General features: G+C 36.9%; 39 protein-coding genes (1 of these 39 cut by a window edge). 36 read left to right on the top strand and 3 right to left on the bottom strand.

All coding sequences use genetic code 11. The features are described from left to right. On the bottom strand, positions 1-770 hold the 5' portion of the coding sequence (gene purA / locus G626_RS0100715) for an adenylosuccinate synthase (RefSeq protein WP_022930873.1). Its footprint begins 454 nt before the window's first position; the window shows 770 of its 1224 coding nt (coding positions 1-770); its start codon is at positions 768-770; its stop codon lies beyond the left edge, outside the window. Between the two features lie 273 nt (positions 771-1043). Between purA and G626_RS0100710 the strand changes: the two genes are divergently transcribed. Together G626_RS0100710 and G626_RS0100705 are read left to right on the top strand one after the other, a co-directional pair. Then, a complete protein-coding gene (locus G626_RS0100710) occupies positions 1044-3008 on the top strand; it encodes a DUF6531 domain-containing protein (RefSeq protein ID WP_022930871.1) in 1965 nt (654 codons plus the stop codon). 81 nt (positions 3009-3089) lie between these two features. Beyond that, a complete protein-coding gene (locus G626_RS0100705) occupies positions 3090-4595 on the top strand; it encodes an IMP dehydrogenase (RefSeq protein ID WP_022930870.1) in 1506 nt (501 codons plus the stop codon). A gap of 468 nt (positions 4596-5063) precedes the next feature. Here the strand turns inward: G626_RS0100705 and G626_RS0100695 are convergent, their stop codons facing one another. Beyond that, entirely contained in the window at positions 5064-5369 is a 306-nt protein-coding gene (locus G626_RS0100695) for a helix-turn-helix domain-containing protein (protein ID WP_022930868.1), read from the bottom strand. 127 nt (positions 5370-5496) lie between these two features. Between G626_RS0100695 and G626_RS0100690 the strand changes: the two genes are divergently transcribed. The 19 genes from G626_RS0100690 to G626_RS0100595 all read left to right on the top strand — a co-directional run bounded on the left by G626_RS0100690 (position 5497) and on the right by G626_RS0100595 (position 34520). Then, complete coding sequence (locus G626_RS0100690) at positions 5497-6021, top strand: hypothetical protein (protein WP_033421514.1); 525 nt, start codon at positions 5497-5499, stop codon at positions 6019-6021. Beyond that, a complete protein-coding gene (locus G626_RS0100685) occupies positions 6014-7501 on the top strand; it encodes a vWA domain-containing protein (protein WP_022930866.1) in 1488 nt (495 codons plus the stop codon). Before G626_RS0100690 ends, G626_RS0100685 begins: the two co-directional genes overlap by 8 nt. 11 nt (positions 7502-7512) lie before the next feature. After that, a complete protein-coding gene (locus tag G626_RS0100680; RefSeq protein ID WP_022930865.1) occupies positions 7513-8028 on the top strand; it encodes a hypothetical protein in 516 nt (171 codons plus the stop codon). Positions 8029-8038: 10 nt separating this feature from the next. Further along, positions 8039-11191 carry a tubulin-like doman-containing protein gene (locus tag G626_RS0100675; RefSeq protein WP_022930864.1) on the top strand — a complete coding sequence of 1051 codons (3153 nt, stop codon included), beginning with the start codon at positions 8039-8041 and terminating at the stop codon, positions 11189-11191. 11 nt (positions 11192-11202) lie between these two features. After that, positions 11203-13719: a hypothetical protein gene (locus tag G626_RS0100670; RefSeq protein WP_022930863.1), complete on the top strand. Its 2517-nt coding sequence runs from the start codon at positions 11203-11205 to the stop codon at positions 13717-13719. Between the two features lie 6 nt (positions 13720-13725). Then, positions 13726-15420, top strand: a complete 1695-nt coding sequence (locus tag G626_RS14895) for an Hsp70 family protein (protein WP_022930862.1) — start codon at positions 13726-13728, stop codon at positions 15418-15420. A 3-nt stretch (positions 15421-15423) separates the two neighbouring features. Continuing rightward, positions 15424-17241: a hypothetical protein gene (locus G626_RS0100660; protein ID WP_022930861.1), complete on the top strand. Its 1818-nt coding sequence runs from the start codon at positions 15424-15426 to the stop codon at positions 17239-17241. 11 nt (positions 17242-17252) lie between these two features. Then, entirely contained in the window at positions 17253-18965 is a 1713-nt protein-coding gene (locus G626_RS14890; RefSeq protein WP_022930860.1) for a methyl-accepting chemotaxis protein, read from the top strand. A 3-nt stretch (positions 18966-18968) separates the two neighbouring features. Next, complete coding sequence (locus tag G626_RS0100650; RefSeq protein ID WP_022930859.1) at positions 18969-19730, top strand: OmpA/MotB family protein; 762 nt, start codon at positions 18969-18971, stop codon at positions 19728-19730. Then, positions 19730-20428, top strand: a complete 699-nt coding sequence (locus G626_RS0100645; RefSeq protein WP_022930858.1) for a hypothetical protein — start codon at positions 19730-19732, stop codon at positions 20426-20428. The genes G626_RS0100650 and G626_RS0100645 overlap by 1 nt, the downstream gene beginning before the upstream one ends. Beyond that, the gene (locus G626_RS0100640) at positions 20421-21044 is read left to right on the top strand and encodes a hypothetical protein (RefSeq protein ID WP_022930857.1); all 624 of its coding nucleotides are present in this window, start codon (positions 20421-20423) and stop codon (positions 21042-21044) included. The genes G626_RS0100645 and G626_RS0100640 overlap by 8 nt, the downstream gene beginning before the upstream one ends. 12 nt (positions 21045-21056) lie before the next feature. Continuing rightward, positions 21057-21419: a hypothetical protein gene (locus G626_RS0100635; RefSeq protein WP_022930856.1), complete on the top strand. Its 363-nt coding sequence runs from the start codon at positions 21057-21059 to the stop codon at positions 21417-21419. A 576-nt stretch (positions 21420-21995) separates the two neighbouring features. Continuing rightward, positions 21996-24830, top strand: a complete 2835-nt coding sequence (gene uvrA, locus G626_RS0100625) for an excinuclease ABC subunit UvrA (protein ID WP_022930855.1) — start codon at positions 21996-21998, stop codon at positions 24828-24830. Next, positions 24831-28271 (top strand): LPS-assembly protein LptD, encoded by a 3441-nt coding sequence (locus tag G626_RS0100620; protein ID WP_022930854.1) that lies wholly within the window; start codon positions 24831-24833, stop codon positions 28269-28271. A gap of 168 nt (positions 28272-28439) precedes the next feature. Beyond that, a complete protein-coding gene (locus tag G626_RS0100615) occupies positions 28440-29375 on the top strand; it encodes a PhoH family protein (RefSeq protein WP_022930853.1) in 936 nt (311 codons plus the stop codon). Next, entirely contained in the window at positions 29368-31182 is a 1815-nt protein-coding gene (locus G626_RS14885; protein WP_081647469.1) for an HD family phosphohydrolase, read from the top strand. Before G626_RS0100615 ends, G626_RS14885 begins: the two co-directional genes overlap by 8 nt. Further along, positions 31179-31655: an rRNA maturation RNase YbeY gene (gene ybeY, locus G626_RS0100605; RefSeq protein ID WP_022930851.1), complete on the top strand. Its 477-nt coding sequence runs from the start codon at positions 31179-31181 to the stop codon at positions 31653-31655. Before G626_RS14885 ends, ybeY begins: the two co-directional genes overlap by 4 nt. Continuing rightward, a complete protein-coding gene (locus G626_RS0100600; RefSeq protein ID WP_022930850.1) occupies positions 31652-32440 on the top strand; it encodes a hemolysin family protein in 789 nt (262 codons plus the stop codon). Before ybeY ends, G626_RS0100600 begins: the two co-directional genes overlap by 4 nt. Continuing rightward, positions 32433-34520 (top strand): tetratricopeptide repeat protein, encoded by a 2088-nt coding sequence (locus G626_RS0100595; RefSeq protein ID WP_196800447.1) that lies wholly within the window; start codon positions 32433-32435, stop codon positions 34518-34520. The genes G626_RS0100600 and G626_RS0100595 overlap by 8 nt, the downstream gene beginning before the upstream one ends. Before the next feature lie 92 nt (positions 34521-34612). Here the strand turns inward: G626_RS0100595 and G626_RS0100590 are convergent, their stop codons facing one another. After that, positions 34613-35488, bottom strand: a complete 876-nt coding sequence (locus tag G626_RS0100590; protein ID WP_022930848.1) for a tetratricopeptide repeat protein — start codon at positions 35486-35488, stop codon at positions 34613-34615. Positions 35489-35602: 114 nt separating this feature from the next. On the opposite strand from G626_RS0100590, the gene prfB reads away from it, so the two are divergent. The 15 genes from prfB to G626_RS0100515 all read left to right on the top strand — a co-directional run bounded on the left by prfB (position 35603) and on the right by G626_RS0100515 (position 57671). Beyond that, positions 35603-36740 (top strand): peptide chain release factor 2 gene (gene prfB, locus G626_RS0100585; protein ID WP_156003119.1). Its coding sequence is split into 2 segments (ribosomal slippage): positions 35603-35671 and positions 35673-36740, totalling 1137 coding nucleotides; the frame shifts between segments, so codons are not numbered across the junction. Continuing rightward, positions 36721-38454, top strand: a complete 1734-nt coding sequence (locus G626_RS0100580) for a hypothetical protein (protein ID WP_196800446.1) — start codon at positions 36721-36723, stop codon at positions 38452-38454. The genes prfB and G626_RS0100580 overlap by 20 nt, the downstream gene beginning before the upstream one ends. Continuing rightward, complete coding sequence (ftsY, locus tag G626_RS0100575) at positions 38451-39323, top strand: signal recognition particle-docking protein FtsY (protein ID WP_022930845.1); 873 nt, start codon at positions 38451-38453, stop codon at positions 39321-39323. The genes G626_RS0100580 and ftsY overlap by 4 nt, the downstream gene beginning before the upstream one ends. 15 nt (positions 39324-39338) lie before the next feature. Beyond that, the gene (locus G626_RS0100570) at positions 39339-40520 is read left to right on the top strand and encodes a hypothetical protein (RefSeq protein ID WP_022930844.1); all 1182 of its coding nucleotides are present in this window, start codon (positions 39339-39341) and stop codon (positions 40518-40520) included. Further along, positions 40504-41811, top strand: a complete 1308-nt coding sequence (locus tag G626_RS0100565; protein WP_022930843.1) for an ABC transporter permease — start codon at positions 40504-40506, stop codon at positions 41809-41811. Before G626_RS0100570 ends, G626_RS0100565 begins: the two co-directional genes overlap by 17 nt. Next, on the top strand, positions 41804-42496 hold the full coding sequence (locus G626_RS0100560) for an ABC transporter ATP-binding protein (RefSeq protein ID WP_022930842.1): 693 nt from the start codon (positions 41804-41806) through the stop codon (positions 42494-42496). The genes G626_RS0100565 and G626_RS0100560 overlap by 8 nt, the downstream gene beginning before the upstream one ends. Next, complete coding sequence (locus G626_RS0100555) at positions 42493-43827, top strand: ABC transporter permease (protein WP_022930841.1); 1335 nt, start codon at positions 42493-42495, stop codon at positions 43825-43827. The genes G626_RS0100560 and G626_RS0100555 overlap by 4 nt, the downstream gene beginning before the upstream one ends. Before the next feature lie 17 nt (positions 43828-43844). Beyond that, on the top strand, positions 43845-44159 hold the full coding sequence (locus G626_RS14880) for a UvrB/UvrC motif-containing protein (RefSeq protein ID WP_081647459.1): 315 nt from the start codon (positions 43845-43847) through the stop codon (positions 44157-44159). Continuing rightward, positions 44128-45261, top strand: coding sequence for an ATP--guanido phosphotransferase (locus G626_RS0100545; protein ID WP_022930839.1), 1134 nt, complete (start codon positions 44128-44130; stop codon positions 45259-45261). Before G626_RS14880 ends, G626_RS0100545 begins: the two co-directional genes overlap by 32 nt. Then, positions 45242-47857 carry an ATP-dependent Clp protease ATP-binding subunit gene (locus G626_RS14875; RefSeq protein ID WP_022930838.1) on the top strand — a complete coding sequence of 872 codons (2616 nt, stop codon included), beginning with the start codon at positions 45242-45244 and terminating at the stop codon, positions 47855-47857. The genes G626_RS0100545 and G626_RS14875 overlap by 20 nt, the downstream gene beginning before the upstream one ends. A gap of 74 nt (positions 47858-47931) precedes the next feature. After that, on the top strand, positions 47932-48909 hold the full coding sequence (locus tag G626_RS0100535; protein WP_022930837.1) for an ABC transporter substrate-binding protein: 978 nt from the start codon (positions 47932-47934) through the stop codon (positions 48907-48909). 10 nt (positions 48910-48919) lie between these two features. Next, positions 48920-49657, top strand: a complete 738-nt coding sequence (locus G626_RS0100530; RefSeq protein ID WP_022930836.1) for an ABC transporter permease — start codon at positions 48920-48922, stop codon at positions 49655-49657. 29 nt (positions 49658-49686) lie between these two features. After that, positions 49687-52473 (top strand): autotransporter outer membrane beta-barrel domain-containing protein, encoded by a 2787-nt coding sequence (locus G626_RS0100525; RefSeq protein WP_022930835.1) that lies wholly within the window; start codon positions 49687-49689, stop codon positions 52471-52473. Between the two features lie 160 nt (positions 52474-52633). Next, positions 52634-56983, top strand: a complete 4350-nt coding sequence (locus G626_RS0100520) for an autotransporter outer membrane beta-barrel domain-containing protein (protein ID WP_027726886.1) — start codon at positions 52634-52636, stop codon at positions 56981-56983. 70 nt (positions 56984-57053) lie between these two features. Then, positions 57054-57671: a phosphoribosyltransferase gene (locus G626_RS0100515; protein WP_022930833.1), complete on the top strand. Its 618-nt coding sequence runs from the start codon at positions 57054-57056 to the stop codon at positions 57669-57671.

The raw sequence follows: 57671 nt of genomic DNA, 5'->3' as shown, positions 1-57671 counted from the left end.
TTGAATTCAGATGGCATTGGACCATTTCCTACACGAGTTTCATAAGCCTTGAATACACCGTAAATTTTGTCGAGGGCTTTAGGACCAATTCCAGAACCTGTTGCAGCACCAGCTGAACATGAAGCTCCAGAAGATACATATGGATATGTACCAGAATCGAGGTCGAGCATAGCACCCTGTGCACCTTCGAAAAGAATATTGTCGTTGCGGAACTCGTACATTTTTGCAGCGATATTCACGCGCATAGAAATCAATTTGTCTTTGAACTGTTCAAGGAATTTCTTGTCTGCATCGTCCAGGTCATTCCATTTTTCTTCCCAATCAAGGTCTGCAAGGCGGATACCATCGCGTTCAGATTTCATAGAATATGTAGTTCCGATTCCGCGGCCTGTTGTACCGATAGGGCGCTTGCGGGCTGCGTCGCGGGCCTTGTCCATTTCGCGGTAGCCAGGAAGTGTAAGGTGAGCGCGGTCAGAAATGAATACACGGCCTTCCCAGTCAATACCATTGTCCTTGAGCATCTGGAGTTCTTTGAAGAGAGCTTCAGGGTCAATTACCATACCACTACCAAGGAAAACTGATTTTTCCGGGTAGAGGATTCCAGACGGAACCTGATGGAGAGCGTACTTCTTTCCATCTACTACAATTGTGTGACCTGCATTAGCGCCGCCCGCAAAACGAACAACGTATTTTGCATCCTGTGCAAGGTAGTCAACGATTTTTCCCTTGCCTTCATCGCCCCACTGGGCACCCATAACTACTACGTTCATGGATTTTCTCCTTTTCGCTGAATCATCGCGAAAATCAGATATTTTGTGTCATCCCGAACTTGTTTCGGGATCTTTTTATAGATGCTGAATCCTGAACTTGTTTCAGTGGTCAGCATGACTGTAACGTAAAAACGCCGATGAATCATCTCAGCGTTTTTACTATAGCAATATATCACAAAAGAAAGTTTGTGTCATTCACAATAATCTGATAAAATAATCTGTAATAAAGTTTTTACTTTATTACAAATAAAGTTTATATATTGGAGTGAGTTTATGTCATGCGAATATAAAAAAGTTTCTTTGAAAGTTTTAATCCTTGTTTTTACAATTCTTCTGCAAACGACTTTATTTGCCCAAAATCAGAATCAAAACCTCATAAATGAATTGCTTGATGTATTGGGAGCAGATACAGCCGGAGATCCTGTAAGAATTACAACTGGAGCATATGAACAGACTGAAACTGACGTTTTAAAAATAAATGTGATGAATTTAACGGTTAAGAGAATTTATCAATCAACAAATAAAATGATTGGAAGTTTTGGTTTAGGTTGGGCCACAAATCTTGATGAAAGAGTTATTCTTGGAACAAGGCCGAGAATTCAGAAGCTTTATGATGCTTATGCAGAATATCTGCAGCAGCTGGAAACAGACCTAAAAACTATGGAAAATCAAATTAAGGATAATCTGGCCGAAGAGGGAGAATTACTGGAAAAACTGAATACAGTTAAAAAGGAATATGAAGAGACTAAAAAGGAAGCTGAAGGGGTTGAACACGACTTGCAAATGACAAAAAGCCGCAAGAATCGTAACAAAAAAGCAATGTTCAAAGGACTTGGTATTTATTTTGAGGAAACAGGCTTGGATACTGTTACATATGTAGATGACGGCGGTTACCCCCATTTAATGAATCAGCATGAAAACTATTCCAATGTCTGGCAGTCTAAAGAAAGGGATTGTACCTGTGTATTTGAAAAGGATGAGTATACTGTATACAAAGGATCTGTGAGAAAAACTTTTGATTACATGGGGTTTATCATGAGCGAAACTGATTATTATGGAAATACTGTAGAATATATCCGCGATGATGATGAAAAAATCAAATATATAAAATCATCTTTCGGAGAAAGCTTTACCGTTGAATATGAAAATAATTTTATAAAAAAAATCGTAAATGAAAGAGACCCTTCTGAAAATGTTATTTACTATTATGAAGGTGAGAGAATGACAGGTACAAAAGATACTGATGGAGATTATGTTTCTATAGGTTATGATAAGCATGGGCTTATCAATTCTATTGGAAAAAATGATGGAAGTGCCTACACGATTATTTATGATGACCAGCTTTCGGAAGGGGAGATTCTTGCAACTCAACTTGTAAATGAAGAAGGGAAAAGCCAGCGTTTTGAGTATAACCGAAAGGATAAAATAACTGCCTTTATTGACAGAGACGGCTGGAAGACTGTTTATCATTATGATAATAAACATAGAACTACGAAACGGGAAAATTATGATCCGGATGGAAACATTGTAAAGAATACCGAACAGCCGCAGAATGAAAAGAAGTTTCTATGGAATGATGATGGAAGTGTTCTTGAATGTAAGGAAAATGAAAAAACTATATACAGAAAACTTTTTAATTCTAAAGGTCAGACAATTCGTTATGTAGACTGTAGAAATGAAAAAGAAATAATCCATGATTATGAATATGATAATTTTGGAAATATCAGTAAAGATAGTGTTAAAAATAACATAAAAGAGATGGAGTATGATTCACGTAACAGACTAACAAAGCTTATTCAAAATGGAAAGCTTTTAAGTAATTTTGAATATGAAAAGGACGGAAAAATCCACCAAATCAATTATTCAAATAACCTTGTTATGGAAATTGAATATAATGGAAGAAAGGATCTGATTGCTATAAAGTTTACTGATAACAATACCGGCAAAAGCATAATTACAGAGATTGAATATGACCATCACCATATGCCTCTCAGAGTTTATAAGGGAAATGGAAATAAACGTGAATTAAAGAAGGTCTTTACTTATACTGATGAAGGCTGGCTGCTTTCGAGTGAAATAGAAGGTGTAAAAAAGACTTTTGATGGATATGCTAAAGAGAAATTATCTTTTGAAGATTTATGGGATATCCCAGACATCAGTAATTCAGATAATGATGCATATATATATAAAGATGAAAATGGAATAGAGAGTCTGAAACAAAAATTGTTTGCAGAATAAAAAATATCTATTCCAATTTCTTCATGTATTTGCTATAATTCTCGATTAATATTTTTATTCAGATTTTATAAGGAGAACCAAATGGCTTACATTTTTGAAGAACCATCACACACTTTTGATGAGTACCTTTTAATTCCGGGCTACACCGGTCCTGACTGCATTCCTGCTAATGTTTCGCTGCAGACACCTGTTGTCCGCTACAATAAAAAGGCCGGCGAAAAATGTCCGCTTACAATGAACATTCCGATGACTTCGGCTGTTATGCAGGCGGTTTCTGATGATAAGCTGGCTGTTGCTCTTGCTAAGGAAGGCGGCATTTCCTTCATTTTTGGTTCTCAGACTATAGAAAATCAGGCAGCTATGGTTGCCCGCGTTAAGGCTTACAAGGCAGGTTTTGTTTCTTCTGATACAAATATCCGTCCTGAGCAGACACTCGGCGAGTTGGTTGAAGCAATTGAAAAGACCGGCCACTCAACTGTTGCCGTTACAGAAGATGGTACTGCAAACGGAAAGCTTGTTGGAATTATCACAGAGCGCGACTTCCGCATCGGCCACTGTGAAATGAGCGAGAAGGTTAGCGCTTATATGACTCCTCTCAGCTCTCTTGTTATGGGAAAAGAAGGAATTACTCTTGATGAAGCGAATGATTTAATCTGGGAAAAGAAGGTTAATCAGCTTCCTGTTGTTGATAAAGACGGAAAACTTCTTTATCTCGTATTCCGCAAGGACGCTGCAAGTCACGAAGAGCATCCTCTTGAGCTTCTGGATTCACAGAAACGCTACATCGTAGGTGCAGGTATTAACACACGCGACTATATGGACCGTGTTCCGGCTCTTCTTGCTGCCGGAGTTGATGTAATGACTCTCGACTCATCAGAAGGCTTTACAGAATGGCAGCGCCGCGCCCTTCAGGACATTCACGGAAAATGGCCTAACGCAAAAATCGGTGCCGGAAACGTTGTTGATGCAGACGGCTTCAACTTCCTTGCAGAGGCTGGTGCTGACTTTGTAAAAATCGGTATCGGCGGCGGTTCAATCTGTATTACCCGCGAGCAGAAGGGTATTGGCCGTGGTCAGGCTACAGCTACAATCGAAGTTGCTAAGGCCCGCGATGCTTACTACGAAAAAACTGGTATTTATATTCCAATCTGTTCTGATGGTGGTATCGTTTATGATCATCACGTTACTCTTGCTCTTGCAATGGGTGCAGACTTTGTAATGCTTGGCCGCTATTTTGCCCGCTTTGATGAATCTCCTACAAACAAACTTATTGTTAATGGTAACTACGTTAAGGAATACTGGGGTGAAGGAAGTAACCGCGCCCGCAACTGGCAGCGCTACGACCTTGGCGGAAAGAAGGGCATGGCTTTTGAAGAGGGCGTAGACTCTTACGTTCCTTATGCCGGCTCCCTCCATGACAACGTAACCCTTACAACAAGCAAGGTAATCCACGCAATGTGTAACTGCGGTGTTACAAACATCCCAGATTTGCAGAAGAACGCAAAGATTACACTTGTTAGTGCCGCATCTCTCCGCGAAGGCGGCGCTCATGATGTTATTGTAAAGAATACTGTGAAAGCTAATTAGAAAAAAAGACTTGAAAAAAGCAACAGTGTGCTTTATATTATAAAAGAAAGGCATTCGCAATTAAGCGTCTTGCCTTCTATTGGGATTGTCTAATTGCTTAGACTTTTTGCCCGCTAGTGGTGCGACACCGGCGGGCTATTTTTTTATTCGTTTACCTTTTTTTCGTCTGCGACGAAGGCGCGTAATAATGTCGATGAAGATTTGGATTGCTGTAAACAGCAAATCCAGAAATTCATATAGACTCATAGCTGCCTCCTGAAATAGTAATCTGCCTACATTTCTGTAAACAGTCGAATTTAGGAAGCAAGACCGCCAATAACTGCGAATGCCAATAAGTATACTATACAATATTTTTAACTACTTTTACAAGTAGTTGGTATAGTTGTTATACAACCTCTAGAAGTATTTATAATGGCTAATCAGCTAATATAATCTCATAGAACTAAACTAATTTTCAATGCTGATAATTTAATATTTTATAGTGGTAAATTTTTCTTGAATTAATGAAATAACATCATTACATAAAGATTCTTTTACGGTTTCTAGATTATTTATTTTTATTCTTTCAATGGAAAACAAATCAATAGAATCACATTGTAACGCAAGTGCAAGCTGTTCAATCATTTGTACAGACGGGAATTGTTTTTCAGCCTCAATTTTCGAAATGTAATTAGGTGATGTACCAATTTTTTCTGCAAGTATGGCTTGTGAGAGATTTAAATCTTTACGTCTTGCTTTCATGTTTATAGCAAGTACTGTCCTAATATTTGTCATAATACAATTCTAATAGGTTGATTTTTTAATTACTTTCTATTATATCAATCGAATAAGTATTGAAAAATGAACAATTAGGACTTATAATTTTTAATTAATGTAAAAATTGAATTATTAGGTTGGTTGTATGAGTATGAGAAAGTTTGTAACAGCAATGATTTTGAGCTTAATAATGTCTTTAATTTCTGTGGCTGTGATTTTTTTATTACAGGCACCATTAATAACATTTGTATATTATGGTTTTATTTCTGCTTCAAATAATGCAGTTTTTACAGCAAATATAATCAACAAAGTTGTGGATACAGATACTACAACTATTGTTATTATGATTGCACAAATCATTTTAACATTAGGTTTTGCTTTTGCTCTATTTATTTTTATAAGTAAAGTAATACAGATTTTTCTAAAAGATGAAAAACTAATAAAACCTTACTATATAATTTTCTTTTTTCTAACAATAATATTACCAGTTTTATTAATTTTTTTAACAATATTCCTAAAAGTAAAACTGACAATTTTAACATTGATAATTGAACTGGTGTTTTTCGCTTTGAATACCGTTCTTATCATATTCTCAAAAAAATTATTCCCTGAAACTACAAATACAGAATATAGAAAATACCTTTTTACTAACGGAGCAAGTCATGAATAAAACAATTAAAAAAATATTTTTATTTCTTACTATAACTTTATTAGCATTAAATCTTACCTTTGCTCAAAATACAAATAATAATTCAACATCAAAAGGTAAAATAGTTATTGTTGTACTTGATGTTTCGGGAAGTATAAAGAAACAATTCCCAGATATTACTAAAATTATTGACAGAGCAATTAATAAAAACAGACTTAATGTAGGCGATTATTTTGTATTAATACCTTTTGGAGATTCAGCTCTTCCAATGTATTCAGGACAGTTAATGCGAGAAGAAGATAAAACTTCAATTTCTAATACATTAAAAGCAATGAAAGCTGATAACGATTTTACAGATATTGGAACTGCAATTAAAACTGCCTTGAATTATATCGTAGATTTGAAAAGCGATGATTACAATCTGTATGAACCATTAGTATTATTTATTACAGATGGCGATATTACAACTCCAACTTCAAGTGAATTCCATGGACAAAATGTTGATCAGATTTTTAATGACCCATTAATCGGAAATAAATACTTATATGATGGTTGGTATTATGTAGGAATTGGAAAAAATCTTCATGATCTTCCTTTAATTGCAGAAAAGTCTGGACGTGAAGATTACCTCTTGAGAATTGAAGATTTAGACCAACTTGAATTTATGCTTGATGATTGGATTTCAAAAATCCCGGAATCACAACCAATTGAACAAGGTGAAGTTTTATTTAATAATTTTAAATTGAAATCTTATAAATTGAAGAGTGGAAAGAATTCTAAGGTAATATCATCTGCAGAAGATTTGACATTTGATATTCTAAATACATATAAAAGAACTCCTGTAAATGTTGAATTTAAGGCTGCAAAAGCTACATTCCAGAGTGATGATAGGAGTTCAACAATCCAGATAAAGTTATCCCCTGAAACAGGAATAATACAAGTATCACCAATGCATACAAAAACAACTACATGTGGTTTTAATCCTAATTCTGAAATAAAAGGCAAAGGAATATTAAAAATTCATTTTGTTGCAAATATAAATGGATTAGACAAACAGTTTGATGAAGCTTTTGATATAGATGGAAAGACAGCTTCAGAACTTTTATTTGACAAAATCTTCTGGCCATTAATAATAATTTTAATATTGATAGTAATAATTGTTTCATGGACAATAATCAAAAAATTTTTGCCTATAAAAGTCCGAATGGAAGTTGTTGGAATTCGAACAGAAAAACAGCGTCCAGTATCCATCAAATTAAAAAAACGCGTAGAATTTGGGTCAAGACCTGGATGCCCATTTAAACTTGATCAACTACTTTTTTCTCCAGTAGTAGGACAAATACAAAGAATTAATGCAAATAAATGGCAAATAATACCTCGCGATTCAAGTGCTTTTGAAGATGGAAATAAAAAGATTGAATATACACTTGGTTCAGATTTAAAACTTAAAACAAAGGAAGATTCAATAGTTACTATAAAATTTAAACCAGCAAAGAAATAAAGGTATAAATTATGCTTGATACAACAAGATATTTGATAATTTGGGGTATAATCTCAGTAACAGTCGCAATTTTATCATTAGCATCATATTTATGGTTATCTAATGTTGCACGATTTGAAAATCGTAAAAAAGAAATAGGTTGTGGAATGATTTTATGTACATTAGCTGTAAGTAGTTTAATGTTTCTTCCATTACTTTTTTCTAGAATAGATTTAAATGTACTTGGTAAAGAACTATTTGATTCTATTCAATTTGCCGAATTTGAAGCTGAAGATGCTGGAAATAAATTGAAGCTTGTACCATTTATTAGACCATTTGCACATTTTCTTGCTGCAACTAAATTAAAATATTTAATGTTAATAATAATTGGTGCTCCGGCTTTAGTTTCAGTATTAATAATGATTTTCACTATTAGAATTATATTTCTAATCCGTGAACCTAAACTAGAAAACGAAAATACATCAAACAGAAAACACTTGTTTGAATATAACCCAGAAATAGTTACAGACCTAAATAAAAGTAAGTAGGAGATAAAAAATGGCAGAAATGTATCAACCAACACTTGTAATTGGACTTGGTGGAACAGGAAAAACAATTATACTTGCACTCAAAAAAATGATTGCAGAAAATTGTGAACACGGAATGGCAGATTTTCCTTTCCTGGAATTATTAAGCCTTGATACTGATGAAGCAATCTCAAATGAAAAAAGTTTAATAAAAACTATTAAAGAAGAAGAATTAACATTAAATAGAAATCAAGAAGTATTTAAACTTCATACAAATTTTGGAAATGTACCAAATTTGGAAGAATACCCAGAAATACATGAATGGTTTCCTGATTCTTTACGTTCTCACTTGACACCAGCTGCTTTAGCAATCGGTGCTAGTCAAAAGAAACCTGTCGGTAGATTTACATTTGCTTGGAATGCAAAAGATTTATATGAGCGAATTAATAAATTTATGTCTGCACCAGTTGATGCGATTGTTGCTAAAGGAAAAATAGTATCTGACAAATTATCTAGAAATCTAAATGTTTTTATATGTGGTTCTATTTGTGGAGGAACTGGAGCTGGAACTTTTCTTGATGTTGCATATTTAGTTAGATATATTGCAGGGTTAAATAATGGAAATGGATTTACTGTAAGAATTTTTGGAATGCTTGCATTAGCTTCTTTATTTGATGGTGTAAAAGGTACTGAAAAAGTACGTCGAAATTGTTATGCATCATTAGTAGAACTTGATCATTTCATGAATAATATAAATTTTGAAAATCCATATAGATGTTTTTATCCTTCTTACAGAAATTTCACAAATGATTATGGTATATCATCACGAAATAAACCTTTCGATCATGCATTTTTATTTGATAAATCTGGAAATGGTTTTGCTTTACCAGGAGTACCTGCATTTGGAGAAATGGCTGCAAGATTTATTTATTTATTGACTACCCATGAATTATCAAAACATTGGTTTGGAATGGAAAGCAATCTTGATGCACCTAAAGATTCTAAAGTAAATAAAAGTACAGAATATTATGGAATGGGAACATTCTCTGTTTTATATCCAAAAAGAATGATTGTACAATTATGTGCTTACAATCTTACAAATGAGTATCTTAAAATTATTCTTGATGATTCATATAATCCACAAGAAATAGAACAACTCTCTAAAAACTTCTTGAAAGAAATAAAGCTAAATCCTCTTACAAATCAATTAGAAGATGCATTTGATATTTTTAATGAACCTAATGGATTTAAGGGATCCTTTAAGGATTATATTGAAAATGCAATATCAAACTTTGAAGAACAAAATGAGGATACAGATAAAAAAGATATAAAAGATGAATTACTTCGCTGGAAAAAAGAAATCGAAGAGAAGATTATTGAATTTAGAAATCAAAATTCTTCTAGAGCAGAACATATTAGAGAATCTTTTATTAGTCAGCTATCAAAACAACTTGAATTATTACTTGATTTGCATGAGCAAAAATTAGGAATTAAAAAGAATTCAGATGGAACAGATTTGACGGATAGAGGTTCATTAGTTCGTACGCTTAATTTTATTGATTCATTAATAAAATTATTTAATGAATCTAAAGATAAATATAGAAAAATTAGAAATGAAGCCGAAAGTACTATTAGGAATCTTAATGACGATTTTGAAACTGCAATTTCAGATTTTGATGAAACAGTAGATGGTATTTTTGCAAATAAGAAAAAAATTGGAAATGCAAGAGATAATGTTTTAGATGTTTGTCGAAATCTATTTAATGCTCACAGACAAAATTATATTGCTGATTGGTGTTACCAATTATTTACTGATATTTTATGGAATGATGTTCCAAAATATGATGGATTATTAAAGGAACTTGAGAGTCTAAAGAAAAAATATCAAAGAATTCTAAATTCATTCAATGAATTAACAAAAGAAATAGAAATTTTTGTTGAAAGTAATAAAACTTACAAATCTAATATCTTCTTTGATGCTTTATTTGATTATGAAAAAGATGTAGTAGGTACTTATAAACAATTAATGGAAGAACAAACTGAAAGCCACGTATGGAATGAATTAAGTGATCTTTTAACAAGTAAAGAATGTTTTGGAAAAGATTATTTACTTGCTGCTAATTTTACTACAACTATAATCAATGTAGATATACTTAGAGCTGCAGAATCATTCTTCTTCCCAATTGCAAATAAAGTAAATATTGAACAACGTGTTTTGGAAGATAAAGATGTTTGTGCAAGACTGGCAAGTGGACAATATTTTGATTTAACTTCTGTTTATCTAGGATTAGATCAAAGTGGTGTTTTATCTGAAATTGGAAGAGACTTAAAAAATAGTACATTCTTTTCAATTTCAATACCGGATGAATATAAAGGACGTGAGTGTGAACATATCAAAGGTGATGAAGGTGTTGGAAAAAAATGTCCTATGGAAGAAAATCCTGAAAAATATACAGGAGAAAAACATTGTAATCGTGATGGAAAATGTTTGAAACAATTCCTTTTGAAATCTCAAAATACAAAAGTTGCAATAACACCTACCAGTGAGAAATCAGAAATTAATATTATTCATACAATAAAAGGATATCCACTAAGAGCTATTTCTTCTGTAATGAGCAATTGTAAACCAGAATATATTGAAGCAAAAGCAAAATTACAAAAGGAAAATGAGGAAAATGGAACAAATTATGAAGAAATAAATATGTTTGGTCCATTGGTATTTGATGCATTAGATGAAAAATCAATAGATCCTAGAAAGCAATTTAATGATTTTAGAAAATTATTGTTAGTATCTTATATTGCTAAAAGACTTATTGTTCAACCACTCTCTGTAGATTTTGTAACAGAACGTGATTTAATGCAGGAAAGAAAAGATAAACCTTCTCTTCATCTAGGAAATACAATGAATGAAGTAATGGTACGATTCCAAAGTTCAAGACTTACAGATAAAAAAGATATTACTCAATTTGAAAAAGAAGTAAATCATTTAATAGAGGAATTAAAATCCCGTGAAGAAACAAAAACGAAATTTGGGAACCGAGCAAAAGAAATTTATGAAACAATTAAAAATGATCTACCAGCTGGTTTCTTACAAGATGATTTGGATTTAATGAACGAAATCGTCAAAGAAATAACAGGCATTGTATTAATACCACCTACCAAACTAGATAGTTTAATGCTTTAATGGGGTAAAATATGTTAGGTCAGCGAGAAGTTATACTTGTAGGATTAGGAAAATTTGGCGAAACAGTCTCAAATAATCTCGTTCATATGATTGATGAACGAAAAGTGCAGCTTGGTAAAATTGCAAATTCTGTAATTCTACATACAATAAATTTTGCTGACGATTCAGTATTTCATTCAACTAACTATATGAATGAAATACTTGAAACAGTAAAGGAAAGTTACGCATTTAAAACTGGAGAAAAATTCGACTTTATTTTTACTGGTGATTTTATTGAAAATGCTACTTCAAAATATGCAATTGATTTTGCATATATTCCATATCTGTTACAACAAACAACAGCTTTTAAAGTTGGTGAAGTAATTGGATTCTTTACATTTGCTGCAGATCTTGGAGTTGTTGAAAAGGTTCCTGACGAAACTCTAGCTTTAATATGCAAACACTTTACTCAACTGGATACAATTAATAAAAAAGATACTTATCAAGTTCCTTATAAAACTGTAATGAATAAAACATTTAAAAATGTTGATTCATCAGCAGGACCATTTAATCGTAACTATGTTCTTGTAACACCTGGAAAATCAAATGCTGTTGCAAACGAAACCGGTATTGTATTTGCGGAAAGAATATTTTATGAGCTTTTCTATCTTACAAAAAAGTTAAGTGAACAAAATCATAATTATATTTCCGCTATAAATGATCGAGAAAATTCAGATAAGAATCTTTCATGTTTTTCAATGGTACAAATACCAAGAATAAATGAAGTACAAAAATATTACTTAAAATATTTGTTTGAAGAAGAAATTGTATCATCTTTTATAAAAGAACCTAATAAAGGAACTGATGGAGAATTCTTTCTTATAAAATTCTTTGAAATGATTGATATGTCATATAAAGATGAAAATTTTCCTATTGATAGAGCTGCAAAACTTTTTATTGAACGATATATTGAGAATTTCTCACATTTATTATCTTACTATATTAGTGGAGCTTATTCTGATGTAAAAAAATATATCGAAGATTGCAAACAGCGATTACAAAATACAGTTTTTGAAAGTATTCCTCTTTATGATGATTTTGCACATAAAGAAATTGATTATTTATTTATTACATTAAAAGCAGGATTTGAAAATTTTTTTAAGGTTGATAGAATAAATGGAAACTTTAAAACTTATATTCAATTTATCGAAGCCTTAAAAAATAAATTAGAAAAATGGGAAAGCTCCTTAAAATCTATTTCAGAGGGCTCTGAACTTATAGAACTTGAAGATGATTTTAAGAAAGCAACTAAAAGAATTGAACATTTGCAAAAAAAGAAAATCCTTTCATTTATAGTATTTAGAAATATTCGACAGAAACTTATAGAAAACGCAATCCTTTCACTGCCGATTGAAAATTATCTTGAATCACTTATTAAACAAAAATTAGCAGCTTCTTTTTATGAATATTGGAAATCTTTAATTGATGTTAAGAAATCACCTATTGAAGAATGCAATAAAATTCTTGCAAATCTTAAAAATCTTGAAACTAGATTTAAGGGAAAAGAGCAGTATTTATTGAATAAAATACAATTTATTGAAAATATGAATGAATCATATTATATACTTCCAATGTTTGAATCTTCTGATGATTATTCAAAATTATTAGAAAGAATTAAAAACAGAAATTTTGGATCTCATAATACACAAAAAATAAAAGATGCAGTTACAAATGCATTGAAACTTTATGTTGCTGAAAAAGATATTTATGGAATAACTCAAAATCCAACTGAGTTTATTAATTTTATTGAAAATAATTATATACCAAATAATCAGAAATTATTTTCTGATATTGAAGATAAAATTGATGAATTTTATGATTTTTCAAAACGAGCTGTAGAAGAAACGAAATACAAAACTGAGAATATTAACAGTATATCATTTGAAACAAAAGGAACTTCTCTTTTCCAGAATGAAATAATACTAACACCAAACAATATGAAACCTGATTGTTTAAGTGAAGAAATTGATTCTAAATTTGATTCTTCTCTTGAAAAAGTAGAAATACCAAAGGATTTTACAATTGGTTCTGTAATGTATTTTAAGGATTATTTATATATGTCTCAAAAGGATATGAAGAAAAAAGATTTCCTGGAAAACTATAAAAATCTTGAAACTTCTGAACCTAAATATGATAATTCATTAACAGAAAAAGTTTCTTTTGAAAGAGAAGCAGAAGATAATAATGATAATAAAAAAGATTTGAATACAAATCAGACAAATCTTTGGAAATATACACGTAGTGTTTTGAATTTTTATATGGATAAAAATACAGTACTTAATCTATATAATAAAAATTTTGGCACTTCAAATGAAAATATATCTGATAATCAAATAGAGGAACTTTCGAAAATAGTTTCTTTCGAAGATGTATTAAATGAACTCTCAGAAGACAAATTAACTGAATTTTCAAAAGATAATAATGTTCCTGTAAAATCAAATAAGGAAAAACAAATAAAACTTATAGTACATGAATTTCTTGAAAGGTAAAAAATAATGGATACAATAATTGGAATTGATTTAGGTACCACAAATTGTACTGTTACTGCAATAGATGAAGATGGAAAAACACTTGTAGTAAAAAATAATCAAAATGAATTTTTAACTCCTTCTGCAGTATATTTTTGTAAAAACAAAAACGAATTTATTGTTGGAAAGAAAGCAAAAGAAAAATCTAATATTGACCCAGAAAATCTTGTCCTCTATGTAAAAAGAGAAATGGGAAAAGATAAAGATAAAGTTCGTTTTAATCCAATTACTGAAAAATATAATCCTTATAACTTTTGGGGTAAGACTTTTTCTCCTCAGGATATATCAGCCATTATATTAAAGCAATTAAAACATGATGCAGAAAAAGAACTTGGAAAAGAAATTGATAAAGCTGTTATTACTTGTCCTGCATATTTTGGAGATAATGAAAAAAATGCTACAAAGCTTGCCGGACAAATGGCCGGTTTTGATGTACTTGAAATAATTCCTGAACCAACGGCTGCTGCACTTTCTTATTGTTCTATTTCTAAAAAAGAAAGAGAAACCATTTTAGTATTTGATTTAGGTGGAGGAACGTTTGATGTTACAATACTTAAAATACAAAATGGAGAGAACGGCCGAGAAGTAGAAACAGTTGCAACTGATGGTAATCATAAACTTGGAGGAATAGACTGGGATTCCTCAATAATTGATTATATGATTGACCGTTTTGAAATGAGATATCCTGATGCGGATATTGATTTTGGGCCTAAAAAAGATAAAGAAATTACTTATGGTAAATTACGTATTGAAGTTGAAAAAGCAAAAGTTGCTTTATTTAAGGAAGGTATAGAGTCTGTACCTATTACAATTGAATATGGTGGACAAAAACATACTGAAAATTTAAGTCGTTCTCTATATGCAGAGAAAACTCAGAAATGGACTGATCAATGTCGCATTTATTGTAATAACATTCTTTCTGAACAGGGGCTGACATGGGACAATATTGATACAGTCCTAATGATTGGAAATATGAGCAATTGTACAACAATTCGAGATTCATTAAAAAAATGGTCTGGAAAAGAAATAAACTTTGGTCTTATCAATCCAAAAACTTGTGTAAGCGAAGGTGCTGCAATAAAAGGATATTTACTTGAAGGCGGAGACAAAGTAAAAGTTCTTGGTGAAAATATAAAACCTGATTATGCCACTTTTGAACAAACAAAAGAAGAAATTGAAAAAGCTGATGAATTACAAAATAATTCACAACGAGAAGTTGTAACATTCAATTGTCAGAAAATAAAATCAGGTGTTATCCCATTATCCATTGGAATAAAGGTTATTAACAATAAAACTGGACAAGATGTAATTTACAAATTCTTTAAGAAGAATTCTTCTTATCCAATTTCATTTACACATGCTTTTCCTCCTAACAGAGATGGTGATGAAAATTTAACAATTGATGTATATGAAGGGGAAGGAGAAACTCCAGAAACTTGCAAATTATTAGGATCTGCAATTGTACAACTTGATGGAAAACTTACGCGCCAGGATAAACTTGATATTACACTTTCAAAGGATAATGACGGTATTCTGCAAATTGAAGCAAAAAATCAAAAAACTAATGTCTTTATGAAAGCTGAAATCAAGCGGGAGAACAGTTTATCTGAAAGTGAAGTTAAAAAAGCAATAGAAGAATTTGAGGAATTTTCTCTGGGGTAAAAAATGATAGATGAGGATTTCTCTTTAGGTAATAATTTTGACAATGATGAGTATTCTCTTCCTGGTAATAAATTAGAAAATGAAGAATATTCTCTGTCCGGTAATCTTAATAAAAAATCAACAATAATAGATGCCAATGATTCAATAAATGAAATACAAAGAGTTTATGATATTTTACATATCAAAGATAGAGATTTAAAACTATCTTGGGAAGATTTTTTTAAACAAGATGCTGGAATTTTTATTTTACTTAATAAAACAAATTTTCAATTACCTACAAAAACAGATATTGATACTTTTAGTACTGATATAGAAAAATGGATACATGTTGCACATAAAGAATGGATAGATGTAGAAAATCAACATAAAACTGAACTCTTAACAGAAGCTTTACAAGCAGTCCTGAAAATATATACAAAAATTTTGAATAGTTCAGAGTATGCACAATACTATATAAAAGAAATAAGGACCAATCTAAAAAAGCGTATCGATACTGTATTAGATCAAAAAATTAAAGATGGAATTTTGGAAATCTCTGAGATTCAAGAAATTTATGAAATTGCAGTATCTATTAATTTAGTATCTGATTCAGTAAATGGTAAAAAAGCAATTCTAAATTGGATTAATAAAAATCAAGAAAAAAAGAATTTTATAATTGAATCATTTTCTGAGACTTTTATTCGAAATGTTAAAGAAAACAAAACGCCATTCGAACGTTTAAATACAGATATTTGTAAAAAGAATCTTTTTGATGAATATAAAAATCTGGCTTTGCTTAATCACCAATTGACTGGAGATTCATTAAAAACTGATAAAGAACTTTTCGAAGAAATGTATGAATTGTTAGTTAATAAAAATTTATTTATAGATAACGTTCAGTTTTATAAAGAAAATTTCTTTGAAAAAGAAAAACAAAATTTCCAAGGGAATTTTGCTTTACCACATAATGATGAAGAATATTATTATTACAAGGGAACTGCTAAAAACTTATATCATTTTACAGAAGAGCAGTGGATAGAATTCATAAGAATTGAAAATTTAAAGAAAGAAGATGACGCTTCTATTGCATTTATAATGGGAACTGCAGAAGCATCTACAATACCAAATATTGCAACTTTGCTTGAAGAGAATCCTAATATGGCGCTTTCTAGAATTCGTGCAGGAGATGTTGAAACCTATCTTTCTCATATTGGACAATTACAAATGGCCAATATGCTAACTGAAAAAAAGGAAGAATTAAAAAATGATACGGATCTTTTAGTTCAAGCTGTTGTAGCATTATTACGTGGGGCTGATTACTCTGATGAAACTGATGAAAATGAAGAAGTAAAAGAATCTGATAGCCTTATTCCACTTATTGAAAGAAATGCGACTATACAAGAGATTGTTTCATATTTATTACGAAGAAAACAATTTGAAAAACTAAATAAAAAGATTCTTTCACAGGAATCATTAGAACATAGCGAATTGGTAAAATATCTTTTTGAAAAAGGATTTACTTTTCAAAAAATCTGTTTGAATTATTTAAATGAATTCATAAAAGAAAGTAATGCAGTTGTTTATAAGAATATGTATGAAACTTATTCACGTTATATTCTTAATTTACTAGTAACACAAAATGATTCAAAAACATTTGTTTGTGTTTTAAAACCACTTTTAGATAACAGTAAATCTGCCAGCTTACTTTCTGATTCATTTATTAATGAATTTAATGAAGTGGAAAAATCTATGTTGGATGCATTGGCTGATGAAGAAAAATCTTTCATCGACAATAAAAAAATTAAATCTAAGAAATCAATTTTTGGCTTTAAAAATAAATAAGGGGACTAAATATGAACGAGGAAGAAAATATTAAAGAAGAACCATGGGAAGATGAATCAAACTATACAGAAGAAAATGAAACAATTGATAATACTTCAGATGAAAATACTGAAGAAAGTAGTTCAGAAGAAGAAACTCCCGCTCAAGAAGAGCCTCAGGAACTTGATGTAAATAAAACTACTAATTTTTTGAAATATTCAATTGGATTTGTAATTCGCTCTGTTGCAGCTATTATTCTTTCAATATTCGCATTAAAATTTATTTTACCTTCTAATTCAAGTGATGTTTTTTACAAATTATATTTTGTGCTATTCATCGTTTTTGAATTAGGGGTACTTACATGCTATGTATTTGCAAATAGAAGTATTTTTTTACTTCAAAGTTTCTCTAAAGGTATAACAGAGAATAAAGGACGATATTCAAGTCTCAATTCAAACAATAAAAAAGTAAATGATGTTTGTACAGCATATAAAAAATCTTTCTTAGTCAGTGATGATGAAGATTATCATAAAACAAGAGCTAATTCAGATTTGTATTTTGGTTCAGAAACTTGGTTACAGGATACAAATCCATTACCACTACAGGCTTTCCTAAAAATTATACCAGGCACATTTATTGGTTTTGGTATTTTAGGAACATTTATTGGTTTTGCCGGTGGACTAAGTTCTATTAATATTTCCGATTCACAAAGTCTATTGGATAGTGTACAGCAATTATTGAATGGACTTAGAAATGCATTTAATACCTCTATAGTAGGTATGCTTGCTTCAATGTTCTGTAATTTTGTTTTAATACATCCTCTGTTTAATAAACTAGATTCTGTTTCAAAAGAGTTTTGTGATTATCTTGATAACCAGTTTTATGTTACTGAAGTGGATGCAATGGCTATCATTGATGAAAACAATAATAAGATTCCATTCCCTGTTGTATTAACTCAAATCCTTACACGTTTGGAAGGAGTTTCTTCAAATATCAATTCAATGGGTCTTACAATTGGTGATCAGGTAACAAAATCTGTTAAAGAAACATTGGACAAAACTATAGAAAAGATTATTAAAGAAGAAATTACAAAACTTAAGACAGATTTGAATTCATCCCTTAAACTGCTTGAAGAATGTCAGACAAGTCTGCAGAATGCACCACAACATCTTAAAAATGCAGCAAATGTTCTTGAAAATTCTGCAAAGAACTCATCAGAAATATTTGAGAAGTTTAGTGATGATTTAATTGATATAAAGAATGCTGTTGCTTTATTGCCTGATGATTTTAAGTCTGTAAACAGTTCTCTTAGTAATACAATAGAAAAATTATCAGAGAACCAGAATATGTTGGCAGAAGCTCTGTCAGAATCAACAGATGCATTTGAAAAAACAACAGAAGTTAGCCAATCACTTTCTGATTCATATGATGAACAAGCTGCAAAAATTAATGAATCTATTTCTAGATTCTCAGATATTCTTACAGAATACAAAGAAACCAGCAAGGAAAGTAAAGAACTGTTGGAAGGTTACAAAGGCATGGATATCATGATTGCTAAAATATTCAATCAGATTAATGAAAATACTGAAGGATATTCAAAAATCATTGGTGATAGTCTGGAGAAATATCTTAAAGGATTTAAGGATGCAACAAAAGATATTTCAAAACAATTTGCTGATGCAACACTTGCATTAAGTGAAGAGGTTCGTCGCCTGAATGGGGCAAATGACACAACTAAGGCATAAGTTATGAGAACCAAAAGATTTAAATATTTTGAAGATGATGGCGGTTATGACTTATCAATTAGTGATTTAATGTCTGCGCTTTGCTGTATTTTTATTCTTGTTACAATTTCAATTGTTGTTTCTCTTAAAGAAAAGAATTCTCTTGCTGATAAGTACCAGGAATTGCAAGAAGAACTTTTTTTAGATTTGCGAAATGAAATGGGAGCTGATCTTGAAAAATGGGGTGCTACAATAGATCCTGACACATTAACAATTCGTTTTTCAAGTGATGATGGATTTGATGCTAGAAGTCCTGAATTAAAAGCTGGCTATAAAAAAGTATTACAAGAGTTTTTTCCAAAGCTTGTTAGTATATTACAGCAGGATAAATATAAAAATGAAATAGAAGAGATTCGTATTGAAGGTTTTACTGCACCTGATAGAACTGATCCGCAAGGAGAGGGTAGTGAACATGACTATACTTCTGGTATTGAACTTAGCCAGGAACGTACAATGAATGTTCTTCTCTACTGTCTTGAAAATACTAATTATTCACAAGAATCAGATCCAAAGAAGAAAGAAGCTGAAAAAGAATGGATAAGAAAACACATCGTTTCAAATGGTTATTCTCTTTCACGGCCATTAGGAAATGATGGAAAGTTAATAGAGGATAATAGAAAGTTAACGGATGAAGAAAAGGCTGCCTCTCGTCGAGTAGAATTTAGAATAAAAACAAACTCAGATAAAATTGTACAACAATTTCAAAAGGTAAAGGAGCAGGAGTAATGGAAAGTTTAACTGCTCTTGAAAATTTACAAGAAAATATATCTCAAATAAATAGTTATGCAAATGAATATAATGATTTTATGTCAAAAAAGAAAATAACTACAATTGAGAAAGATATAGCAGAAATTAAAGATAGATTTTCTATAGATTATACTAGACCTATTAATATAACAAAAAAAGAAGAAGAAACATTAAAAAAAATGGTTCTGGAATATCTGCGAGAAAAAAAAGATAACTTTAATTCTCACTATATTCAACTCCTAGCTTGGCATATACATGAATTAGAAATAATTCCTATAAAACAACATGGAGTTGTAAGAAATGTAACAATGCTTAGATATTCACCAAAGTCTATTATTCCAATAAGTGCAACAAATAGATTATTTGGGTTGTTTATGCCTAAAAGAATTGATACAGAAAAAGTTTCTACTGCTTTATTATTGAACTACTTGAATAATTATCAATATGCATCTACACGCTTTAAGAACGTTTTAAATTCCTATCTAAAAAGAATACAGTATTCAAAAAATACAGATATTTATTTTAATTATTTCAATGTAGTATCTGTTATTGAAAAGAAAACACCAGCTAGTAAAATGAGTTATCGAAATCGTTTAAAAACACTAGGATTAAGAGAAATAACACTTCACACAGAATACTTTAATAGTGCATTAAAAGGATATAAAGATTATGAATAACAAATCATATGTATATCCATACCGGATAGAAAAGAATGAAAATAACTCATATCTTTTAGTTCCAGAAGAACAAAAAGAAAAAACTTCTACTTTTGAACAAATGAAATTATTTAATTCAATGTTGAGTATTGGATATATACCATTCTTTGAAGGTACTTTTAAGATTACTGACAATCAAATTATTGATTTTTATAACTATGCTAAAAATTCAATATTGAAAGAAATAAACATAAATTCTTATTATTCAATACTTGGATTATCTGAACCATTTACAAGGCAAATACCAACAATAACTGAAAAAGAAACTTTTATTTCAGATTCATATCAAATGACAGTTGCATGGGAAAATGATACATCTTCTGGAAAAATGAAAAGTGCGCCTAAGGCTTTTAAGAGAGATGGATTAGAGATTTTCAATTTTGAAGGTGAAAAATTAGGAAGTATTTATCCAGAATATTTTAAGCTATATGAAATTATTGATAATGCAAATACAAATTGGAAGAACTGGACAAAAACTGAACGATATAATTTTCTTGATGAATTAGTTAATCTTTCTAAAGAAAGAAAGTTCATTATGACGAAAGAAATGTTACAGGCACATGAACATATAAACTAAGGAGATTTTTAAATGAAAAAATTAATTTTGGTTTGTTTATTATTTTTATCAACAATTGCCCTTTTTGCGGAAAAGATTAATCTACATACTGGCGAGTCGTTTGGAGTTTCAAATACAGATTATTTTTACCCAAAAGATATATCTTTTACTGGCGCCAAATGTACTATTTCTGCAATAAAAAAAGTAGAAGATAATTTATGGTGTTTAACACTTACTGCACCTAAATCTACAAATACAAATGCTCCTGTAATATTTGAATTTTATATAAAAAAAGGTGATATGTTAACAATGCGAAGACTGACAAATCCAATGGAGGAATTTAATCTAAAAGTAATTTCTGTAAATTGGAATGAGATTACTTTAGAAACTGAATAAAGTAATTCATGTTATCACGAATTCATAAAAATTAACTCTTGAAAAAAGCAACAGTGTGCTTTATATTATAAGAGAAAGGCATTCGCAATTAAGCGTCTTGCCTCTACGATTTTTGTCGTCCTTACGGACAACGCCCGTCTATAGTGGTGCGAACACTTCGGCGGGCTATTTTTTTATTGCAGATTGATAATTGTTATCAATCTGCAAAACGGCTGAGTCAAGGCTTTAAGCGAAGCGTGCCTTGACCAGACGTATTCGTTTACCTTTTTTTCGTCTGCGACGAAGGCGCGTAATAATGTCGATGAAGATTTGGATTGCTGTAAACAGCAAATCCAGAAATTCATATAGACTCATAGCTGCCTCCTGAAATAGTAATCTGCCTGCATTTCTGTAAACAGTCGAATTTAGGAAGCAAGACCGCCAATAACTGCGAATGCCAATAATTATACTATACATTATTTTAAACTACTGTACAAGAAGTTAATATATAAAACATAGATTGCTTCACCTTCGGTTCGCTATGACATAAAAATCATCTGTTCCAAAACTCCGTGTATTTTGTTATACTAAACAGATATGAAAGACGACATGATAGTAATCCGCGGGGCTAGAGAGCATAATCTTAAAAACATCGATGTAACTTTTCCGCGTAATAAGCTGGTGGTGATTTCCGGCTTGAGCGGTTCGGGTAAATCTTCCCTTGCTTTTGATACGCTTTTTGCTGAAGGTCAGCGCCGTTACATGGAAAGTCTTTCATCGTATGCCCGACAGTTTCTGGGCCGAATGGATAAGCCTGATGTTGACCTGATTGAAGGGCTTTCTCCTGCTATTTCTATTGAACAGAAATCTACAAATAAAAACCCTCGTTCTACTGTGGGTACAATCACTGAAATATATGACTTTTACCGTCTTCTTTATGCCCGCTGTGGTCATGCCCACTGTCCGAATTGTGGCCGTGAAATCCGGGAGCAGTCTGTAGACCAGATTATTGATACGATTATGAGCTGGGAAGACGGCACTAAGATGCAGATTCTGGCCCCTGTTATCCGCGGTAAAAAGGGTGAGCACCAGAAGATTTTAGATGATGCCAAGGCCTCGGGCTTTGTACGCGCTCGAATTGACGGCGTAATGGCGGATCTGGACGATGCAATCAAGCTTGATAAACAGAAAAAACATACAATTGAAATTGTTGTAGACCGAATCATAAAGAGCGACGAGGTTAGAAGCCGCCTTGCCGACTCAATCGAAATTGCCCTTAAAAATGCAAACGGAATTGTTATTGTTACCCGCCGCGTTGGCGACAAGGACGAAGAGGTTTTCTTCAGCCAGAAAAATGCCTGCCCGGACTGTGGTATTTCCATTCCGGATTTACAGCCACGTCTTTTCTCATTTAATAACCCCTTTGGTGCCTGCCCGGAATGTACCGGTCTTGGCGAAAAAATGGAATGGGACTTCAATAAGATTCTGCCGGATCGCTCACTTTCCTTCAACGAGCGCGCCTTCCCATTCTTCAATCCCGACAGCGAATGGAACCACACTATGTTCCAGGCCGTAGCAGATGCAGAAGGCTTTACTCTGGACACACCAATTTCCCGTCTTACCGCCGAGCAGTTTGAATACCTGTGGAACGGAGACCCGGAACGCAAGATTCACTGGATTTATAAAAAGCAGAGCGGGGAAGGTTACAGCGAATATAACCGCCCATGGCCCGGAGTTCTCAACGAAATGAAGCGCCGCCACGCAGAAGCCTGGGGTGACGCACAGAGAACTAATATAGAAGAAAAGTTCATGAAAGTAGGCCACTGTTCCTGCTGTAATGGTCAGAGACTTCGTAAGGAAGCCCTTGGTGTAACTGTGGGCGGAAAGAATATATGGGAGCTTTGCTGTCTTTCTGTAGCTGATTCTATTGAGTTTTTTGACCAGCTTGAGCTTTCCGAAAATGAGCAGAAAATTGCAACTCAGATTATGAAGGAAATCCGCGCCAGACTCCGCTTCCTCCGTGATGTTGGCTTGGACTATCTTACTATGGAGCGCGCCGCAGAAACACTCAGCGGCGGTGAGGCCCAGCGAATCCGTCTTGCAACCCAAATCGGTTCAGCCCTCTGCGGCGTCATGTACATTCTGGACGAGCCAAGCATAGGGCTTCACCAGCGCGACAACCAGCGCCTTATAGACACCCTTATCAGCCTGCGCGACAACGGCAACACTGTAATAGTAGTAGAACATGACGAACAGACTCTGCGCACAGCAGACTATCTTATAGATATCGGTCCCGGCGCGGGCATTAATGGCGGCCGCGTTGTTGCAGCCGGAACCCCACAAGAGGTTGCCAAAGTAAAAGAGAGCCTCACAGGCCAGTACCTGGCCGGCACCCTTAAGATGGACATCCCGACAACCCGCCGCCCCGGCAACGGCAACTTCATAAAAGTAAACGGCGTAACCGAACACAACCTCAAAAACGTAAGCATTCAGATTCCGCTTGGAACCTTTACCTGTATAACAGGCGTAAGTGGCTCGGGAAAATCAACCCTCATGAGCGACGTATTATACCCGGCCCTCAGTAACCGCGTTATGCGCACAAATTACGATGTAGGTGAGTGTGAAGGCGTAGAAGGCGCGGAGTTTATAGATAAGGTAATCAATATAGACCAGAGCCCGATCGGCCGCACCCCGCGCTCTAACCCAGCAACTTATATTGGAGTCTTCGACGCGATCCGCGACCTCTTTGCAAGCCTGCCGGAATCAAAGGCCCGCGGCTACCTTAAAGGCCGTTTCTCCTTCAATGTAAAGGGCGGCCGCTGCGAAGCCTGCCAGGGTGCGGGTGAAAACGTAATCGAAATGAACTTTCTGCCCGACGTATACGTTCAGTGTGAGGTCTGCGGTGGAAAGCGCTTTAATAAAGAAACTCTGGAAGTTACTTACAAGGGTAAATCCATCAACGACGTACTAAATATGTCCATAGACGAAGCCTGCGACTTTTTTGCCTCTATTCCACACCTCTCACGCAAGCTTGAAACTATGAAATCAGTAGGCCTCGGTTATATTCAGCTTGGTCAGAATGCCCTTACTCTTAGTGGCGGCGAGGCTCAGCGTGTTAAGCTTGCCAACGAGCTTGCCCGCGTTTCTACCGGCAAAACTCTCTATATAATGGATGAGCCTACAACAGGACTTCACTTTGCAGACGTTAAGCAGTTGATGACCGTTATTCAGCGCCTTGTAGACCAGGGCAACACAGTTGTTATGATTGAACACAACCTGGACGTTATCTGCCAGGCAGACTATATAATTGATTTGGGACCGGAAGGCGGTTTCCGTGGCGGTAATATAATTGCGACCGGCACTCCTGAAGATGTCGCAAAAGTAAAAGAAAGCTACACCGGTCAGTTTATAAAGGGGCAGCTGGGGCTCTAAATGACTCGTAACTTCCGTTTAATTTCTGCAGCAATTTTATTTTTTCTCTTTACAGCACAGGCTTTTACTCAAGATGAAAATGATGAAAAAGTAAAAAAAGAGCCTGAAATTACAGTTATTACAATCAATAGCGCCCGTCAGACTGCCTATAAAAAAAATGAAGAAAGCGGAAATGACTGCATTATTCTTGAAGGCGCAGTTTCCCTTTCAGTTCAAAAGAATGATACTACAAATGATATTAATGCTGATAAAATAGTTTACGACCGAAAAACCGAAATGCTTTATGCCGAAGGTAATGTAGAAATCATTATGAAAAGCGGAAATTCCGGCAACTCTACTGCTACCGCCTCTTCCCTGATAATGAATACATCAACTCTGGAAGGTGTTTTTGACGACGGTAGAATTGTTCAGCAGCAGTCAGATGCGGTAAATCTTCCTGCCGGTTCAACACTTATCGTTTTTTCTGAGATTTTCGGAAAAGGAAATGAAAACGTAATTACCTTCAAAAACTCAAGCCTTACCTTCTGTGATGAAGAAGATCCTCACTGGCATATTGATGCAACCAGAACCTGGCTGCTTCCTGGCGGAGAGTTTGCATTTTTTAATGCCCTGCTTTATGTAGGTTCCGTTCCGGTAATGTATTTCCCGGCCTTCTATTATCCTAAAGATGAACTGATTTTTAATCCGGTATTTAATTATACAAAAAGAAGCGGCTACTCAATTCAGACAACAACCTATTTGTGGGGTCGCAAACCGCTTGAAGAAGCATCTTCAACAACATCATCTACATCAACAGGTAAGGAAAGTACATCTGCAGAATCGCTGAAAGCAGTTTATAACTTTGTGCGTCCTAATTCTCTTAAAGAGCAGGTACGCGAAGGTCTTATACTTCATAATCTGGATGAAGATTATACAGGTGATTCGTCTCATTATGTAAAAATTCTTGCAGACTGGTATTCAAATCTTGGATTTATGACTGGTGTAGATGGTGTTATTAATCCTCTGCCAGGCTATATTTCAAAATTGAATTTCAATACATATCTTGGTTTTAGTAATACTGTTTTTAGAGGTGCTGGAAATCAGCTGACTTATTATCCTTATTCTTCAAGAGGTATTACTTATAAGGATGATTCTTCTTTTCTGGGCTTAAAACTGCCTTTCCGCTATGCTGCAAACTTAGATTTTCAGTTGTCTAAGCCATTTCAGTTTTCTCTTTCTCTTCCGGTCTATTCAGATCCATTCTTTTCAAATGATTTTCTTATAGACCGTCATGAAACAATGGACTGGATTTCTTATCTTCTTGACAGTACCCGTAGAAATGCAGATACAGTAGAAGAAACGACAACTACTACAAGTAACGAAGTTTCTTCATTTCAATGGAAATCATCAACTTCTTATTCGCCTTCGATTCCTGCATTTATGAGGCCGTATCTTTCTTCTTTATCTTTCTCAATGCAGAATTCGGTAAGTATTTCTTCAAAAAATACAGTTTTTTCATACACGGATGAAGATGATCCTGATAAAAAAACTATTTATACATTCGATGAAAATCTCTTTGAAAAGGAATGGAGAACTTATACTCCACGCAGACGTTTTTACTATCCGTCTTTGATTACTCCGGTTTCAACAAATATTTCTGCAAGTGGAACAATATTCCAGTGGCCGATTAAAAAAGAATATACAAAAAAATCTCCGGATTATGTTATTTCCCTGAATAAGCCTGATGAACTAAAAACAGAAAAACAGCTGGAAGAGGAACGTAAAAGGGCAGAAGAAGAAGCAAAAAAGGCAGAAGGCAAGGAGACTGAAGTTTCTGAAGAGAAAAAAGAAATTGCAGAGGAAAAGCCGGAAGAAGAAAAGGAAAGCCTTTTTGAATACTATCTTCCAGACCTTGAATATACAGCAAGTAAAGATACTGTTAATGATGGAATCGGCTATAAGTTAAATTACAATATCGGTTTGAACCTTACTACACAGATATCTTATACAGATACCAACCTGCACACTTCCGATGACTTTGACTGGGACAGCATACGTTCTTCTATGTATAACATGAAGCTGCCGCTTTCCCTTTCAAGTAATTTTAATTATGGCGGAAATTTCTTTACTGTAGAAAATAAGGTTTCTTATAATCCGGTATTTCAGGACCATACCTATATGTCCGAAGATAAAAAAATCGGATATACAGAAGCAGAAATCAAGAAAATTAAACTTTCAGACTTAAAAACAGAATCGCGGGATGTAACAAATACAAATGCGGTTGTCCTCAGACCTCTTGTTTATTATCCAATTTTTAGTGATACAAATATTGCCTGGAATTCTTCCATCAGATTATACAGCCGCAAGTATATTGGTGATGCAGATACAGCAGACTGGGAAGAGCACTATGCAGACTGGACAGATGAAGACAGTATAACCGTAAACTCGCTTTCGACAGATATCCGGGCTAAGGAATTCAATAATAAGTTTACACAGGCACTCAGACTTGAAATGATTATGCCTCCTCTTAAAAAGAAATATATTGCTTCTTTCTCAGTAGGAGTTCCTTATGCTACCGCATCTGTAAGCTCAGGTTTTGAAGAAATCCGAGAGAAAGACTATAACAAAATGAGCGATAAGGATAAAGAAAAGTATAAAGACCAGAAATGGAAAAAGAGTCCTTTAGATCAGTCTCTTACAGTAACCCTGTTTGATTCAAAATTAAGACTTTCAGAAAATTTTACCTATAATATGGAAGATGATAATCCTGAAAGCTTGAAACTTTCTGCATCTCTCTTTGGTGTACAGGTTTCTTATATCCAGTCTTATGTTTTGGGCTATGATTTTGATCCTCTTAAGGGCTGGTATATACCTGAAGAAAGAAAAGAGAATGAAGAAAAAGAATTCCTGCCTTATTCTTTCTCACTTTCATATTCACATTCCGGAAAGGATATCAGGACCTGGTATAACAGACTTACTTTTTCTCTCGGTTTGAATACAAGTATTGTTGCAGATCTTCTGCGCCCAACTAATTCTTATTTCTTATTTACTCCGTCTATCAAATTCAGCATTTTTGAATTTTGTGATATCACATTCTCTGCTTCTTCCCGAAACTCAGTTCTTTACTGGTACTTCCATAATGAAGCGGGTGATATGTACAGTGACTGGGGAGGCTTCCCGGGCAATATTGTAAAGGATTTGATTGATTCTTTCAGATTTGATGATGAAGAAATCCGCCAGAATTCAGGCTTTAAGCTGAAATCTCTTAATATGACAATTTCTCATGACCTCCACGACTGGAAGGCTAACATGACTATGAAGATTGAACCTCGAATTATTACCGAAAACGGCAAAAAAATGTACGACTTTAAGCCATACATCACAATCGGCGTAGTCTGGAACCCAATGGACGCCATGAAAACAAGTATAGTTGATGATTACGGCGAATGGAAACTGGAGTGATTATGCTTTTGTGGTAGCATCGTACTTACAAATGTGTCATTCCCGTGCTTGACACGGGAATCTAGACAAGACTGTGATTTCTAGATATTCGGGTCAAGCCCGAATATGACAATTTATTAAAGATTGACAATAATGAATTGATAAATAATAATAGAATAAGAGGTATTTTTGAACGAATATACAATAGTAGTTCCAGACAACGACGTGCTTTCCTGCCTTTGTGGAACTAATGACAAAAATTTACAGCTCATAGAAGAACATCTGGGAGTGCCCGTCTTTACAAAGGGCAATGAACTTTCTGTAGAAAACGCCGCTCCCGAAATCTGCCAGAAATTTCAGTTCATAGTAGACCGCATTGTAGATGAGGTTCAGTCTGGCGGTAAAAACAGTGACGATATAATCCTTACAGTTCTTAATACTAAACGTAAAATAAATGCAGAAGAAATGGTAATTATGGTTCCAGGCGCGGTTCGTCGTGTATATCCGCGTACCCAGGGCCAGGCAGAATATGTAAATCTTCTGCAAAGCCGTGATATGGTATTCTGTACAGGTTCTGCAGGAAGCGGAAAAACCTATCTCGCTGTGGCAGAGGCTCTTCGTCTTATACTGGCCCATAAGAAATCAAAATTAATCATAACCAGGCCTGTAGTTGAAGCAGGTGAGAGCCTTGGCTTTTTGCCCGGAGACCTGGAAGATAAAATCGACCCTTATCTTCGTCCTCTCCGTGATGCAATGGAAACAATACTTCCACCAGAAAGCGTAAAAAGACTTTTTGAAGCTGGTATTGTAGAGGTGGCACCCCTTGCTTACATGAGAGGACGCACCCTCAATAATGCAGTTGTAATTCTCGACGAAGCTCAGAATACGACCTGCGCCCAGATGAAAATGTTCCTTACCCGTATGGGCGAAAATACAAAGGTATTTGTTACCGGGGACCCAAGCCAGATAGACCTTCCAAAAAAGGTTGAATCCGGCCTTATGCATTCAATAAGAATATTAAGCAAAATTGAAGATATAGGTTTTATGGAGCTTACGGCAGATGATGTTGTAAGAAATCCATTGGTAAAAATGATAGTAAAGGCATACGAAAATGAAAATGAATAATACCGAAAAAGAAAATGAAAAGCCTGGTGCAGTAAGCCAGATAATGAAAGGCACGGGAGAGTATATAAGAAAGAACTATCCCTTTCTTATTCTTTTCCTGGCAGGCCTTCTTGCAGTTTCTGCCCTGAACTTTCTGAAAATTTCTACAGCGCAGACCATTGCAAATTTCTCTCTTGAAGATTTTGAAATAGGTCAGATTGCAGACCGTACAATTCTTGCAGACAGAAGCCTGTCTCCGGATAATTTAGATCCCGTATCTGTAACCAAGGGTGAAAAAATCATTAAAAAAGGTTTTCCCATTACAGAAGAAGGCTACGCAAAACTTAAGAAAATGTCCGCATCTCCGCTTTATATAGACTACCGCGCTTTTGCAAACAGCGAGCTTTATCTGCTGCTGCTTTCTATAATGTGGTATCTCTTATTTACCTTTATATCAGTTAACAGAAAGCTTTTATTTAAAGAACCTCTTCTTCAGGTAATCTTCTTTCTGGCAGTTTTTGCGGTAACGGCTTTCTGTGGTAAGCTGCCAATTTTCTCAAGTCCCTACAGCATCTGCATTGCAATTCCATCAGCTTTATTCATAATGATTGTTACGATTCTTTATGGAAATCTTTCGGCTCTTTTGCTTTCGATTGTAATGAGCATTGGAGTTCTCTGTGCAACAAACTGGCAGATTCCAACCTTCCTTCTGACACTTGCTTCATCTCTTACTTCTGCAGCAATTGTCCGCAAAATTGAACGCCGTCTGGACCTGGTTTTTGCAGGTCTTATGATTGCGGTTTTCAATATTGTTTATGTTTTACTTTTTTCTGTAATTTTCAATGAAACTTTTGATGAACTTCCAAAGCTGATGATTGGTCTTGCAATCAACGGCTTCCTTTCGGGAATCCTTACACTTGGCTTCCTTACTCCACTTGAAATAATTCTTAATACAGCTTCTGTTTTCCGCCTTATGGATTTGAGTGACGCAAATACTCCAATCTTCAAGCAGATGCAGATTCAGTCTAACGGAACCTATAATCACTCTATGATGGTTGCCCAGCTTGCAGAATCTGCCTGCCGGGAAATCGGTGCAAATGCTCTGCTTGCCCGTGTAGGTGCTTACTATCATGATATTGGTAAAATGGATCAGAGCGAATACTTTGTAGAAAATCAGGTAAACGGTATGGAAAACAAACATAACGACCTGAACCCGACACTCTCTGCATCTGTTATTAAAAGCCATGTACGTAAGGGAGTTGAAAAGGCAAGACAGATCCATCTTCCACAGGCAGTAATTGATATTATCTCTGAACACCACGGAAACAGTATAATCACTTATTTCTATAACAGTGCAAAGGAAAAAGATCCTTCTTTGGATGAGGATGACTTCCGTTACCCTGGCATTCCACCGACAACAAAAGAATCTGCAGTTGTAATGCTGGCAGATACTGTTGAGGCTGCCTGCCATACTCTGGAAAATCCAACTTCACCACGTCTGGATAAGTTCATTACAATTCTCATTAATCAGAAGGTAGAGGCAAAGCAGCTTGATAACTGTGACCTTACCTTCCGCGATATTTCGAAAATCAAAGCGGCCTTTGTAAACCTTCTTACTGGTTACTATCATAACCGCATTAAGTATCAGAATCAGCAGGATCCGGATCAGGCACCTGCAAAAGCAGAAGAAGGTGCAAGCCCTGCAGAAGCAGTAAAACCTGCCGCTCCTTCTAAGCCGGCCGCAGCTGCAAAGCCTGCAGCTACTGCAAAAACAACAGCTGCAAAAAATACAACAGCCAAGCCTGCTCCGAAAAAGGAAAAGAAATGAATCGAGTATATGTAGCAATGCAGGAGGGTGTAAATGAACCCGACTGGTTTGAAAATGTAGAGCCATTTGTTAAAAAAGCCCTTGCCGAGCTGAAGTTCGATGGTCAGGAAATTTCCATGCTTTTGTGTAACGACACATACATGCAGGAGCTCAATAAAACCTACCGCAACATAGACAGCACTACAGATGTTCTTTCTTTTGAGAACGATGAAGAATATGAAGACGAAGAGGGCAAGTGGAAATGCGTAGGTGATATAGTAATCAGCCTTGATACTTTGCCGGTAAATGCCGATTATTTTGAAGAGAGCCGCAACGATGAGCTTAAGCGTCTCATAGTACACGGCCTTTTACACCTGAACGGAATGGATCACGGCGAGGAGCATATTGAAAAAGGCACTGCTCCGGTTTGCGAAATGCTTGTGCTTCAGGAAAATGTTTTAGAAAAATTAAAGGATGAAAAAATAATAAAATGAGTTTTTTTAAGAAAAAGAAAAAAAATACTGCAGCTGAAGAGGCAGAACAGATTCAGCAGGAAATTTTAAACGAAGAAAAAAAAGACATGATTCAGGGTGTTGAGGATTTGTCTAAAACTTCTGTAAAGGAAGTAATGATTCCCCGAATCGACGTAGATTTTATTTCCAGCGATACACCTCAGGATGAGCTTTTTACAAAAATAGTTGCCAGCGGACATTCCCGCTTTCCGCTTTATACAGATTCGATTGATAATGTAATTGGCGTGCTTTATGTAAAAGATATTATCAAATGTCTTGCCGAAAAAAAAGAAATCAATCTTACCCAAATTGCCCGCAAGGCTTACTTTGTTCCTGAAAGCAAACGCATAGACTCCCTGTTGCGAGAATTCCGCCGCCATCACCTGCATATTGCAATTGCAATTGATGAGTACGGTGGAGTTTCTGGAATCGTCACAATGGAAGATATTATCGAAGAGATTGTAGGCGATATTCAGGATGAGTTTGATAAGGAGCAGGAAGATATTCTCAAGGTAAGCGATAATATCTGGCTTTGCGATGCCCGTGTAGACCTTGATGATTTGAATGAAAGCCTTGAAGCCCAGTTCCCTAACGAAGATTTTGATTCTCTGGGCGGTTTTGTATTTGATTTGTTCGGTAAGGTTCCTGTAAAATATGAAAAGGTGAGCTGGAATGATTACGATTTTATTGTACAGGATATGGAAGGCCACCGAATCAATATGGTAAAAATTATTAAAAATATAAACGACGGTAAGGATGATGAGTAAAAAACTAAGCAGGTTTGTAGTTACACTGATTTTTGCAGCGGCTTTAAGCGGACTTTCTCCTCTTTTTGCAGCTGATTCAAAAAATATCCTCAAGCTTTATAATGAGGCGGTTGAACTTCAAAATGAAGAAAACTGGTATACTGCTTCCCAGTATTTTATTGAGGTAGTTAATTCAAATCCTGCTTTCAGTGATGCCTGGTTTCGTCTGGCAGACTGTTCCTACCATCTTGGTGAATTTGATCTTGCCTTTCAGTATCTTGAAAGTGCAGAAAAATACGAAAACAATAAATCTGAAATAAAAAATCTTAAGGGAATGATTTTGCTGGCCCTTGGCCGTACAGAAGAAGCCCGTCAGATTTTTAACGAAGTTCTTAAAAAATATCCTAATGATATAGATGCTCATTTCGGACTTGCAGAAATTGAACTTTACGACGGAAAATTTTCCGGAGCAGAAAATCAGTATGCAGAAGCTTTAAAACGACAGAATACAAACAGAAAGGCCCTTCTTTCTCTCGCCCTTGTTTGTGCAGAAACAAAACGCTATGCTCAGTCAGAAAAATATCTGCGTCAGGCAATGCAGTTTTATTCCGGTGAACCTGAAGTTCATTACCTTGCGGCAATCATTTATACAATGAAGGGTGATTATAAGAATGCAGAAAAGCATGCCAGAATTGCAGTTGAGATTCGCGGCGGCTATGAGCAGGCTTATGAACTCCTGGCCCAGATTGTTTATCTGCAGCATCGTTACAGCGAGGTTATTGACCTCTGCGATTTTATTATCAAACGAAACAGAAATGCATCTGCAGCCTGGTATTTAAAAGGTACAGCTCAGGCAAAACTCAGCAATATTGATGAAGCAGTTGCAACCTGGAATGCAGGTCTTTCAGTAAATCCTCAGGACGAGCTTATGAGAATGATGCTGGAACTGGTTGCAAAAAATGAACTTGATTTTGATGATAAACGCCGGGCTGAATGGGCTTCTTATCACCTGAATGTTGCCCGTCAGTATGACAGCCGTTACGACAAGGCAGGCTCTACTTATGAATATCAGAGAGCCCTTATGCTGGACCCTTCAAATGCTGCTGCACGACTTGCTTATGCAGATATACTCGAGCTTAACGGAATGCATGAACTTTATCTGGATCAGTTGAAATTTGTAAAAGATAATTCAGAAAATAAACTTCCACAGAGTCTTAATGATACAATCGAAGCTTATGATTCGCTTTTAAATAATACTCTTGCAAAAAGATGGAAGGTAGACGCTTTCTATCTGGATAAAATCCGCTGGAATATTGCAGTATTCTACACTGAAAATACATCTACCTTTAACCATGCAGATTCTGACAGACTTACTGCTCTGGCCTGCGGTGACGTTTTTTCGGGCATTGCAATTACTTCTGTAAAAACACAGGTAACTCCTGTATCGGGCTACGGAGAGGCATTTAAAAATGCCCGTGCAAATGATTTTGATTATTTTATTATGGTTTCTTTGAGTGAAGGTCAGGATGATGTAAGCCTGAGCGCAACAATGTATTCAGGAAGAACCGGAACAGAAACCTTCAGTGAAAAGTATTACGCAACCGGAAACAATCGTTTTTCTACCGTGCTCCGCCGTTTCCGTAATTCGGTTCTGGAAAAACTTACTGTACGCGGAAAAATATTGCAGCGTAATGGAAAGACAGTTTTAATTGACTTAGGTCGTTCTGAAAATATTGTAAAGGATGCTGAGTTTAAGATTATCCGCAAGGGCTGTGTAAAAACTGCAGACAGCGGTGCAGGACTTTTCTTCAGGGATGATGATGTCGTAGGCATGCTTGTTGTAACAGAGGCCGGCGAAGAGGTGTCTGAGGCTTCAATTACCAGCCATGGTTTTTATGACAGAATCAATGAAGGCGATGAGCTTGTGCTTGTAAGTATGCCGGCCCAGAATACAGAAGCCGGAATGGATACAGTTCCAAATGCTGATGAAGAAGGAAATCCAGTGGTAAACAATGAAGTTCGTGGTGATGAACTTGTGGCAGAGATTAAAAAGGCGGTTGAACGTCCTGCAATAATTGATTTACTGAGAAAGATAAGATAGGTGGTTTCGATACACGCACTTCGTGCGCACTCAACCACCGGTGATTTCTAACGGTGATTGAGTAGGCGAAGCCGTATCGAAATCACATGCATCTATATTCTGTCTAACGAAACCTCTAACCACTTCTGCGACAGTGTCGGGTAGATTCCCTGAACCTTAACAAAACTTCTTACAGCCTCTTCGTAATTCTTATTAAAATACTGAGCCTGGCCAAGATAAAAGTAAGCACGATTACGGGTGCTTTCGCTGATATTTGTTCCAATCAGCTGATTCAGTTTGTCTATTGATTCCTTGTATTTTTTTGTAACAAAAGAAATTTTTAAGATTTCAAAGAGCAGGTAGGCATCACCGCCATCCGGAGAAACAAGGTCTTCTTCAAAAATATAAGGCTGCAGAGCCGAACCCTTGCCTGCTTTTTTGTTACCTCCGGTAAGGGTAGAGACTTTAGAGGCAGTAGAATCAGAAACAAGAGGTTCTGCACCAACACCTTCGATTATATCAAGATAAGGTAAAGGAGTTTTTCTTAAAGTTCCTTCAGGATATATTGTTTCATAATCAGTTTTAGCCGCAGGTTCATCAACTTTCTTTTTAGCATTCAGATGAACACCGGTTACAGTAGAGTTAAAAGAAAGCAGAACCAGGTCATAAGGACCGGTTGAAGTTTCTGAAATCACTGTATAAAAATAATCGCGGAGATCTTCAAGAGTATCTGTGTAAGAACTGCGGTCCGGAGAAAGCTGGGCAAGGGGAGTCAGGTCTTTTAACTGTTTGAATGAAGTAATCTGCTCGGTGGTTCTGTACAGGAGAAGATTGTATAAAGCTGGATCTGCTTCTGAAGGCAGAGTCCAGGTAATACGGACTTTTTTATTGCTGCCGGCCCGGGCCTGAATATCACGAACCAAAGGACGTTCTGCAAATAATAGAACTGCTGTTGCAATCAAAAAAAGTGAGCAAATAATTTTCTTCATATTTATAATAATAACATGAAAGAATTGCTTCGTCCACTTCGTCATGCTGACTCTGAAACAAGTTCGGGATGACACGGCAATGACAAGTTTTGAAATTCGTGCTATTCTAGGGGTATGTTAGAAGAAATAAAATTACCAATAGAACAGTTGAGAGAAGAAATTATGAACGTTTGGGGGCGTCTTTGACTCTGCCGCAATTGAAAAGGCGATAGCAGAAAAAGAAAAGCTTACCGAAGCCCCTGGTTTCTGGGATGACCACGAAGCCGCAGAAAAGGTAATGAGCCAGATAAGAAAGCTCAAAAACCGTATAGAACCCTGGAAAAAAATCATAGCAGATATGGATGACCTCGAAGCAATGTACGAGCTTGCTGCAGAATCGGGCGAGCAGAGCGACGAGGATGAAGTGCGCTCAATGTATGATGCTGCAAAGGCACAGTTTGACAAGCTGAATATCTTAAATCTCCTTTCTGGAGAAGTAGACCAGAACGATGCCTTCCTTACCGTACATGCGGGAGCCGGTGGAACAGAAGCCTGCGACTGGGCCTTTATGCTCAGCCGAATGTATTTAAGATGGGCCGAACGTCACGGCTACAAAACAGAAGTTGTAGACCAGCTGGAAGCAGAAGGCGGAATCAAATCCATCACAATTCAGATTTCCGGAGACTTTGTTTACGGATATCTCAAAGGCGAGGGTGGAATTCACCGTCTGGTTCGAATCAGTCCTTTTGATGCAAATGCCCGACGACATACAAGTTTTGCTTCTGTTTATGTTTATCCTGTTCTGGATGACACAATTGAAGTTGACATAAAACCGGAAGACCTGCGCGTAGATACTTACCGAGCCGGAGGTAAGGGTGGACAGCACGTAAACAAGACAGACTCTGCCGTACGCTTTACCCATATTCCAACAGGTATTGTTGTTGCCTGCCAGACAGAGCGCAGCCAGCTTATGAACCGTCAGACCTGTATGAACATGCTTAAGGCCCGCCTTTACGAATACTACCGCGAGCAGAAGGAAAAAGAAAATTCAAAGTTCATGGCAGAAAAGAAAGATATTTCTTTCGGAAGCCAGATCCGCTCTTATGTTTTCTGTCCATATACAATGGTAAAAGATCACCGTACCCGCTATTCAGTTGGAAACATCCAGGCAGTTATGGACGGCGATCTTGATGACTTTATGAATGCATATCTTGTAGCAAAATGGAAGGGCCTTCCAATGGACGGCACTGGAGATGATGAAGACGACGTATAAGACTCTGCAGCGAACTCTTTTGCTAATGATAATTATTCTCTGCACTTTTGCTTTTCCGCTTTCCGGTGAGAACAGCAGATGGATTATTGCGGCACAGAAATTTGTCCCTGACTCTTCTGTGCCAGCAGATGCAGTTAATGATAAAACCGCCGAGCTTATACCATCAGATATCCTTGAAAAAATCGGTTATTCCGCAATCAGAAATGTTTATCCTGATGAACGCTTTGAAAGAACAAAATATAAATTGAGGGCAGAAAGACAGTCTCTGTTTTTACAGTTATCTGCTGAGTATAAAAAAAGAGACGCTCTTGTTCTAAGTAACTATTCTGATTTTAAATTAAAAAACGCCATTCACGACTCAGAGAAAAAAATAAAAGATATTCAGAAAAAAATAGATAACAATCTTGAAGAATTAAAAAAAGCCGTTGAAGAAAATGAAAAGCAGATGGCTCAGGTTGATGAAGCCCTTAAAAATATGGATGAAGAAGATTCTGAATTTCAGCGTCTTAAAAACTTATTCAGAAATATTTTTAATCGTGATGAAAGTATAATTCAAAAAGAAGATATTGCATTTTATCGCGACGACTATACAAGTCTCTTTTCTCTGCCGGATTCTATGAAAGAATTAAGCATTACCGATCCGGCTTGTGAAAAGACAATCGTTTCTGTGGGTATAAACACTCTGCTGACCGGACATTTTTCTAAGTATGGAGATTATATTTCTGTATATGTAGATTTGTATGCTTTTCCGGGTGCAAAAAAAATCGGTTCAGTAGCAGAAGTTGGTTCAGTCAATGATCTTGAAATGATTAATACAAATATCGTTATGCAGATAATTCCAATTCTTGCTAATTCTTTTCCTGTAGAACTTGAGATTGTAATTGAACCGGAAGAAGCAGCTGCAAAGGCAATGGTTTATATTGATAATGTTCTGCAGCATATTGAAAACGGAAAACTGATTGTAGACTCAGGTGTTAATGCAATGCAATTTGTTTCTGAAGGATATAAAAACGCAGGAACAAGCTATAACTTTGAAGGTAATAAAAAATATAAAATAGAAGTTCATTTTGAAAAGCCAAAATCAGGTTTTATTCAGATAGGCCTCAGAAAACCAATTGAAGGAAGTATGCTGGTTAATGGTGAAAGAGCCCTGGATATAGACGGAAAAAAATCTCAAATTGCAATAAACGGAAAAGCAATTCTTGGTGAGTTTATTACCGAGAATGGAGATACCGCCTTTTTCTATATTCCGGAAAAAAAGGTTTATGATGGAAATTATCTTACTATTAAACCTAAGCCAATGGACAGAATGTCTTATATAGATAAACGACGAAAAATAATGTATGGAACTTATAGTATTTTTATCATGTCACTTATTCCAACCTTCTATACATACGGTAATTATCAGAATTACGTAAACCTGTATAAGAATTATCAGACAGATCTGGAAACAGCCAGAGCCTGGCAGACGGCAACAAACGTTACACGTTTTATTTCAATAGGCTGCGGAATTTTATGGGGCTATGAACTTGTCCGTTATCTTATTGCAGCAAATTCTGTATTGCCTCAGAATGCCCGTGATGGTGATAAACTTTTATTTGAGTATGTAGATCCGGAAAGTTTGAAAGAAACTGCAGAAGCAGAAACGGCTTCTGAAAATGAAGACGGCAGCCAGAATATTCAGGAAGAAAAAGATGGAGATATAAAAAAATGAAACAGTCATTCGGTGAAAAATTAAAAGCTCTCTTTTCAAAGGGAAACTCAATAAACGAAGATTTTTTTGAAGAACTTACAGATATGCTCGTTGAAGGAGATATCGGTGCAAAGACAGCCTTTGAAATAGTTGATCAGCTTGAGTCAATTTGTAATAAAGAAAAAATCCGTGACCAGGAAGGAATTATTGCAAAACTTAAAGAACTGCTTCTGGCAGATGTAAAGCCTCTTTCATTAGAGCCGGAAAAGGGCAGACAGAATGTATGGATGATGCTTGGAGTAAACGGAGTTGGAAAAACTACAAGTGCTGCAAAACTTGCAAAATATTTTAAAGGCAGGGGAGTTGAAAATATTGTTCTTGCCAGTGCAGATACCTTCCGTGCAGCGGCAATAGAACAGCTTGCTTTGCATGGTGAAAGACTTGGCGTTCGTGTAGTTAGTCATCAGCACGGTTCAGATCCTTCTGCAGTTGTTTTTGATGCAGCAGATGCTTTGCGTGCGGCAGGTCCTGGCCTTGTAATTGCAGATACAGCCGGTCGACTTCACAATAAAGAAAACCTTGTACGCGAACTCCAGAAAATAGACCGCACCTGCAGTCTCAAAGCAGACGAAGGCTGCTATAAAAAGATTCTCGTAATTGATGCAACAACAGGTCAGAATGCCCTGCGCCAGGCAGAGGTTTTTAACGAAGCAGTAAAAATTGATGCAATCATCATGACGAAATATGATTCCACAGCAAAGGGCGGTGTAGCCGTTTCAATCGGACGCGAACTTGGACTTCCGGTTGCCTTTGTTTGTACAGGCGAAGGTTATGATAATATTCAGACTTTTGATGCACAGTCATACATAAACGATTTTCTTTCAATGTAGGTTTTAAGCAGAAAAATGGCAGGAAGAATAAACATAAAAAAATCAGCTTTTCTCATTATCTTTGCTTCTGCATTTCTTTCGCTATGTTTTATATCCTGCAAAAAAAATGAAAAGCTTTCTGATGTACAGGAAGAAGCTGAAAAGAGCCAGAAAGAAAAGAAAGATTCTGATAATTCATTTTATAATCCTTATGATGATGATGCTTCCTGGGTAGAGCCTCTTCTTGCCCGTCTAGAGGAAGAAAGAATTGCAGAAGAGCTAGCCCGCATGGAAGAGTCTTATTCTGAATATGAACTTGAAAATCCGGAAGTTCCTGAAGAAGAAAAAAGTGACCTTACTGCTGAAGAAGAGCAGCCGGAAGAATTAAATCCTGTTGAAAAGTTTTTTGAGGAAGCTGGAGAAGGACGCCTTTATAACGGAAAAAATAATCAGCTGCAGTTCTATGAGTTCCAGAATGAAATTCTTTCTCCTCAGACCAGATCAGACGGTTATGTAATCATTCATTCTTCAGATCAGAATGTTTTAAGATACTTTTATGATTTTAATTATCATCTGTTAAAAAAAGAGGACTGGAAAATCCGCTCAGCACAAGATTCAAAAATTGAGAGAACGGAAGAATTTGTTTATGATGAGGAAACAAATAAAGTTATCCAGAAAGATATTACAACTGATACTGCTTTTGAAAGTGTCACTTATAACGAAAACTCATCTCCTGTTTTATCAAAAAAATATAATATAAAAGATGAAAAGAAAAATTTAATTCAGGAAAGAAAGTGGACTTATAACGAGAATAATAAAGTGATTGAAGACCTTCAGAAGGAATATCATTATAAAAATGATGATTATTCAAAAAGTCCGGAACTTTTTACAAAACGCTATGAATATAAATATTATGAAATAGAAGAGAATAAAGAACTGAAGTCATCTGCCGCTAAGGAAGGTGAAGAAGGTTCTGAAAATCTGGAAGAAGAAAATAATGAAAAAGATGACATTCCTCCGGATTTAAAATATTATGAAAATGACCTCTTAAAAATGCAGTATAATTACACAGATGTAAAAGGAACTTATTATACCTGGATTTATTTTGATGAGTCACTTTCTGTAAAAACAAATTATGAAAATGATGTAAAAGTTAGCGAAGAATTCTATAGCGGCAGAAGACTTATGAGGAAAAAAGTTTATGATAAGGTGGATTAGTACAGTTTCCCGCCGCTTTGCCCGCGTAGACAGAAAGGGGCGGTCTGCGGTTACTTCAAGACTTGCAACTCTCGGCATCTGCTTTGGCGTTATGACCCTCACTGTTGTTATGAGTGTAATGAACGGCTTTCAGATGAGCTTTATCGATGCAATTCTTGAAGTATCTTCTTACCATTTGAGGGCCGTAGATGTGCCGGCTTCTCAAGAGTCAGCTCTTCTGGCAGCATGTGAAGAAGATAAGCATGTGCGTGCCTGTCTGCCTTTTTATGAGGCTCAGGCTTTAATGACCGGAGAAAAGGGCGGGGCTCTTGCTGTAAATATCCGTGCCGCCAGTGAAGATATTTATTATAAGGATGAAGGCTTTCAGAATCAGCTTAGAATGCTTTCTGGCCATTTTGATTTTTCTGAACCTGATACAATAATTCTTGGTTCTACTCTCGCAAGAAATCTTGGTGTAAGAGTTGGCAGTCAGGTAAATCTCATGGTTATGAGCGGCGGCTCTGATGTAGAGCTTTTTTCTTCTGACAGAATCTTTACTGTTGCGGGGATTTTTACTTCCGGCTATGGAGAAATAAATTCGTCCTACGCCTTTACCGGTCTTGAAGCGGCAGAAAAATATTTTGGTGCTTCGGCTAAAAAAATCTGGGGAATCAAGCTAAATAAATATGATGATGATTTAAAGGCAATTAATTCCCTGTCAAAATCCCTCCGGTGGTTGAGTAGCCCGGAGGGCGTATCGAAACCACAACTCCTTTCCTGGCGCAGCTTTAACCGAACCTTCTTTGGTGCACTTAGAATCGAAAAAAATATGCTGCTGCTTTTGGTAGCTTTGATTTTTGTGGTAGTTGCAATTAACATCTACAACGGAATGCGGCGTCTTGTCTTTGAGCGACGTACAGAAATTGCGGTGCTTTCGGCACTTGGGGCGCGTGAACGGGGAATAAAGGCAATCTTTATTACGCGTGGTTTAATTATGGGAACCCTTGGAGCTCTGGCCGGCGTAATTCTTGGTATCATAATCAGCTTGAATACAGATGTAGTATTTAATCTGGCGGCTAAGTTTATGTACGCAATTCAGTATATTGCAACTGCACTTACAGACAGAGCAAACCTTCAGTACGTACAGGTTAACTCCTCTTATAATCTTTATGCTTCAATTCCGGCCCGGGTCTTCCCTGGCGAAGTTATTGCAATTTCTTTGTTCGGAGTTTTTTCTCCTTTAATTGCATCCTGGGCAGCAAGCAGAAATGTTTTAAAAATGACAGTTTCGGAGGTACTTCATAATGAGTAAAGCAGATATCCTTACCATAAAAAATCTGGAAAAGATTTACGAAACAGACAGTGAAAAACTTACAGTCCTTAAGGGGCTCAACCTGTCTGTAGAAGAAGGCTCAAAAATTGCCATAGTAGGTGAGAGTGGAAGCGGTAAAAGTACCCTGCTTAATATAATTGCAGGAATCGACTCTGTAACAAGCGGAAGTGTCCTTGCCGGAACAAAGCAGACCGGACAATGGGAAGTTACAAATCTTAGCGAAGCAAAAATGGCTGAATACCGTTCACACTTTATTGGCCTGATTTTTCAGTTTCACTATCTGCTTAAAGATTTTACTGCTCTCGAAAATGTTTATATGCCGGCTCTTATTGCAGGAATGTCAAAAAAAGAAGCAGCTGAAAGAGCAGAAGCCCTGCTTGCAGATGTAGGAGTTGCAGACAGAAAAGACCATCTGCCTTCTCAGCTGTCCGGTGGTGAGCGCCAGAGAGTTGCCGCCGCTCGTGCCCTCATAAACGACCCGACCCTTATTCTTGCAGATGAGCCTACCGGAAACCTGGATCCGGCCAATGCTTCGAAAATTGGTGACCTGCTTTTTTCTATGGCAGACAAATATAAAAAGACCCTGATCCTTGTAACCCACGATATGGGGCTTGCGGCCAAGGGCGACAGGCAGCTGCGCATAGTAGAGGGAAAGCTTAAATGAAAAAGAAGATTGCTTCCTTCGGCTGGTCACTAAAATTTGCAGGCAGTCTCATATTCCCAAAGGCCGAAAAAAAATCAATTGCCCGTAAAAGCCTTTTTGGCGCCGTCCTCTGCATAGGTCTTAGCCTTGTGCCGCTTGTTGTAGTTACTTCAATTACAAACGGAATGATTGATGGAATGACCGAAAGAATTGTCGGCCTTTCTTCGTCTCACATTCAGGCTTACGTAGCGGCAAACATAAGCAAAGTGCAGTCTGCTGAGGCATTTAAAAACTATGCAGAACAAACCTGTAGTGTACGCGGTGTTACCGGAGTCTATCCGGAAGTTGAAATCTCGGCCCTTGCAGCAGGAAAAAATGGCCGAAGCGGAATAGAAGTCCGCGCTCTTGAAAATGACATTTTTGTAAGAAACAAGTCCTTTGCAAAGCTCTTTGAAGTTTGCCAGGGTGACCTTTCTGCTTTTGTAAATCCGGACCAGAATGAAAAACGACCGCCTGTTGTAATAGGTAAAAAAATGGCAGAAGACCTGGAGCTTTCTGCCGGCGATACCTTAAGAATTATAACCACAAGAACAACCGGTAATAAAATTACTCCAAAGCTTTCTTCCTTCCGCATTGTTGCAGTTGTATCTTCCGGTTATCAGGAACTGGACCAGTTCTGGGTATTCATTCCCCTTGAGGCCGCTTATTCTACACTTTCTATGGAAAGTGCAACTTATAATGTAATGATTGAAACTGCAGATGCATTTTCTCCAGATCTGGTTGCAATTCAAAAACGCCTTTCAGACAGTTTTGGCCGCTACGCCAACGTTTACCGCTGGGACCAGATTCACACTGCAGAGTTTGAAAACTTTTCATCAACCAAGGTAATGCTTGTATTTGTTATGATGCTGATTGTTCTGGTTGCAACCGTAAATATTTCTTCTGCAATTGTAATGCTTGTTATGGAGCGTCAGAAGGAAATTGCAATTTTAAAAAGCCTTGGTGCAAGCCCTCGCGGAATTACTTCTGCCTTTCTGCTGGCAGCCTTGTCCTGCGGGGCGGGCGGGCTTATAACTGGCCTTCCGGTTGGAATCATCCTTACAATTTTTTCAAATCAGATAGTTCATGGTCTTGAGCGTCTGGTAAACTGGATCAGCCTGCTTGGTGGCGGAAAGGGCCAGCTTCACCTTATGGATCCGGCCTATTATTTAAGCGAAATTCCAGTTGAAATTCCTGTAAATCAGATTATTCTTATTATAGTGGCAGTTTTGCTGCTTTCGGTACTGGTTTCCTATCTGCCTTCACGCAAGGCCGGCCGCGAAAAACCTCTTGATATTCTAAGGAAAAACTAAGATAATCTGTAAACTCTATGAAGTGTTGTTCAGTGTGCGGAAGCACCTTTGATCAGATTGTAAAGTCTCAGAAAATAGGTTGCGCAGAGTGTTATTATACCTTTGCAGATGAGTTCCGTATAACTCTGGAAAGTTACGGAATTCAGGGCGAATACAAGGGCTCTCTGCCAAAGCGCCTCAAAGGCTACCGTTCACTGCTCGTAGACCGCATGACCATGCAGATTAAGCTGGAAGAAGCGGTTGCAGCCGAAGATTACGAAAAGGCAGCACTTTACAGAGATTATCTTAAGGTTTTGAATCATGGCACGGAAATCAAAGACGGACAGCAGTAAAGACAAGGCAGCAGGCTCGGGCAAATCGGCAGGCACAGCCTCTTCCAGCGCCTGGTTCGCCGAGCCTGGAAAAAATGACGATGTAATCATTTCTACACGAGCCCGCCTGGTACGTAATCTTGCAGATTTTCCTTTTCCCGCAAAAATGAGCGCAGACGATAAAGAACGCGTTCAGGCCCTGGCTTATGATGCTTTTAGCGGAGCAGAGAACTGGCATTTTATTGATATGAGCCAGATTTCTGCCCCCGGCCGTCAGATTTTAAGCGACAAAAACATCATAAAAGACGATTGTTCTGCCGTAGTAATCAATTATGGAGATGAAAGTACTTCCTGCCTTGTAAATGAGAGCAATCATATAAAGATTTCGGCCTTTGTTTCGGGCCTTGACTGCGAAAAAGCCATGGAAAAGGTCTATAAGGTAGATGAATTTCTGCAGAATAAGCTTCAGTTTGCGGCAAATATTGATTTTGGCTATCTTACTTCTTATATAAAGGACTGCGGAACTGGTCTTAAGTTCACTGTAAGGCTTTTTATTCCTTCTATTGTACTTTCGGGACAGTTTGAAGCGGTAGTTTCCATGATTCACGAAAAAAAACTTTCTATAAGGCCTGTTTTTAAGAGTGAACAGATAGCTGATTTTTCCAATTGTCTTTTTGACATCACTACAACAAGCTCTGCAGAAGGCACAGAATTGGACCAGATGGCAGTAATTCAGTCAATTGCAAGTGTAATTTTAAAAACAGAACGCAAGATTCGGTCAGATTTTGCCGATAATAATCCTACAGTAGTCTTGAATTTTTTTAAGCAGAGCTACGCAAGGGCAATGTATTCGCTGCTTCTTTCTTATGAGGAGGCTGTGAGTATCATTTCTGCAGTTAAGTGGGGACTGCAGCTTAAGCTCGTAAAGGGTATTTCTGAAAATGAACTGAACGGACTTTACTATCGGGTAAAAGACGGTCATCTCAAATACCTCTGCGACAATTTTGCCTTTACCTTTGAGGATGATATAAAATCAAGCGAAGGGCTGCAGATAAAAAGACTCAGGACAATTGTAATTCAGCAGGCCTTTGAGGATATTGTTAATGAAAAACCTGTCTCCTAGAGCAAAAAAAATCTTGATGGTTCTGGCCCAGGATGAAGCCAGAAAAATCGGAAGCAATCAGCTTTTACCAGAGCATGTGCTTCTTGCAATTTTAAAATCAAAGGAAGGATTAGGATATTCAGCTATAGCGGAGCTTGGCCTTGATGCAGACAAATTGCAGCAGGCTGTGGAAACTTATTTCCGCGATGACATAAGCTCACCGACTCTCGACTCAATTCCAAAGAGCCGCCGCTATCAGTTTATGATTGATATTGCCGACATTGAATCTGCGGCCCTTCATAATAATTATATTGGAACAGAACATCTTCTTTTAGCGGCCGTTCGCGATGAAGGCTCTGTCGCTGCAAAGTTCTTTACAGATGAAGGCTACACAATTATGGACCTTCGCTTTACAGTAATGGAGCTGCAGGCAGACGGTGGTTCTTCAATCCGTCAGCAGAATGCAGAAAGCCTGGTTGATTCGGTTTTCCGTTCACTTTTGAATGATGATGCAGGCGGCGGACTTTTCGGAGTCTTTGAAGAAAAAAAATCTGTAAAAAAACAGCCTGCAGATAAGTCGAACAGCGGTCAGAAGCAGTCTTTCCTTGCAGAATACAGCCGCGACCTTACAAAGCTGGCCCGCGAAAACAAAGACGATCCTGTTGTAGGCCGCGACAAAGAAATTCACCGAGTAATTCAGATTCTTTCCCGCCGTACAAAAAACAATCCTGTTCTTACTGGAGAACCGGGCGTTGGAAAGACAGCCATTGTAGAAGGCCTTGCCCAGCATATTGCGGCCGGTAAGGTTCCTGAAGGACTTTTGAACAAGCGCATTTTGTCTTTGGATTTGGCCGCAATTGTTGCAGGTACTAAGTACCGCGGTGAGTTCGAAGAGCGCATGAAAAAGATGATGAAGGAGCTGCAGGAAAATAAAGACATCATTCTCTTTATTGATGAGCTTCATACAATCATTGGTGCCGGTGGTCCGGAAGGAACAATGGACGCTTCTAACATCATGAAGCCGGCTCTTTCCCGAGGAGAAATCCAGATAATCGGTGCAACAACTACAAAGGAATATACCCGCCACATAGAAAAAGATCTGGCCCTTGAACGCCGCTTCCAGGTTGTTAAGGTTGAAGAGCCTGGCGACGAAGAAACAGAAGAGATTCTCAATGGAATCAAAACTAAATACGAAAACTATCACAGAGTAATATATGATGATGCAGTAATTCCTGCCATTGTAAAACTCAGCCGCCGTTATATTCCGGAAAAGGTTTTGCCGGATAAGGCAATTGATATTCTTGACGAAGCAGGAGCTGCAAAAAAGATTCAGGAAGAAGCCCGTCCAACTGAGCTTGCAGAGCTTGAGCAGAACATCAGCCAGCTGATAGAAGAAAAACAGGCTCTTGTAAAAAATCAGGACTATGAAAGTGCGGCTCTGGTTCGCGACAAGGTAATAGACCTCAAGCGCCGCCTTAATGTTTACAGCGACCTGTGGAAGAAAAACGGAAGCAGCGGAACAAAGCGTGTTTCAGTTTCCGACGTAGAACGCATTATCAGTGAGATGACGGGAGTTCCTGTTGAGCGCCTTTCTTCTTCGGAAGCAGAACGAATTGTTCATATGGAAGATGAACTGCACAATACAGTAATCGGCCAGAATGCAGCAGTCAGTGTGATTTCCGGCGCAATCCGCCGGGCCCGCGCAGGCATTTCTTCTCCAAAACATCCGGTCGGTTCTTTCATATTCCTCGGCCCTACAGGTGTTGGAAAAACTCAGCTCGCCAAGGCACTTGCAAAATATCTTTTCGGCAGCGAAGATTCTTTGATTCGAATTGATATGTCGGACTATATGGAAAAGCATACTGCCAGCCGTTTAGTCGGAGCGCCTCCGGGATACGTCGGTTACGAAGAGGGCGGTGTGCTTACAGAAAAGGTTCGCCGCCATCCATACTCGGTTGTTCTGCTGGACGAAATTGAAAAGGCTCATCCTGATATTTTCAACCTGCTTTTGCAGCTGCTGGAAGAAGGTGAGCTTTCAGATAATCTTGGCCACACAGTAAACTTCCGCAACACTGTCATCATCATGACAAGTAATGCCGGTGCCCGCCAGATTACAAACGAAGGTCGCGTTGGTTTTGGAACTATTGCAAATGCAGACGGCGTTATGCCTTACGAAGAAATCAAGGCCGGTGCTATGAATGAGCTTAAAAAACTTCTCAGCCCTGAGCTTATAAACCGCATTGACGATGTAATCGTATTCGATGCCCTTTCTAAAAAAGAGGTAGCAAAGATTCTGGACATTCAGCTTGCAGAGCTCGAAGAGCGTCTTAAGGAAAAAGGCCTTACAATCAGCCTTAAGCCAAAGGCAAAGGAATACCTTATTGAAAACGGATATAACCCTGCAATGGGAGCCCGCCCTATGAAGCGCCTCCTTCGCAAGGAAATTGAAGATCCTCTTTCTATGGAGCTTCTTTCAAATGCCGGAAAAGATTTCAACACAGTTGCAATTGAGTGTAACAGTGGTAAAATAAAAGTGAAACTGGAGAAAGTAGAAGTTAAAGAAAGTGTGGTTTCGATACGCCCTTTGGGCTACTCAACCACCAGACATCATGAATAAAAATACACACGGTGGTTGGAGTAGTACGGTGCTGATGCACCTACCGTATCGAAACCACCTTATGGAGAGATATCTTGAAACGATTTTCAATTTTTCTTATCACATTTTTAATATCGACATCTGTATTTGCCCAAACCACCCAGGTTCGCATCGGTCTTCTCAACGGACCAACCTGCGTGCCTGCCGCATATCTGATGGAAAATAAAAAAACTCTTTCCACAGATGCAGCCGAAGCAGAACTTACTTATGAAAAGTTTGCAGACCCGCAGGCCCTGCTCCCTAAAATGATTAAAAAAGAAATCGACCTTGGCTTTATGCCTGCCAATGTAGCAGCTAAAGTTTACAATGCAGGCAATAAATCAATAATCTGCTGTGCAGTTGTTGGGCTAGGAAACCTCGCCCTCATAACTACAGACGAAAATATCCGCCGCTTTACAGACCTCAAGGGTAAAACTGTTAATGTAGCAGGCCAGGGAGCAACACCCGAATACATGTTCCGCTACCTGCTAAAAGAAAATAAAATGACCTGGTCTGGAGAAAAGGCAGATGTCACCATGGATTTCTCAATTCCAACAGCCCAGCTTGCAGCCCAGCTTATTTCCGGAAAGATTCAGTACGCAGTGGTGCCGGAGCCATTTGCTACAATTGCAAAAACTAAATCAGACAAGGTTATTACAGCCTTGGATTTTCAGAAGGAATATCTTGAACTCACCGGTGAAAAAGAAATTTATCCTCTTTCGGTAATGGTAGTCCGCGCTGACTTTGCAAAAGAAAATCAAGAGCTTATGAAAGCATTTCTTGCAGAATATGATGAAGCTGTAAACTGGACAATCAGTAACGCCGCCGCAGCCGGAAGCTTGTGCGAAAAACATCAGCTTGGTCTTGCAGCCCCTGTTGTAACAAAAGCAATACCTCTTTCTAATTATACTTATGTGCCTGCAGACTCTGCTAAAAAATCAATTGAAAAGCTTTTAAAACTTTTCCTGGAAAGTGACAAAACTTCCATTGGCGGAAAACTGCCGGATAAGGGCTTTTATTATAAGAAGGATTAATAACTGATTAATGAAAAAAGAGAATCTTTGTAAAATCATTTCTCCTTTTTTTCTGATTCTGCTATGGTATGCGGTGGCAGCAATTATCGCCGCCCCGCTGATTCTTCCTTTTCCACATACAGTTTTATTAAGGCTGTTTACCCTTGCACAAAACTCCTTCTTCTGGAAAGCCTTTGCCTTTACCTTTTTGCGGGTAATCATTGCCTTCCTTTTATCATTCATCATTGGTTTTTTTTCAGGCCTGCTTTCTGCAGATTATCCCTGCTTTAAAGACTTTATAGCCTTTCCCCTGAATATAATCAGAGTTACGCCGATAATTGCCTTTATTCTTCTGGCTCTTTTCTGGTTTAAGTCTGGAATTGTTCCGGTTGTTACCGGTATATTGATGTCACTCCCGGTTATGATTTCAGCAGCAGAAAAAGGCTTTACTAAAAATCGGGAAAACCAGGAGAAACTGTTTAAGGCCAGCTGCTATGGCTTTACAGGTTTTAAAGCCTTTAGATATATCCGCCTGCCAGCAGCCCTGCCGTCTCTTATGGCAGGTGCAGAATCTGTGTTTGGACTCTGCTGGAAGGTTGTAGCGGCTGGAGAAGTTTTAAGTATTCCCCGTTATGGAGCAGGCAGCTTAATGCAGTATTCTCAGCTTCATCTGGAAACTGCAGATACTCTTGCTTATACGCTTGCAATTATAATTTTTAGTTATATTGGTGGAAAAATAATTCACAAAATGATACATTTTGAGCCATAATAAAAAAAATATTTATAAATGGTTTAAAAATGTTAGTTAAAAAAATAAGAATTATTTCTCTCTTTCTTATATTCTTTTCGCTTTTTATTTCCTGCGAAAATTCCATTCCATATGGTGAAGAAGAAAATCAAAGCAACTTTGAAGCCGAAGAAATAAAATCAGCAGAAACTGTATATTATGGAAATATACATGGCTCGTATCAAAATTACGGAGGAGCCCTTCCTGCGGGCATTCAAAAATCAATTGCAAAAGCTGATGGTGATAAACTTAATTCTCAAAACCGTTCAGCAATACCAGCCTTAGGTTCGGAACTCAATCAGATAGAATATTACGTAATTGCAAGAGCAGAAGGCGAAGAACCTGTCTCAGGCAGTGTCTCCGAAGAAGATAAAACCTTTTCAATAAGCGGCTTGAAATTTGGAATAGACTGGGACATAGAAGTTGGAATTAATGTAAAACAGATAGACGAAAACGGAAATATAAGCTGGCTTCGCTGTTTTTACGATACAACAGAAAACGTAAAACTTTCCCAGACAGAACTTTCTATAACCAGAAATCTTATCCTTAAACCGGATACCAGCGGTTATGGTTCTGTAGATCTTGACCTGACAGCTGATTCAAATATAACTGGCCTTGAAATAAAGCTTGATGATACTGAGCAAGATGCTAAGTGGCAGACAGCTCTTGCGGCAGACGAAGAAAAAGAAATATCGGCTTCAAAAATAAAACTTGCAAATCTGCCGTCTGGACAGTATGACCTTACTCTTTTATTTAAAAGAAGTGATGAAAGCTACCCATGTTATTCAACCACACAAACAATTAATGTCATAAACGGAATGACAACAGACACCTGGCAAAGCAATGGTACAAGCCTGATTTCGACCACTGGAGAGTTTAATCTTACTTCAACAATAATTTCTAATTATGTAGATTCCTGTATTTATGTTGGCCCTAATTCTGCATCTAGTTCAATTGGTGTTACTCCAGATAATTCAAATGAAGGCAGGGCTTATAGTCCTCTTGCCTCTGTGAACGAGGCAATAAAAAGAATTAGAAATGCAAATGTAAGCCGTAATTATAAAATATTTGTATCAGGAAGTATTTCTGAAAATATAAAAATTGGAGGAGAGGGAGCTGATGTCCTGCCGGGAACTGCTGCTGCTTCAATTACAATCCAGGGCTTGAATAATAATAATGCTAAAGATGTTTTAACGGCACCTTTATCAACAGCACCTTGCCTTTCTATACAAACAGACATACCTGTAATCTTCAAAAATATAAAAATTACAACATACAGCAATTCTTTTTTTGGAGAGTATAATACTTCTGCACAAGGTGGAGGGCTCTATATTAAGACAGGCACAGCTTCTCCTGGAGTAACTCTAGATGCCGGAGCCTTAATTGACAACTGTATAATATCGGGCACAGAGGCCAAAGGTGCCGGAATATATCTTGATAGCGGAAAGCTTACAATAAAAACCGGTGCAAAAATTTCCAATAACCACTTCCCGAACAGCAACGGATTAGGCGGTGGAATCTATATCAAGAGTGGAGCTGAGCTGATTTTAAGCGGAAGCTTTGACATACTTTATGGAGGTTCAGTAACTCAAAATGATATTTATGTAGAGGCTGCAGACAGCATAAAGATAAAAAATGCCATCAGCGGATCAATGGCTCCAATTACTCCTGCAGCAACTTTAGGAAGGAATGCCAGTATTGTTTCCCTTGCTTCTGGTTCAAGCCTTTCTTCTATTACTACTTATAAAGATTATTTTACCCTCACAAATGCGGTTAAGAATGACGGCTGGAGTTTTAAGCTTTCTTCGGATAATAAATCTCTTAAACTTGATGCTCCTTTTTATGTTGCGGGTGTTCAAGGTACACGGCAATTCTGTACCGCAGATGGTGCCGCAACTGGCAACGGAACAAAATCAGCTCCATTTGCAACAATTGAACAGGCTGTTAATGAAATTATAGGTTTGAATGCAGCTGAAGACTACACAATTTATGTAGATGGAGAAATAATAGGATTGCAGTCAATACCTTCCAGCCTTACAAGCTCCCATGCATCTGGCATTACCATTAAGGGCGCCAGCGGTAATACAAGCGATATTCTTAATGGTAACGGTGCTTCCGGTACTGTTCTGACAATCAGTGCTCCTGTTCCTGTGACAATAAAGGATTTAAAAATTACTGGAGCAAATAATAGCGGTTTTGGCGGCGGTATCAATATGATGAGCGGCTCTAATGTAACGCTTGAAAGCGGTGCTTTAATTGGTGGAACAAGTGGTTCTACTGCAGCAGATAAAAGTGCCTATTCAAACCGTGCAGATAGGGGCGCTGGTATTTATTCTGCAGGAAATCTTACACTTAAAAATGGTTCTTCTGTAACTTATAATTATGCAGATGGTTTGGGTGGTGGAATTTATTGTGATGGTGGTTCTCTGTCAATTAAAGATTGTGCAGTAATCAGTCTAAATGGTGCTGGTACAAGTGGTGGAGTTTACACAACAAACGATGTTACAATTAGCGGCCCGGTTATTATTGCAGGCAATGTAAATTATACCGGCAATCCTTCTAACCTTTATCTTGAAGGTCAAAAGAAAGTAATTCTTATGGGCTCTCTTACAAATGGAGAAGAGAATGCACAAATCGGAATATCAAAAAGTGCTCAACTGAACCCAGGAGACTATATAGTCTTTACTTCGAATTATGGAATATTCAATTCTAGTGACCCAGGCACTTACTTTACCGGCGACACGTATAACGTAACCATGATTGACGGCGAAGCAGCCCTTACTGGAAATGCTCCTTAAGATGCATGCTGAACTTGTTTCAGCATCTTATATACAGATCCCGAAACAAGTTCGGAATGACTATGGCAAAATGTTAATAAAATTTATGGAAAAATCATTCATTATCTGATAAAATATTGTTATATTTTAAAAAACAATTTTTATTTAGGTTTGAATGAATATGAGAGTTATCTTACCAAGCCATAGAAGAAATAAAAGTCTTAAAAATCTGAACCTTAAGACACAGGTTTTCATTTCTCTATTTCTTACGCTTCTTTTATTAACTTTTATTTCCTGCGAAAACTCTATTTCTTCAGCTAACGATTACAAAGGGACAGAATCTGGTAATTCGGGGCAAACTTCTTCCAGAACAGATCCAGCAGGCAGATATGTTAATATAAACGGAAGTTATTCAACAGAAGGCTCAGTCCCTTCAGACTTAATTTCATCTGCTTCATCAGAGGCGGGACAAAACCGTTCTGCAATCCCTCTTCCAAGTACTGTTGAGGGCGCTGTAAATCAGATTTCTTATTATGTCCTTGCAAGAGATGTAAGAACCGATATTGCTGAATCTGAAAGAGAAGCTCCTGTAAACGGAACTGTTAATGCAAATTCTAAAAGCTTCGAAATCAGCGGTCTCAGAATTGGAGTTACCTGGCAGATAGAGATTGGTGCAAAAGTAAAGAATATAGTAGATGGCAATGAGGTTTGGATTACCTGTCTTACAGCGCTGTCCAGTCCAAAGGAATTTACAGAAACCGATTATATCTTGAGCCAGAACTTAGTACTAAAACCTGTTGAAAGAGGAAGCGGTTCTGTAAATCTTACTATGACTATAAGTGATTCTGCCATAACAAGAATGGAAATCATACTTAGCGATGAAGAACAGAGTGAAAAATGGGAAGCCGCTAAAGCAGCCGATGAAAATAAAGATATATCAAAAAATAAAATAAAACTCGCAAATCTTCCTTCCGGTATTTATGAACTCACATTGTTCTTTTATAAAAATGAAAACGCTTACCCTTCATATATTACATATCAGCCAATAAGTATTATCAACGGAATGACAACAGAAACCTGGTGCGGTAACGGTACAGACTTAATAACAGGTTCTGGTGCTTCTACAACCTTCAATCTTACAAGCGCAATTATTCAAAACTATAATGATTCAACTATTTATGTAGGCCCAAACACTTATGCTGATTCTTTGGAAATTACTGCCTCAAATACAAATGAGGGCAGGGCTTTTTCTCCTTTGGAAACACTTTCAGAGGCCATTACCAGAATAGAAGCAGCGGCAGTGAGCCGGGCTTATAAAATATATCTTAGTGGAAGCTCAGAAAGTATTACTTTAGGCAGCGCCTTAAATACCTGTGCTTCTTCAATAACAGTTACAGGTCTTAATGCAAACAGCCATGATAATTATACAGATGTAATAGGTGGTGTAAGTGTAGAAACGGAGAGCCCTGTAACATTTCAAAATTTAAAAATTCAGTCATCTACGGTTGGATTACAGGCAGGAGCCAATTCTAAAGTAACACTCGCAAAAGACGTAGAAGTTTCCGGTGGAAGTGGAAGTGCGGCAGTAAGTGTTGCTCCTACTGCGGTTCTGGGGCTTGCCGACAGTGTAAAAGTACTTGGACAAATTGAACTCAGACAAGATGACACAAATTCAGGAAAAATTAAGATAAGCGGAAATCTTTCAAATCATAGTTCCTCAGATAAAATTATAATTTCGAATACAGCTCCTGAACTTAATTTAATAGTGCTCGAAGGTTCTGTTAGTTCCAACTATCAGAAATTTGACCTTACACCGGCCTGGCAGATTTTAAAAATTTCAGAAGCGGGAAAACTTATTCTACGTTCTCCAATTACAACTATCTATGTAGGAGGAAGTGGTTCTGCAGACCCTGCGGGAGACGTTACAGCAATTTCAACCTGGCAACCATATTATTCAAGTTCAGATTATATGTCAGAACATCCTTTTGCTTCCTTTGATAAAGCCCTGCAGCTTATAAGCTGGCAGAATATGAATGAAGATTATGAAATTTCTATCTCAGATGAATTGCAAAAAATTGTTATAGCTGACAATACCTCTAACCATATAGCATTAACAAAAAATACAAATATAAAAACATTAAAATTAAAAGGTTCTTCAAATACAGCAACAATCTCAGGAAATACACAAGACACGGCCTTAAAAATAAATACTACAGTTCCCGTAACTCTTGAAAATCTAAACATCACTTCCGGTAAATCTACTCAGACAACCTATGGAGGTGGAATTGATATTACAACTGGTTCAGAGGTTACAATTAATTCAGGGGTAAATATCTATTCTAACGAAAGTCCTAATGGAGGCGGAATAAAGAATGCTGGTACCTTAAATTTTGGCGCAGGTCGTATTTATAATAATTATGCCTCATATGATGGAGGAGGAATTTATAACTCCGGTATAGTTTACATGTATGGAAGTGCTTGTATAGGTACTAATTTAACATATGAACCAGCAAAGGCTGATTCTGATAAACATTCAAATTATGCGCGCTATTCTGGTGGAGGCATTTATAATACAGGAGCAGAAGCTAAAGTTTATATTGGAAAGCAACAGAATGGAACCGTAGGTTTAACTGGAGGAATTTATTATAATTATGCTAATGCAACTAATGCTGGCGGTTCTAATATACGTGGTGGCGGCGGAGTATTTATTGAAAGCGGAGAAGTTTATTTATATAAGGGAAATATTAATTATAACGGTGTTACCGAGGCAAACTGGGGGTATAGCGGGGGAGTATATATAAATAATAATGCAAAGCTTACTATGTCTGGTGGTACAATAAATAATAATACAGCTAAAAATGCCGGCGGTGTTTTCATTGGATGCTCTTCAACAGGACGTGGGTCTTTTGTTATGAGTGGTGGAACTATCAGCGGAAATAACAAAAATGGAGTTTACGTTGATGCAGTTCCTAATGCATGGGCGGAATTTAAAATCAGTGGTGATTCCTATATTCCTTATGCTTCAGGAGATACTGATAATAGAGTACACCTTGTTATGTCAGGTTCAACTTCAGCAAGAATTAATATTGACGGCCCTTTAACACATTCTGGAAATGTACTTACTATTTCTGTACCTGCGGGAACTACCTATCCTGCAAATCCGGCATCAAATCCAGATGGTAATGTTGTTGCCGAAGGTTCATATCTTTCTACAGGACGTTCAAAAATACATGTTCCTTCTTATAACGGTTATGATTATATCGTTAGTTCTGCAGGAAATGTGCATGCTCTGATTCCAGAACCAATTTCAAACTTTACTTCCTGCCCGAATGCGCAAGACCATCCTATGTTAAATGCTTCCACACCTGCAGAAATGGTAACTCTTGCAGGCTGGGTAAATGCTGGAAACACTATGGAAGGTATAACAATAAAATTATCTGATAATATTGATTTATCAGGCCGTGAAGTTAGAATTGGAAAATATTGTACAAATAATATTAGAGACTTTAGGCCATTTAGTGCTTCTTTTGATGGAAATGGTAAAACAATTACAGTTTCAGAGATGTCTGTTTCAGCCTCTAGCGCTGATTTGTGTCCTGCTTTATTCGGATATGTTAAAAATACAACTATAAAAAATCTTACTGTCGCTGGCTCATATACTACAGGAACTGCAGTCTCGGGAATTGTTGGATTGTGCGATAATTCAACAATAGAAAATTGTGTTTCCAAAGTAGATATTAACTCAACAAATACCAGTGCTAGTCCTACTGTTGGAGGTATTGTTTCTAGTATAACCGGTGGAACAATCAGAAACTGTGTAAACGTTGGTAATATATATACTAAGGCAGATGAAATAGGTGGTATAGTTGGTGAAATAGCAAAAGCATGGGGAGTAAGCACAACTTATCCTGTTCTTATCGAAAACTGTATTAATTTAGGTAGAATAGAATCTCATGATTATAATCGTTCTATTGGAGGAATTGTAGGGAATACCAATCAGTCTAGTTATTCTGAAAGTGTAATAATTCGAAATTGTAAAAATAAGGGGGAGCTTAAAACTAGCTATTCTACTGTTGGTGGAATTATTGCAAATACTGATGTAAAAATTGATATTTTGAATTGCTGTAATAATGGTAATTTGCTTAAATCATCAGATAGTTCTAAAAATGGTGCTGGACTTATATGTGACAACGACGATAGTAATAATAATGGTTCAAGTTATAAGAATCTGGTGAATACAGGTGAAAGCAATGAGGGAACTATAGAGGACCTTTATTCCGATAATACATATAACATGGAAAATATTTATGCACTGGAAGGTTCTTATACAACGCTCTATGGAACTTGGAGAGTTCCAGCTTCTGCGGCTTCTTTAATACATTCTTACAATAGCGAAAATCTGGATACTGTAAAAGCAAGCTTAAACAGCTGGGCTAATGAAAATTCAATTGATGGCGTAACCTATGCTCGATGGAAAAATACTGGTAACATACTTGAACTGGACCTCGGCGACTTAGATAGGATAAACTAAAAATCTGCGGGAATTTAACCCGGAAAAAATCAGTAGTAAAAATCATAAAAAAGCGTTATAATTAACTATTATGATTAAAGAATTTTTACCTTATGACACGGTGAGAAATGACGCGCTTAAGCTGGCGCACAAAATTTATAAAGACGGTTTTATTCCAGATGTAATTTACTGTTCCCTTCGCGGCGGTGCTTACATGGCAAACGTTATCAGCGAGTATTTTAAGATTATCAGCAAGCGCGAAAGCTTTCATCCGGTTTTGTATGCCGGGGTAGTTGCCCGCTCTTATTCTGATGTAGCCCAGCACACAAAGGTTTTTATTGACGGCTGGACCTATCCGCCGGAGAACCTTCGTCCCGGCGACAAAATTCTTTTAGTTGATGATATTTTTGACTCAGGCCGAACCATCAACTCTCTTGTAGAAACTCTTATCAACAGCCGCGGTATGCCACGCGAAGACATTAAAGTTGTTGTTCACGACTACAAATATTTTACTTACCAGGAAGAACAGCTTCCAATCCAGCCTGATTATTATTGCCGCAAATTTGTAATCAATAATCCGGATGAAAACCGCTGGATTCACTATATGAGTCACGAGCTGGTTGGCCTTTCAAAAGAGGAGCTTGAGAAGAATTATTATTCTCAGGATCCGGAGCTGCGCGATATTCTGGGACCTTTCCTTGAGGCGTAA

It is taken from the genome of Treponema bryantii NK4A124, from assembly GCF_000421345.1.
GTDB lineage: Bacteria > Spirochaetota > Spirochaetia > Treponematales > Treponemataceae > Treponema_D > Treponema_D bryantii_B.
This window is presented reverse-complemented; position numbering and strand designations above follow the sequence as displayed.

Excerpts from the sequence above, each read along its gene's own strand:
- G626_RS0100640 (WP_022930857.1), top strand. The coding sequence starts at position 20,421 with ATGAATAACAAATCATATGTATATCCATACCGGATAGAAAAGAATGAA.
- G626_RS0100650 (WP_022930859.1), top strand. The coding sequence starts at position 18,969 with ATGAGAACCAAAAGATTTAAATATTTTGAAGATGATGGCGGTTATGAC.
- G626_RS0100670 (WP_022930863.1), top strand. The coding sequence starts at position 11,203 with ATGTTAGGTCAGCGAGAAGTTATACTTGTAGGATTAGGAAAATTTGGC.
- G626_RS0100685 (WP_022930866.1), top strand. The coding sequence starts at position 6,014 with ATGAATAAAACAATTAAAAAAATATTTTTATTTCTTACTATAACTTTA.
- G626_RS0100645 (WP_022930858.1), top strand. The coding sequence starts at position 19,730 with ATGGAAAGTTTAACTGCTCTTGAAAATTTACAAGAAAATATATCTCAA.
- ybeY (WP_022930851.1), top strand. The coding sequence starts at position 31,179 with ATGAATCGAGTATATGTAGCAATGCAGGAGGGTGTAAATGAACCCGAC.
- G626_RS0100620 (WP_022930854.1), top strand. The coding sequence starts at position 24,831 with ATGACTCGTAACTTCCGTTTAATTTCTGCAGCAATTTTATTTTTTCTC.
- G626_RS0100580 (WP_196800446.1), top strand. The coding sequence starts at position 36,721 with ATGATGAAGACGACGTATAAGACTCTGCAGCGAACTCTTTTGCTAATG.
- G626_RS14880 (WP_081647459.1), top strand. The coding sequence starts at position 43,845 with ATGAAGTGTTGTTCAGTGTGCGGAAGCACCTTTGATCAGATTGTAAAG.
- G626_RS0100690 (WP_033421514.1), top strand. The coding sequence starts at position 5,497 with ATGAGTATGAGAAAGTTTGTAACAGCAATGATTTTGAGCTTAATAATG.
- G626_RS0100520 (WP_027726886.1), top strand. The coding sequence starts at position 52,634 with ATGAGAGTTATCTTACCAAGCCATAGAAGAAATAAAAGTCTTAAAAAT.
- G626_RS0100695 (WP_022930868.1), bottom strand. The coding sequence starts at position 5,369 with ATGACAAATATTAGGACAGTACTTGCTATAAACATGAAAGCAAGACGT.
- ftsY (WP_022930845.1), top strand. The coding sequence starts at position 38,451 with ATGAAACAGTCATTCGGTGAAAAATTAAAAGCTCTCTTTTCAAAGGGA.
- G626_RS14875 (WP_022930838.1), top strand. The coding sequence starts at position 45,242 with ATGAAAAACCTGTCTCCTAGAGCAAAAAAAATCTTGATGGTTCTGGCC.
- G626_RS0100525 (WP_022930835.1), top strand. The coding sequence starts at position 49,687 with ATGTTAGTTAAAAAAATAAGAATTATTTCTCTCTTTCTTATATTCTTT.
- G626_RS0100680 (WP_022930865.1), top strand. The coding sequence starts at position 7,513 with ATGCTTGATACAACAAGATATTTGATAATTTGGGGTATAATCTCAGTA.
- G626_RS0100515 (WP_022930833.1), top strand. The coding sequence starts at position 57,054 with ATGATTAAAGAATTTTTACCTTATGACACGGTGAGAAATGACGCGCTT.
- G626_RS0100710 (WP_022930871.1), top strand. The coding sequence starts at position 1,044 with ATGTCATGCGAATATAAAAAAGTTTCTTTGAAAGTTTTAATCCTTGTT.
- G626_RS14885 (WP_081647469.1), top strand. The coding sequence starts at position 29,368 with ATGAATAATACCGAAAAAGAAAATGAAAAGCCTGGTGCAGTAAGCCAG.
- G626_RS0100555 (WP_022930841.1), top strand. The coding sequence starts at position 42,493 with ATGAAAAAGAAGATTGCTTCCTTCGGCTGGTCACTAAAATTTGCAGGC.
- G626_RS0100595 (WP_196800447.1), top strand. The coding sequence starts at position 32,433 with ATGAGTAAAAAACTAAGCAGGTTTGTAGTTACACTGATTTTTGCAGCG.
- G626_RS0100660 (WP_022930861.1), top strand. The coding sequence starts at position 15,424 with ATGATAGATGAGGATTTCTCTTTAGGTAATAATTTTGACAATGATGAG.
- G626_RS0100530 (WP_022930836.1), top strand. The coding sequence starts at position 48,920 with ATGAAAAAAGAGAATCTTTGTAAAATCATTTCTCCTTTTTTTCTGATT.
- G626_RS0100600 (WP_022930850.1), top strand. The coding sequence starts at position 31,652 with ATGAGTTTTTTTAAGAAAAAGAAAAAAAATACTGCAGCTGAAGAGGCA.
- G626_RS0100635 (WP_022930856.1), top strand. The coding sequence starts at position 21,057 with ATGAAAAAATTAATTTTGGTTTGTTTATTATTTTTATCAACAATTGCC.
- uvrA (WP_022930855.1), top strand. The coding sequence starts at position 21,996 with ATGAAAGACGACATGATAGTAATCCGCGGGGCTAGAGAGCATAATCTT.
- G626_RS0100565 (WP_022930843.1), top strand. The coding sequence starts at position 40,504 with ATGATAAGGTGGATTAGTACAGTTTCCCGCCGCTTTGCCCGCGTAGAC.
- G626_RS14895 (WP_022930862.1), top strand. The coding sequence starts at position 13,726 with ATGGATACAATAATTGGAATTGATTTAGGTACCACAAATTGTACTGTT.
- G626_RS0100590 (WP_022930848.1), bottom strand. The coding sequence starts at position 35,488 with ATGAAGAAAATTATTTGCTCACTTTTTTTGATTGCAACAGCAGTTCTA.
- G626_RS0100545 (WP_022930839.1), top strand. The coding sequence starts at position 44,128 with ATGGCACGGAAATCAAAGACGGACAGCAGTAAAGACAAGGCAGCAGGC.
- G626_RS0100560 (WP_022930842.1), top strand. The coding sequence starts at position 41,804 with ATGAGTAAAGCAGATATCCTTACCATAAAAAATCTGGAAAAGATTTAC.
- G626_RS0100705 (WP_022930870.1), top strand. The coding sequence starts at position 3,090 with ATGGCTTACATTTTTGAAGAACCATCACACACTTTTGATGAGTACCTT.
- G626_RS0100675 (WP_022930864.1), top strand. The coding sequence starts at position 8,039 with ATGGCAGAAATGTATCAACCAACACTTGTAATTGGACTTGGTGGAACA.
- G626_RS0100570 (WP_022930844.1), top strand. The coding sequence starts at position 39,339 with ATGGCAGGAAGAATAAACATAAAAAAATCAGCTTTTCTCATTATCTTT.
- G626_RS14890 (WP_022930860.1), top strand. The coding sequence starts at position 17,253 with ATGAACGAGGAAGAAAATATTAAAGAAGAACCATGGGAAGATGAATCA.